The sequence below is a fragment of the Veillonella sp. oral taxon 158 genome (genome assembly GCF_018376515.1).
GTDB lineage: Bacteria > Bacillota > Negativicutes > Veillonellales > Veillonellaceae > Veillonella > Veillonella rogosae.
Genome location: NZ_JAHABE010000004.1, coordinates 1 through 57,671, shown reverse-complemented (window position 1 = coordinate 57,671; position 57,671 = coordinate 1). Strand labels below are relative to the sequence as shown.

The 57,671-nt window shown below is 38.8% G+C and carries 47 protein-coding genes (1 of these 47 running past the window's edge); 10 read left to right on the top strand and 37 right to left on the bottom strand.

The window, feature by feature from the left end; all coding sequences use genetic code 11:
- From hemG to KH364_RS03720, 5 genes are all read right to left on the bottom strand, one after another.
- Window positions 1–593, bottom strand: partial view of a protoporphyrinogen oxidase gene (hemG, locus tag KH364_RS03740; protein WP_273298658.1) — the start only. 1,057 nt of this gene lie to the left of the window's left edge; only the first 593 of its 1,650 coding nucleotides appear in the window; its start codon is at window positions 591–593; its stop codon lies beyond the left edge, outside the window.
- Window positions 590–1,489 carry a ferrochelatase gene (gene hemH, locus KH364_RS03735; protein ID WP_273298657.1) on the bottom strand — a complete coding sequence of 300 codons (900 nt, stop codon included), beginning with the start codon at window positions 1,487–1,489 and terminating at the stop codon, window positions 590–592. The genes hemG and hemH overlap by 4 nt, the downstream gene beginning before the upstream one ends.
- Before the next feature lie 4 nt (window positions 1,490–1,493).
- The gene (gene hemE / locus KH364_RS03730; RefSeq protein ID WP_273298656.1) at window positions 1,494–2,537 is read right to left on the bottom strand and encodes a uroporphyrinogen decarboxylase; all 1,044 of its coding nucleotides are present in this window, start codon (window positions 2,535–2,537) and stop codon (window positions 1,494–1,496) included.
- 137 nt (window positions 2,538–2,674) lie between these two features.
- Entirely contained in the window at window positions 2,675–5,557 is a 2,883-nt protein-coding gene (locus KH364_RS03725) for an AAA family ATPase (RefSeq protein ID WP_316594491.1), read from the bottom strand.
- On the bottom strand, window positions 5,547–6,818 hold the full coding sequence (locus KH364_RS03720; RefSeq protein ID WP_273298654.1) for a DNA repair exonuclease: 1,272 nt from the start codon (window positions 6,816–6,818) through the stop codon (window positions 5,547–5,549). The genes KH364_RS03725 and KH364_RS03720 overlap by 11 nt, the downstream gene beginning before the upstream one ends.
- Before the next feature lie 339 nt (window positions 6,819–7,157).
- On the opposite strand from KH364_RS03720, the gene bioB reads away from it, so the two are divergent.
- Complete coding sequence (gene bioB, locus KH364_RS03715) at window positions 7,158–8,186, top strand: biotin synthase BioB (RefSeq protein ID WP_265138404.1); 1,029 nt, start codon at window positions 7,158–7,160, stop codon at window positions 8,184–8,186.
- A gap of 123 nt (window positions 8,187–8,309) precedes the next feature.
- Here the strand turns inward: bioB and KH364_RS03710 are convergent, their stop codons facing one another.
- The gene (locus tag KH364_RS03710) at window positions 8,310–8,672 is read right to left on the bottom strand and encodes a hypothetical protein (protein ID WP_105097666.1); all 363 of its coding nucleotides are present in this window, start codon (window positions 8,670–8,672) and stop codon (window positions 8,310–8,312) included.
- A gap of 464 nt (window positions 8,673–9,136) precedes the next feature.
- Window positions 9,137–9,736 (bottom strand): TetR/AcrR family transcriptional regulator, encoded by a 600-nt coding sequence (locus KH364_RS03705; RefSeq protein ID WP_273298653.1) that lies wholly within the window; start codon window positions 9,734–9,736, stop codon window positions 9,137–9,139.
- Window positions 9,737–9,897: 161 nt separating this feature from the next.
- On the opposite strand from KH364_RS03705, the gene KH364_RS03700 reads away from it, so the two are divergent.
- Window positions 9,898–10,683, top strand: coding sequence for an MBL fold metallo-hydrolase (locus KH364_RS03700; RefSeq protein ID WP_273298652.1), 786 nt, complete (start codon window positions 9,898–9,900; stop codon window positions 10,681–10,683).
- Window positions 10,684–11,308: 625 nt separating this feature from the next.
- Here KH364_RS03700 and cooS read toward each other — a convergent pair.
- The 6 genes from cooS to KH364_RS03670 all read right to left on the bottom strand — a co-directional run bounded on the left by cooS (window position 11,309) and on the right by KH364_RS03670 (window position 19,538).
- On the bottom strand, window positions 11,309–13,504 hold the full coding sequence (gene cooS, locus KH364_RS03695; protein WP_273298651.1) for an anaerobic carbon-monoxide dehydrogenase catalytic subunit: 2,196 nt from the start codon (window positions 13,502–13,504) through the stop codon (window positions 11,309–11,311).
- A gap of 391 nt (window positions 13,505–13,895) precedes the next feature.
- On the bottom strand, window positions 13,896–14,801 hold the full coding sequence (locus tag KH364_RS03690) for a LysR family transcriptional regulator (protein WP_265138400.1): 906 nt from the start codon (window positions 14,799–14,801) through the stop codon (window positions 13,896–13,898).
- Between the two features lie 186 nt (window positions 14,802–14,987).
- Window positions 14,988–16,616 (bottom strand): phosphoenolpyruvate carboxykinase (ATP), encoded by a 1,629-nt coding sequence (locus tag KH364_RS03685; RefSeq protein ID WP_273298650.1) that lies wholly within the window; start codon window positions 16,614–16,616, stop codon window positions 14,988–14,990.
- 344 nt (window positions 16,617–16,960) lie between these two features.
- Window positions 16,961–18,577, bottom strand: a complete 1,617-nt coding sequence (locus KH364_RS03680) for a PAS domain-containing protein (protein ID WP_273298649.1) — start codon at window positions 18,575–18,577, stop codon at window positions 16,961–16,963.
- A gap of 231 nt (window positions 18,578–18,808) precedes the next feature.
- On the bottom strand, window positions 18,809–19,150 hold the full coding sequence (locus tag KH364_RS03675) for an energy transducer TonB (RefSeq protein WP_273298733.1): 342 nt from the start codon (window positions 19,148–19,150) through the stop codon (window positions 18,809–18,811).
- Between the two features lie 10 nt (window positions 19,151–19,160).
- On the bottom strand, window positions 19,161–19,538 hold the full coding sequence (locus tag KH364_RS03670) for an energy transducer TonB (protein WP_273298648.1): 378 nt from the start codon (window positions 19,536–19,538) through the stop codon (window positions 19,161–19,163).
- 410 nt (window positions 19,539–19,948) lie between these two features.
- Between KH364_RS03670 and KH364_RS03665 the strand changes: the two genes are divergently transcribed.
- From KH364_RS03665 to KH364_RS03650, 4 genes are all read left to right on the top strand, one after another.
- Complete coding sequence (locus KH364_RS03665) at window positions 19,949–20,890, top strand: zinc ABC transporter substrate-binding protein (protein ID WP_273298647.1); 942 nt, start codon at window positions 19,949–19,951, stop codon at window positions 20,888–20,890.
- A gap of 163 nt (window positions 20,891–21,053) precedes the next feature.
- Window positions 21,054–21,785: a metal ABC transporter ATP-binding protein gene (locus tag KH364_RS03660; RefSeq protein WP_273298646.1), complete on the top strand. Its 732-nt coding sequence runs from the start codon at window positions 21,054–21,056 to the stop codon at window positions 21,783–21,785.
- Window positions 21,782–22,747, top strand: coding sequence for a metal ABC transporter permease (locus tag KH364_RS03655; protein ID WP_273298645.1), 966 nt, complete (start codon window positions 21,782–21,784; stop codon window positions 22,745–22,747). The genes KH364_RS03660 and KH364_RS03655 overlap by 4 nt, the downstream gene beginning before the upstream one ends.
- Window positions 22,744–23,844, top strand: a complete 1,101-nt coding sequence (locus tag KH364_RS03650; RefSeq protein ID WP_273298644.1) for a metal ABC transporter permease — start codon at window positions 22,744–22,746, stop codon at window positions 23,842–23,844. The genes KH364_RS03655 and KH364_RS03650 overlap by 4 nt, the downstream gene beginning before the upstream one ends.
- 198 nt (window positions 23,845–24,042) lie before the next feature.
- On the opposite strand, the gene KH364_RS03645 is transcribed toward KH364_RS03650, so the two are convergent.
- The 12 genes from KH364_RS03645 to KH364_RS03590 form a co-directional block, all read right to left on the bottom strand.
- Window positions 24,043–24,531 carry a GNAT family N-acetyltransferase gene (locus tag KH364_RS03645; protein ID WP_273298643.1) on the bottom strand — a complete coding sequence of 163 codons (489 nt, stop codon included), beginning with the start codon at window positions 24,529–24,531 and terminating at the stop codon, window positions 24,043–24,045.
- Between the two features lie 136 nt (window positions 24,532–24,667).
- Complete coding sequence (locus tag KH364_RS03640; protein WP_273298642.1) at window positions 24,668–25,087, bottom strand: GNAT family N-acetyltransferase; 420 nt, start codon at window positions 25,085–25,087, stop codon at window positions 24,668–24,670.
- A gap of 52 nt (window positions 25,088–25,139) precedes the next feature.
- The gene (locus tag KH364_RS03635; protein ID WP_273298641.1) at window positions 25,140–25,463 is read right to left on the bottom strand and encodes a hypothetical protein; all 324 of its coding nucleotides are present in this window, start codon (window positions 25,461–25,463) and stop codon (window positions 25,140–25,142) included.
- A 1-nt stretch (window position 25,464) separates the two neighbouring features.
- On the bottom strand, window positions 25,465–25,881 hold the full coding sequence (locus KH364_RS03630; RefSeq protein WP_273298640.1) for a hypothetical protein: 417 nt from the start codon (window positions 25,879–25,881) through the stop codon (window positions 25,465–25,467).
- A gap of 448 nt (window positions 25,882–26,329) precedes the next feature.
- Window positions 26,330–29,353 (bottom strand): type I restriction endonuclease subunit R, encoded by a 3,024-nt coding sequence (locus KH364_RS03625; protein ID WP_273298639.1) that lies wholly within the window; start codon window positions 29,351–29,353, stop codon window positions 26,330–26,332.
- Between the two features lie 5 nt (window positions 29,354–29,358).
- Window positions 29,359–30,477, bottom strand: a complete 1,119-nt coding sequence (locus KH364_RS03620; protein WP_024066259.1) for an AAA family ATPase — start codon at window positions 30,475–30,477, stop codon at window positions 29,359–29,361.
- 16 nt (window positions 30,478–30,493) lie between these two features.
- Window positions 30,494–32,362 (bottom strand): restriction endonuclease subunit S, encoded by a 1,869-nt coding sequence (locus KH364_RS03615; RefSeq protein ID WP_273298638.1) that lies wholly within the window; start codon window positions 32,360–32,362, stop codon window positions 30,494–30,496.
- Window positions 32,355–33,941 (bottom strand): type I restriction-modification system subunit M, encoded by a 1,587-nt coding sequence (locus tag KH364_RS03610; RefSeq protein WP_273298637.1) that lies wholly within the window; start codon window positions 33,939–33,941, stop codon window positions 32,355–32,357. Before KH364_RS03610 ends, KH364_RS03615 begins: the two co-directional genes overlap by 8 nt.
- Window positions 33,942–34,119: 178 nt before the next feature.
- Entirely contained in the window at window positions 34,120–34,329 is a 210-nt protein-coding gene (locus tag KH364_RS03605) for a helix-turn-helix transcriptional regulator (RefSeq protein ID WP_273298636.1), read from the bottom strand.
- 363 nt (window positions 34,330–34,692) lie between these two features.
- Window positions 34,693–36,228 (bottom strand): glutamine-hydrolyzing GMP synthase, encoded by a 1,536-nt coding sequence (guaA, locus tag KH364_RS03600; RefSeq protein WP_273298635.1) that lies wholly within the window; start codon window positions 36,226–36,228, stop codon window positions 34,693–34,695.
- A 283-nt stretch (window positions 36,229–36,511) separates the two neighbouring features.
- Window positions 36,512–36,715 carry a 4Fe-4S binding protein gene (locus tag KH364_RS03595; RefSeq protein WP_273298634.1) on the bottom strand — a complete coding sequence of 68 codons (204 nt, stop codon included), beginning with the start codon at window positions 36,713–36,715 and terminating at the stop codon, window positions 36,512–36,514.
- A 183-nt stretch (window positions 36,716–36,898) separates the two neighbouring features.
- Window positions 36,899–38,053, bottom strand: a complete 1,155-nt coding sequence (locus tag KH364_RS03590; RefSeq protein ID WP_273298633.1) for an HAD family hydrolase — start codon at window positions 38,051–38,053, stop codon at window positions 36,899–36,901.
- 250 nt (window positions 38,054–38,303) lie between these two features.
- Here KH364_RS03590 and KH364_RS03585 point away from each other — a divergent pair, with 250 nt between their 5' ends.
- Window positions 38,304–38,654: a hypothetical protein gene (locus tag KH364_RS03585; RefSeq protein ID WP_273298632.1), complete on the top strand. Its 351-nt coding sequence runs from the start codon at window positions 38,304–38,306 to the stop codon at window positions 38,652–38,654.
- A gap of 48 nt (window positions 38,655–38,702) precedes the next feature.
- Here KH364_RS03585 and KH364_RS03580 read toward each other — a convergent pair whose 3' ends face one another.
- Window positions 38,703–39,884, bottom strand: coding sequence for an amidohydrolase (locus KH364_RS03580; protein ID WP_273298631.1), 1,182 nt, complete (start codon window positions 39,882–39,884; stop codon window positions 38,703–38,705).
- A gap of 239 nt (window positions 39,885–40,123) precedes the next feature.
- Here KH364_RS03580 and KH364_RS03575 point away from each other — a divergent pair, with 239 nt between their 5' ends.
- Both KH364_RS03575 and KH364_RS03570 read left to right on the top strand, forming a co-directional pair.
- A complete protein-coding gene (locus tag KH364_RS03575) occupies window positions 40,124–40,906 on the top strand; it encodes a basic amino acid ABC transporter substrate-binding protein (protein ID WP_273298630.1) in 783 nt (260 codons plus the stop codon).
- Between the two features lie 176 nt (window positions 40,907–41,082).
- Window positions 41,083–43,452: a tetratricopeptide repeat protein gene (locus KH364_RS03570; protein WP_273298629.1), complete on the top strand. Its 2,370-nt coding sequence runs from the start codon at window positions 41,083–41,085 to the stop codon at window positions 43,450–43,452.
- A 112-nt stretch (window positions 43,453–43,564) separates the two neighbouring features.
- Here KH364_RS03570 and KH364_RS03565 read toward each other — a convergent pair whose 3' ends face one another.
- The 7 genes from KH364_RS03565 to KH364_RS03535 all read right to left on the bottom strand — a co-directional run bounded on the left by KH364_RS03565 (window position 43,565) and on the right by KH364_RS03535 (window position 53,005).
- A complete protein-coding gene (locus KH364_RS03565) occupies window positions 43,565–44,806 on the bottom strand; it encodes an inverse autotransporter beta domain-containing protein (protein WP_273298628.1) in 1,242 nt (413 codons plus the stop codon).
- Window positions 44,807–45,571: 765 nt separating this feature from the next.
- Window positions 45,572–48,406 carry an isoleucine--tRNA ligase gene (ileS, locus tag KH364_RS03560; protein WP_273298627.1) on the bottom strand — a complete coding sequence of 945 codons (2,835 nt, stop codon included), beginning with the start codon at window positions 48,404–48,406 and terminating at the stop codon, window positions 45,572–45,574.
- Between the two features lie 380 nt (window positions 48,407–48,786).
- On the bottom strand, window positions 48,787–49,713 hold the full coding sequence (locus KH364_RS03555) for a DUF3829 domain-containing protein (RefSeq protein WP_273298626.1): 927 nt from the start codon (window positions 49,711–49,713) through the stop codon (window positions 48,787–48,789).
- A gap of 149 nt (window positions 49,714–49,862) precedes the next feature.
- A complete protein-coding gene (locus tag KH364_RS03550) occupies window positions 49,863–50,390 on the bottom strand; it encodes a DUF805 domain-containing protein (protein ID WP_273298625.1) in 528 nt (175 codons plus the stop codon).
- Between the two features lie 191 nt (window positions 50,391–50,581).
- Complete coding sequence (locus KH364_RS03545) at window positions 50,582–51,217, bottom strand: DUF805 domain-containing protein (protein ID WP_273298624.1); 636 nt, start codon at window positions 51,215–51,217, stop codon at window positions 50,582–50,584.
- A gap of 216 nt (window positions 51,218–51,433) precedes the next feature.
- The gene (locus tag KH364_RS03540) at window positions 51,434–52,003 is read right to left on the bottom strand and encodes a DUF805 domain-containing protein (protein WP_273298623.1); all 570 of its coding nucleotides are present in this window, start codon (window positions 52,001–52,003) and stop codon (window positions 51,434–51,436) included.
- Between the two features lie 3 nt (window positions 52,004–52,006).
- The gene (locus KH364_RS03535; RefSeq protein ID WP_273298622.1) at window positions 52,007–53,005 is read right to left on the bottom strand and encodes a DUF805 domain-containing protein; all 999 of its coding nucleotides are present in this window, start codon (window positions 53,003–53,005) and stop codon (window positions 52,007–52,009) included.
- Window positions 53,006–53,168: 163 nt separating this feature from the next.
- On the opposite strand from KH364_RS03535, the gene KH364_RS03530 reads away from it, so the two are divergent.
- Complete coding sequence (locus KH364_RS03530) at window positions 53,169–53,465, top strand: hypothetical protein (RefSeq protein WP_273298621.1); 297 nt, start codon at window positions 53,169–53,171, stop codon at window positions 53,463–53,465.
- A gap of 181 nt (window positions 53,466–53,646) precedes the next feature.
- Here KH364_RS03530 and KH364_RS03525 read toward each other — a convergent pair whose 3' ends face one another.
- The 4 genes from KH364_RS03525 to KH364_RS03510 all read right to left on the bottom strand — a co-directional run.
- Window positions 53,647–54,735 carry a DUF805 domain-containing protein gene (locus KH364_RS03525; protein ID WP_273298620.1) on the bottom strand — a complete coding sequence of 363 codons (1,089 nt, stop codon included), beginning with the start codon at window positions 54,733–54,735 and terminating at the stop codon, window positions 53,647–53,649.
- A 118-nt stretch (window positions 54,736–54,853) separates the two neighbouring features.
- On the bottom strand, window positions 54,854–55,645 hold the full coding sequence (gene trpA / locus KH364_RS03520) for a tryptophan synthase subunit alpha (RefSeq protein WP_273298619.1): 792 nt from the start codon (window positions 55,643–55,645) through the stop codon (window positions 54,854–54,856).
- Window positions 55,638–56,831 carry a tryptophan synthase subunit beta gene (gene trpB, locus KH364_RS03515; RefSeq protein ID WP_273298618.1) on the bottom strand — a complete coding sequence of 398 codons (1,194 nt, stop codon included), beginning with the start codon at window positions 56,829–56,831 and terminating at the stop codon, window positions 55,638–55,640. Before trpB ends, trpA begins: the two co-directional genes overlap by 8 nt.
- Before the next feature lie 42 nt (window positions 56,832–56,873).
- Window positions 56,874–57,671: phosphoribosylanthranilate isomerase (locus tag KH364_RS03510; RefSeq protein ID WP_273298617.1), on the bottom strand; the 798-nt coding region annotated here is incomplete at its 5' end.

Here is a 57,671-nt window from a genome sequence, read left to right as displayed (position 1 = left end):
TTTACCATGTTCCCATATTTTTGTTCTACTTGAATAAAATGAGGGAATGTAGACAATAGACTGATTTTATAGATATCACCACCATAGATACCAGCTAATAGTGGTTCGATAAGCTTATCCATCATTTCTTGACCTAAATGGTATTGAAAGAAATGACCAATAGACACATCACCATTTTCATCGAGCTCATAAGGCTTCTTGAAATAATCTAAGCCAGCACGCAATTTGCCAGACCAAGAAATGAGCGTTGCTTTCACAAAAGGCATCATTTCCGTAGGGATGCCCATGATAGAGCCCCCTGGGATTGGATGAATTGATCCCTCATCATATACAAAGGCTTGCCCCGTCTCATTAGATACAAGGGTATCACCTAAACCTAAATCGTGTACTAGATCTGTCATTTCAGTTTTACGGCCCAAATAAGAATCTGGACCGAGTTCTACAACGAAATCATCAACTCGTTGTGTTTGTATTTTCCCACCAAATCGTGGTGCTTGTTCGTAAAGAGTGATATTCCACTCTGGCTTAGCATGGCCTAGATAATAAGCTGCTGTTAGCCCTGTTAGGCCACCGCCCACAATTGTTACGTTCACGAATGAATCCTTTCTACTATTGCACTCGCCATGGCTTGTAAGAATGTTTCATTACAATTCGGCATCTGTGCCCGCAAATACATTGCGCCCCCATTTTCAACAAGCTGTTTACACTCTACATCATTATCGTATAGGACCTCAACATGATTACTTACAAAGCCAAAGGGCACGAAAGCAATATGCGCGGCACCAGTCTGTAAAGCTTGGTCGATAGCCTCTTCCACTGTAGGGCCTAACCATTGCCCGTGAGGAGCCGCACTCTGCCACGCCACTGTCCACTTAGATAACTTACAATGCTCTGCAATCTCTTTGGCACTTTCATGTAAGGCGAATACATAAGAATCACCGCCGTGATTATCGATAAGAGGTATGCTATGAGCGCTAAAAATAACGAATATATCTTCAGTCGCATTCACACAATCTACGACTGCTTTTTTCCAGTATTCTGTAAAAGCCGGTTGGTCCCACCAAGACCGAATAAAATCGAATGTTACAGCCCCATGATTACCAATAGCTGCTTGCACTTGTTTTTCATAAGCACCCGTACCAAGAGATGTAAAAAATGGAGCCGTCACGATAGCGATAATATGCTCTACCCCTTGGTGAACTAAAGAGTCTACTGCCTCTGCAATAGATGGTTTCATGTGTAAATAACCAACAGCTGATGGCATAGTTGGCAATAAAGTCATCAACGTTTTATATTGACGCTCTGCCATAGTTTGCAACTCTAAATTAGACCATTGATCTATCACATCATAGCGACGTGTAAGATTTGCAATCTCCCCTTCAGTGGGCACGCGGCCATGACGAATACTCGTCATATACGGCACTAGATCTTCCTTACTTGAAGGACTTCCATAGGATAGAAATAATAATCCTTTTTTCTCTACTTCCACTACTTTAACCCTCTTGAGCCCACAGCTCACGACTACGTTCATGGACATAGTCCGTTAACCAATGGAGTTTTTGAGGATCTGCCTCTGGGAATACACCATGACCTAAGTTGAAGATATGGCGACCATAACGAATGCCTTCGAGCAAGATACGGTCCACTTCGCGGGCCAATGTTTTTTCATCTCCGAATAGATATGCTGGGTCAAGATTACCTTGTACCGTTTGTGTTACGCCCCGCTCGTTAGCCATAACGATGGAGCTACGCCAATCTAGAGCAATCACATCAAGTGGCAAATGAGACCAAATAGATACTAAATGGTCTGTACCAACACCATTCATCGCCATAGGCAAATGAGGGTATTTTGCTTTTACCGTCTTGATAATGCGTTCCATATGAGGATAAATCCCTTGTTTATATTGGTCCGCATTAACAGCACCTACCCAAGAATCGAAGATTTGTAGCGCATTAGCACCTGCCTCGGCTTGCATGGACAAGTACGCAATAGACATGTCCGCCAATTTTGTCATCAACGCATCCCATACGTCAGGCGCACCAATGAGCATACCCCGAGTTTTATTATAATTCTTCGTCGGGCCCCCTTCGATGAGGTAGGACGCAATCGTAAACGGCGCACCACAGAAACCAATGAGCGGTACGTCGAGCATGCCAGATGTTAACAACGTAATTGTCTTTGCAATATAATCCACCTTTGTAGGATCAAAGGCTTCTAATTTATCTACCTCAGCCATAGAGCGAATAGGCGTGCTAAAAACAGGCCCTACGCCAGCTTTCAGTTCTACATTTACATTCATGGCCACCATAGGGCTCATGATGTCCTTGTAAAGGATGGCCGCATCAACGCCGTATTCCTTAACAGGTAACTCCGTAACGCGAGCACATAATTCAGGTTCTTTTGTAATTTCAAATAAAGTGTATTTTTCTTTAATTTTGCGGTATTCCGCTTGGCTACGACCAGCTTGTCGCATATACCACACAGGCGTCACACCAGGGTTCTTCCCTTGGATCATGTCCAAATATGCTGTATTCAAGTGTTCAACCCCTTTCTTTCTAAATGTATACTAACACAGTTACATAACTAAAACAGTTATTTTAGTTACAACCTCTTACATGATTTTATTCTTTACTAGTCCCTGTGAAAGCTAAAAGCCTCCACAGGGATTTTAAGTTAACTGCGACTTAATCTATGCCGATCAATACCAGTAATAGATTGAGCCATATCATATACAGTACGTTGGCAAGTAAATAACCAGATTTGTTGGTTCTTACCAATTTCAGCCAATAGTTCCAAAGCACTGCGTTGACGGTTTTCGTCAAAACGCACAAGGATATCGTCTAAGATAATCGGCAAGGACTCAACTTGGTATGAGAATACCTTTGCCAGTGCCAAGCGCAACGCTAGGTATACTTGGTCAGCTAAGCCGCTAGACCAGAACTTAAGCTCTAATCGCTCTCCATTGCCGTTAACAAGAGCAACCCCTTCGTTGATGCCGAGTATATCAAAGGTATAGATACCACCAGTCAAACGTTCTATATAAGAGGATGCTAGTTCAAGCATGTGAGGCTGTTTTTCTTGCTCGTAAGATTGTTGTGCTTTATCCATGCAGTGGCTCATCAAAACTTGTGTAGCCCAGTCTTCCAAGGCAGCCTCTAATTCACTTTGAAGAGCTTCGCGCTCTTGCAACATTTGCTGTTGCTCTTGGTCAGATCCAAGAGCGCGCATAGCCTCCACAATTTGACCACGACGCTCGTACAAGGTAGCTAATTTATCTTCGATAGATGCCATCTCCCGTTCGGAATGAGCCAATTCATCAAGCCAATTATCTTTATTACCTTCTCGCAAACGACGGTAGAACAAGTCTTTATTCTCCGCATCAGGTGCTAATAAATCTAGTTGTACCTGACTTTGCTTGTAAATGGTTTGCCACTGTTTGTATTGGTCCTCATCAATAAGATGTTGACGGTACTCGTTAGAGCTTTCCATACCAGCTTTATGGAGTAATTCTTTTTGGCGAAGGAGTAATTCTTTTTCCTTTCGATGCCAATTATCGTATTCGTTGCGGAAGCTTTTGCGTTGTGCTTCCTTTTGTTCCCATACGATTTTATTTTGTTGGAAGTTTTTATATTGGTTGTAAATGCGTTTAAGCTCAGTTGGAGATACAGGCGCCTCCACACCAAGGTTATACCACAAAGTCATCGCTTGGTCTTCAATAACGCGTAACCCTTCTTTATGCTCTGCTAAACGCTTCTCGTAACCTTCAATAGTCCGCAACTGTTCATGATATTGATCATACTCTTGCTTGAGGCCGAAGAAATCATCTTCTGTGAGGCTCTTCGCCGCCCCTTGAGGCAACCAAGACTGCCAAGCCGCAAGGGCTTCATCATAAATACCTTGCAATGTATGGCCTTCTTGAATCCATCGGTCAAGGTGAGCTGCCCCTTCTAAAGATGGCACAGGGCTAATGACTGGTGTAGCTGCCTTAATCAACGCTTCTAACTGATGTTCTACATCGGATCTACGAGAGGATAAGATTTGTAACTCATAGTTCAATTTAGACACATCGGAATTACCATTATGAGCTCTCCACGTAGCATACCAGAATAGCGCCATAGACAGAATCAATAAGATAAAGCCCCCAATAGTATAGAGTACAGATTCAAGAACTAATAATCCTGCTAACACAAGCAATACGCCAATAACAGCACCTATGCCGCTAATGCGTTGTAACCATTTTGGTAAATTCGTCGGTTGAGCATCTGGACCATAACTATCTCGTTTTGCAGTCACTCGATCTATGTCCATTAAGATTAACTCTAACTCACGTTCGAGATGTTCTTTTTTTGCCAACTCTTCTTCGCTATAATTTGGCAAAGAGGCCCCTTCAAGGTTAGCTGTTGGAAGGTCATCAGAAGCCTCTGCAGGCTTGCGGTCCTGCCAATGCAACAATTGATCTTTAGCAGTTCGTAGACGACTGGCTAAGCGTTCACCTTCAAACCAGTTAACATCCTCAGCCATCGGCTCATCATCACGCCATGCCGAATACATCTTGCGAGAGTACTCTAGTTGCTCGCGTACCTTATGAATGTACGCATCACCCTCTTCGCACTCGCGGCGTAATTGTTCCCACTTAGCACCTTGTTGAATGAGGTCCTCAATATCTTGACCATAGGTACCAAACGGACTATCGGGGCTAAAGTTAGCTGGCATTAACGCCGCTTCCTTTTCTTGCCATAGTTGCATATTGTCACGAGCTCGTTTGATATCCTCATCAATCACAAGGAACTCATCGCGGCTCAAGGCGAGTTCACTGTTGTACTGCTGCATGTGCATACGCGCCTCTTCACTGCGGCGATACGTATCCCATGCGCGCAACACTACATCTACGCCATCGCGGTATTCCTTCCACTCCTGCAACTGACCTTGTAACTCACCTTCCGTCTGTTCCGAACTGTGAAAGGCTTTCTGCAATTCCACATATTGTGCTTCGTGCTCTGCCAATTGACTTAGCTTTTGGCGATTTTCCTTCAGCTCATCCATCAATACATTAATACGACGTTTGCCGTTTGAGGATGCTACGAGTAAATCGGTGGCTCCTTTTTCCACATCCTTTACGACAGAGCCTAAATGCTCGCCCCCTTCAGCGCCAAAGAAACGAGACCGAACCTCTACCTCTTGCAATACATCAAGGCCTTGCAAGTCTTCTAAGGTCAATGCAAAGATGCGATTATATGTCTTTTTATCAATTCCATGCCACCAATACTGAGCAGGCTCTTCATGGATAGCAGGATTTCCAGGACTGTAAAAGTCTAGCTGTCTGCCTTTGCGGCCAATATAGTAGCTTTCACCATTGCGTTCCACCTCGAGAGCGCCAGTCATAGGACCATAGGCCTTATGAGTGCCCCCAAATAATAAGGTACGCATCCCTTCAAGCAGCGATGTTTTACCGCTTTCATTAGGGCCATACATGAGCTGAACCCCATTGTTACCCGTTGTGAAAGACCAATCACGATACGGGCCAAATTCATCAAATCGTATGCGTTTAATGTTCATCATTAGCCCCCATCAATACAGTAACACCTTCTATTTCACAACGTTTCAAAGCACGCATTAATAATTCATCGCTCAATACATCCGCATATACGCCTAATCGTTTAAACTCAGGACGATCAGCCAAAATTTGGCGTGCCGTCTGTACAGCATTCCCCTCCACCATATCGTCATAAGCTCGCAGATAGTCGCCTACTACATCGGATAATAAACGGCGCTCCGCTAAATTAATGCTAGGGCGCGTATTGGAGATAATGCGATAAGGCATGACAAATATAGATTTGCTTTTTTCTTCACTTTGAGACTCTTGAAGCCACAAATTGCGCACGCCCTCTTGTGTACATAGGCGATGTAGCGGGCCAGTACCACTGAGAACAATGGATAGCAAAATATTTTTCTTGTACTGCTTGCGCAAGTTTTCTTTCTTATGGCGCAAAATTTCCAATAAATCAGATTCATTTTGCATACCCGCAATATCAATTTTGATTTCCTCAAAACGAATGGCACTAGTTTCAATAAATCTCGGTTCACAATGACCATTGTGAGATACAGAAACTAAATAGCACCCTTTAGGGCCTATTTCTTTACGGTGTAAGCCTTGAGGATTACCGGCATATGCAACGAGAGGTTCCTCGCTGAGAATTTGGGATTTATGAATATGTCCTAAAGCCCAATAATCCATTGCGGCCTCAGCTAAATCCGTCAAATTACACGGACCAGTCACATTGTGATTTTCGGCGCCTACACTAGAACCTACTGTGCCATGCATGACAGCCAAAGAAAACTCATCCCGTTCAAAAGCACGATATTGACGAGCATAATTCTCGCTTTCATTACCATGACCACAACTGATACCATAAACGCCACCAATTTCAATATTGTTAACGATGAGCGGGAAGCGTTGTACTTGTTCACTAGAAAATACATGTACATTATCTGGCATTTGCAGTTGCGCCTTCCAGCTTTCAGCAGGATCATGATTACCTTGTACCATATAGACTGCAATGCGATGCTCTGCCAAACGATACATACCGCGCACAAAGCGCACTTGAGCCTCTAAATTATGGTCTTCGCTATTATAAATATCACCAGCTATGACAACGGCATGAACATGCTCATCGATAGCAGTGTCAATGATTGTATCAAAGGCTACATAGGTAGCTTCGCTCACGGCGCGATCAACGGCGCGGCTAATACCTGTAGCATATTGAAAGGGTGCCCCTAAATGCAGATCACCACAGTGTATAAATCGAAACGGCTGCATCTATATCCACTCCTTGTATTAGTACTTTTATTATAGTTATATATAGTAATTACAATAGTCTATTATACTACAAAACGTTAAAGATAAGTTAAAAATAGCTATCAATTAGCCCAAAAAAGATATAGTTAAAATAAATTTCTCAAAATTATTAATAAATATAAATTATAAGATAATCACATATTTTTCTCATAAAAGGGGATTCAAAGTAAATTTATAGCAACCTAGATCTAACTATGTTAACCAATAAATACATTTGGTTGACAATTTATGCACGAAGGTTTACAATCAGATTGTCAATATTTTATGTTTTTATTAAGTTAACAATTCTAGGAGGCTATTATGGCTTTGCCTACAGACCAACAACCATCCCAAGTGGGTACATACGAAAAAATCCTTACTATTGCCAACCGCATTATGAACGGCGGCGAAATCACTAAGGAAGAAGCAATCGAGCTGATTCATACGTCAGACGATGACACTATGATTTTACTTGCTATGGCTGATAAAATTCGCCAGCATTTCAATGACAATTCAGTGGATGTATGCGCCATTGTTAATGCACGATCCGGCAAATGTCCTGAAAACTGTAAATTCTGTGCCCAATCTGCCCATCACGAAACAGGTGTTCAAGTATATCCGTTCATGGATGATGAAAGCATTCTCGATGCGGCGCGTAAAGCTAAAGAAGCCGGCGCTATTCGTTTTTCTATCGTAACGAGTGGTCGTAATACTAATAACCCAGATGAATTCAACCAAATCATTCGCGTATTAGACCGTATCAAAAACGAAATTGGCCTCGAAATCTGCTGTTCTCTTGGTTTGTTAACTTACGAACAAGCTCTCAAATTAAAAGAAGTCGGTGTGACTCGATACCACTCCAATATCGAAACGGCACCTAGCCACTTCCCAGATATTTGTACAACCCATTCCTACGAAGATAAAATGTCTACCATCGATAATGCTCAAAAAGCAGGTATTCGAGTTTGCTCTGGCGGCATCCTTGGTCTTAATGAAACATTAGAACAACGCGTAGAGATGGCATTCGAGCTTAAACGTTTACATATTGACTCCGTGCCATTAAACATTTTGAATCCTGTTAAAGGTACACCATTTGAAAGTAATAAAGCATTACGTCCTCTAGATATTTTACGTACCTTCGCTGTATTCCGTTTCATCTTGCCAAACGCATTGATTCGTACAGCTGGCGGTCGTGAAGTAAATCTTCGTGACTTACAAGCTTACGCTTTAAAAGGTGGCCTAAACGGTATCATGGTTGGTGGCTACTTAACAACGGGCGGTCGCTCTCCTCAAGACGATCTTCAAATGATTCAAGACTTAGAATTGAGTCGTAATTCTGCCCAAGTTTAATCACTTCATGTATATACCATTCTCAGTGTTCTGAGAATGTAGTATATAAATAATATTCCTAAGGATTTATAAATATTTTACACATAAAAAGAACCATCTAGATTGCTGTGCTAGATGGTTCTTTTAATTCCATAATAAATTGTAAATAGCATGCCCATTAGTATTACCCTCAATAGGCTCAGGGTTTTCATTAAATTCTACATTTTCATACGGCGTCCCGTCTGCCATGTACGCATCAACCTTCAATGTTTCCATGGTTCTATTATATCTACTGATATAAACTTTGTACCGCAATTCGTCGCCACCCAGTTCATTGACTCGCAGCCACAAAAGTGCATCATAATCACTCTTTTGTACACTATCGTTGTCAATAAATAATTGGTTTCCTGATGCATCTGGTCCAACATAGTACCAGTCCGTTGCGTAAGCAGTCCCCCCTATACTGAGTAGCCACAAAAGCGATAATATGGTTAATATTTTACTCATATGACTGCTCCTCTCATGCTATAGAGCTGTATACTTTATAAAAGCTTAATGGCATTAAACCTTTATAAAATATACAACTTCTCCTTTATATATAATACCAAAATTGCCCCATATTTATCAACAATAATTAAACTAAATTACGAAGTTTTTTAGAAATATAAGAAATTTAAAGCAATTTATTAAATATCTTCATTTTTAACTCATTTATTGTTTTTATAATAACTACATCAAATGATAAATAGAGGTAACAATTCCCTGGTTACCATACGTGTATTTATCTCCCGACAAGTAATACTAACCCCAAACCTACTACTTGTTTAAATACATGGTTCATTTGATATTAATACTAACACTCCCCTTACATGAAAAAAGGACTCCATATGGAGTCCTTTTTTCGTTGTCTAAAAACTTCATAGAATACTAAAACATAGGGTTATAGGACAAAACATATACGAGTATGAATTCTATTTGCTTTGTAAACCACGATAAACGAGTTCAAAAATAACTTTCTGAGCTTCTAACCACTCATCACTCTGAGTCCACTTATATTCTTTATTAATAGCATATAATCCGTGTACTAAGAATACAAAAACCGATACACCTACATCAAATGAAATCCCAAGTGCTTCTGCCATAACGAGCCCTTGCCGATCTTTTTCACTCCCTATAATGCGTTGTAATACATATTCTGAAATTTGTTCATCTAAAAATAAAGGTAAATACTTTTTATGTCGTATAATACGCTGACATAATGGCAATCTATCAATAATAGAATCGTATGCTTCTCTCAACGAAACAGAATTAGAAGCAGCTGATAAGGCTTTAGCTATAATTTGTAAATTATTATTATCTACCATTCCTGGGCGTGAATAGGAAATTGCATCATCCACTAAATCATCAACAATTTCCATGATATTGCTATAGTGTAAATAAAAAGTAGAACGAGTTATACCCGAAGCTTTACACAACGATGTTACTGTTACAGACTCAAAAGAATTGTTTGCTAAACAACTAAGCAAGCCTTCTTTTAACAACATACGTGTCATTTCTTTTCGAGTTATCATATAACCTCCAACATAGACACTTTTATACAATGTGTCTATTAATAAACATAGTGTTAATTATTGTTGAGACTAGTATAACAAAACAAGGTATACTAGTTCTAGAGATTACAAATAATAATCTATTCAATTAGATCGACAATAATTTAATTAAGGAGATAACTATGACACAATATACTCACATTCGAAATGCTACAGGAAAATTAACAATAAAAAATACAACATTCCTTATTGATCCATTTTTAGCACCAAAAGATACTTATCCTGGCTTTGAAGGAACATTTAACTATCAACAAAGAATGCCTATGGTTGATTTACCTCTATCAATGGACAATCTATTAAGCAATGTAACTGCAGTGGTAGTCACACACACACATCTTGACCATTGGGATGATACGGCAATTAATGCTATTCCAAAATCACTTCCTATTTTTGTACAAAATACAGCGGACAAAGAACTTATTACTTCACAAGGCTTTAATGATGTACGCATCATTTTTGAAAGTCTAGAGTTTAATGGTATCACATTAAGAAAAACAGGTGGCTCCCACGGCACGGTAGAAATGTATGCAAATCCAGTTCTCGCACCATTAGCAGGCGATGCGATGGGCGTTATTTTTGAAACAGCAGACGAACCAACTGTGTACCTTGTAGGCGATACAGTTTGGACAAGTGATGTAGAGAAGGCCCTCCTTCGCTTCGACCCTAACGTTATTATTATGAACACTGGATATGCTCAAGTTTTAGGCTTTGAAGATAGTATTATTATGGGTACAAAAGATATTGGCCGCATGGTGGTACGCAAACCAGATGCTAAAATTATTGCGGTTCACATGGATACAGTTAATCATACTGCAACAAGTCGTAAGGATGTGCGCAAATTTATCAAAGGCACCAACATTGAAAGCCATGTAGCAGTGCCTGAAGATGGCGAAACTATTGTACTATAAGTTACTATATACCTATGTTGTTTTTATGTTGTTATTGAGGTATACTATAAACATAAAGAGAGTCATTGACGTGTGCGAGCGTTAGGCTCATCTAAAAATTAGTAAAACGAGATGCGCCTAACGTGTAAGTATTACCAGTACTTATTACGTTAGGCGTTTCTTAAGTTTATTTGAATAAACTTAAGATAGATACAACTATGGAAATTACAAAAAGAATTATATAAACCTTCTCGAATTTACTCATAGTATCACCACCTTTCGGTGATGAACCTAACTCACGTCAATGACTCCTGTTATTAGTATAGCAGAGTTATAAATGATGTAATAGATTAAGTTAATAAGCTTTTGATAAAAAAATGAAGCGTCAGGTCTGCCTGACGCTTTTATTCTTTCATGAATAATTATTAGTTAATTAGGCTAAAACGTAGAAAATAAAACTCATCATTTAGATTTACTAATTTAGAGTTTACCTCTAATGAAATAACCCTCTCAGTACGTCCGACTTTGCTCTGTGTTTTCTCCCTATATAAAAAAGACCCTCTTCAGAATCCGACTTTGCCCCTGTTCCAAAGGAACAGATCTGGGCGGTGGAGGATTATGGAGAGGATCTTTTGTTTATATTATATTATTTTACTTCAGCCCAACCTAAAGCAGCACGTTTAGCATCGATATCAGCTAAGATTTTTTCAGCTACTTTAGCAGGATCAGTATTTACATACATAACAGAGCCTAAGATGTCTTTAGTGTCTTCTTTAAGCCATTTTGTAACAGCATCAGAACCTTGTGTAGGTGGCTCAACGCAGTGGTAAGAGTTGATACCCATCAAGCGGAAACCAAGGGATGCATCGATACCTTTTTCGTTAGACCATTCAGGGCTAGACATTGCAAATGGCATTTGTGGTAAGTTAAGACCTAATTCACCTGCAATACCAGCAAAGATACCGGAAGAACGAGCATTATCTACACATTCGCCAACATGCCATACTGGCGGTTGATCATCGCCCAAGAACTCTTGCAATGCAGGGCTACATTTCTTAATAGCATCTGTATTACAGTAACCAAGTTTCATTAATGGGAAGGACGCACAACCATTTGTTAAGATGATACAGCCATTTTTGATAAGTGTATCAACGATATCTACAGTTGCTTTCTCGTAGATAACGCGAGGGTTGGAACAACCTACTACGTTTACGATACCACGAACTTTACCAGATTTTAAAGCCTCTGCCAATGGTTTGAAGGAACCATAATGTTTAACAGTGGATTCTGGAGAGAAACCAACTTCAGCAGTGATTTCGTATGGCGGAATGAATACAGGCATACCTTTGCGCAATTCATGCGCTTCAAGGGCACGATCCAAAATTTTACGAGCCAATTCTTTAGTTTCAGACAAGTTTGTATGGTGATGATCGTAACCGATATGTTCTGCACCTGGTAAACGAGCTGCATCAGATGTAGTAATAACTTTTGTGTTGAAGCAACGTGCTACGTCCATGATAGCAGGATATACGTCTTGAACGTCTGCTACCCAGCAATCGAGTGCGCCAGTACCAAGTACAAGTTCCGCACCGATAGCATTACACAATGGAATAACATTTTCATAGCGGTACATGCTAGACAAACCAGAGCAGCAGATACCGTAGAATTGGATACCTTTAGCACCGATAGCTTTTGCTTTTTCTAAGTACTCTTCAGAGGCACCAATTGTACAAATTTGGGATACTAATGTAGGCAAGTGACCATGAACAGCGATGTTAACATAACCTTTTTTCAAGGCACCAATGTTAACTTTGGATGTACGACGACCACCAAGACCGAACAATGCATCTGTTGCGATGTCCGCTGCCACTACACCAGTGAATGTGAAAGCAAGACCACAACGCAAGAATTGTTTCATGTTGCTTTCCCAATCGCCATCTGTACCTACGCATGTACGATGGTATGCATCAAAGGCTTCATTGTACGCAGAAATAGGCAAGATATCTAAGTTTTTCCAAACTTCACGACGCTCAGCTGGAGCTAACGCTGTAATTGTTTTATATTCGCCAGGCAATGCACGGCTCAAATCTTCTAATAGAACATCTGCCAAGTCATTAGCCACTTCTTTTAAGGAACGACCTTCTTCAGGAATGTTGAAAGCTTTACATACTGTGCGAATTTTTTCTTCACCCAAAATTGGGATATCCAATTGATCGTTAGCAGCAGCTTTCAAAGAAATCAAAATTTCACGAGCATGTGCACCATGTTGTGTTAAGCCACCAGCTGCTGCACGTGTCATATTACGAGCTACAATAAGATCAGCATCAGCACCGCAGACACCACGAGGGCTCTTAGGTGTAATTTTACATGGACCCATAAAGCAAATTCGACAACATACGCCAGCAATACCGAACGTACATTGTGGTTGTTGTTTGTCGAAACGGTCAAACACTGTATCACAACCGATTTGCTCCATGCGAAGAATCATTTCGCGTACCGCAGGATCTGGTGTTTGTTCAATTACATCTTGTTTTGTAGGCCATGTTTTACGATACTCAGCAACGGCTTTCATGTAATCGTTTACGCCATGTTCATGTGGTACCCCTGGTTCATGAGTGTGTGGCACCCATTTATCCGTTGGCATAGCCTTTGCATGACTATGGTCGTGACCATGTTCATGATCGTGGTCATGATGATGATCGTGGTCATGATGATGATCGTGATCGTGACCATGATGGTGATGATGACCGCCACAATGGCAATGATGGTCATGATGATGTTCATGATGATGTTCGCCATGGCTGTGGTCATGGGTGTTTTTGTTTTCCACATCTTTATTCATAATAAACCTCCTAGGGGCCTACATAGGCCAGCTGTCAATAACAAGAAAACATATTCTACTTTTATTTTATTTTTTAAATCCACCATACTTGTGGGTTTTAAGTCCTATCTCTTAAATATGTTTTAACCTACTTTAAGTATATTTTTTGACAGGACATTTGTCAATTATTTTTTTGAGAAATTTTTGACTCATTACCGCCAAAAGATATTGTAATTACTATATTTACCAAATTCGATATTTTCAGTTTTCTTTCACAAAGCAAAAGAGGTTAATTCCTGTAATATACAGGAATTAACCTCTTTTATCTATAGAATGCTATATTTAGATATTATTTTATATGAATTATTATTCGTAAGTAAAGTTAAATACTCCAATATGCCATCTGTATAATTTATAAGAATTTCTGCATAATATTTGCCACTTCAGGCAAATGGAATCGTTTTGCTCTATCTGATCTTGCAACAAGAACTAATTGACGGAAGCAAAGTTTTGATGCAAGGGGATAAAATTTAACCTTATCTTCATCCCTCTTACTATTAAGCGTACTCGGCAAGAAAGTAATTCCATAGTCATCTTCTACTAAAGAGCGACAAGTATCCAATGTTTCTGATGCAATAACCGCTTTAGGCACAAAGGACTCCGCTTGGCATAATCGGTTTACCAAAGACCGTAGCTTTAAACCCTCTCGCAAAAGAATAAACGGAAACGGCCCAAACGGTGCGATTTCTCGAATACCATCAGGCGTCATGAGAGAGTCCGCAATAGCGATGGCTTTTTTATTTTCTACGCTAATAGCTAGTAAAATTTGCTCATCAAGTACGGGATAACTTTCAAGAGCTTGAGAATAAATAGGCGTCGGGAATAGTCCTACGTCAACTAAGCCATCACAAATCTGTTGCTCTAGGAAATGAGATTCACCTTCTACCACATGGAACTCCCAAGATGGTTCAATTTCTTGAAAGCTCTTTAGCGTTTTACCTAACATATGATGACCATAAAACTGGGACAAACCAATTCGCACGTGATATGCCACATCTGTACCTTGGTTGATAATAGACTGTGTTAAAGCCTCTACTTTATGAACTAATGGCATCCCTTCTTTTGCAATTTGTAACGCTGCAGCCGTCGGCACAACCTTAGTACGATCACGAGCAAACATAGGAACACCTAACTCTGCTTCGATACGACGAATACTTTGACTCAACGCAGGCTGAGAAATATATAATTTTTTAGACGCTTTAGAGAACGATGCCATCTCAACGATAGTACTTATGTATTTAATATCTTTTATATCCATAGAAACACCTTATAACAAAACATTATGATTTTATTATAACTATATATTACCAAAATACAAGATATATGACGAGCCATAGTAATATAATAACTTACGCACAACAAAAAAGCCCTCCATATGGAGGGCCTTTTCTTTGAGCAGTTAGACAATCTCAATATTATATTGAGGAGTTAATAAATTTTGAGATTACATTAGTGTTTTAAGTACTTCTAATACTTCGTCTGGTAATTCGTTTTTATGACCAATAAGGTTTTCTACATAGTCATAGCGGAATTCGAAAGCTTTGTGTAATTGGTGATGGTATTCACGCACTTGGAATGGTGGTTCAAAACCAGGAACCTCTACATACTCAAGGTTCGGGTATTTATAGAATGGTTTGAATTCTAAAGTGCCTTCTACCAAACGTTCTAACAAATCAAGAGTCACTTCTTTTGGAACTTTGTTGTCCAAGAAGAAGCCTGTATTCATAATGTAGCATTCTACGCCACATTCAGAGAACAATTTTTTGTAGCTTTCATAATCAAGAGCCAATGGATATGTACGGAATGGATTTGCATACGGTTCAATAACAAGTGCATTTGGATCCACATGAGCATCGAGTTTTTCCGCTGTAGAACGGCGCGTAGCAAGTGTGGCACCCATTGTAGATGCTAATACAGGATCATCAATTTTGAGGATCGGTGGCAATGTTTTATCTTTCATAAGCCATACAATAGCATTAACTGGCTCGTCTACGTAATTTACGCGGTTCTCTGTCCAGAATTGAGATTTGATAGCACGACCATTATTATTACGAACGTCTTCAGCTAATACAACCTTACGTCCCTCGTCATCCATAGTTACGCCCACGTTTTGTAGTGTTAACAAGAATTCATTAGCAGGATGTTCTACAGGGTAATCTTGCATTTTGTCAAAGTACGTAGGTTCAAGAGCAATAGAACTCAAATCCTCAGTATTGATGATATACGCATCGTCATGCAAGATAGAGATGTCATAACGACCATCATGTTTTTCATGAGTCAATGTAGATTTACCGGAACCGGACAAGCCGAATACACCGATAGTATAGGATTTGCCATTATCAAGATTGTAACGTTTCATACCGCCATGGCAGGCAACATAGCCGAGGCGATTTGCCAAGGACCATGCCAATGTAAGGGTACCTTTTTTGTGCTCACCAAAATAGCGCATGCCAAGAATCATTGCACAGTTATGAGCAGGGTCAAAGATAGCAAGACCACCTGGATGACCTGGTACAATATAATCTGGATCAGAGTAGATGTAGATATCACCTTCTGGGATCTCTAAACTATCATCGTAGAATTCTTTTACTGCTGCATCAAAGAACTTGAAGTTCATGATCCAAGAATACAAAGTAGATGCATGATCTTTTGGAATCATCAAATGAGCACGAGCGGTAAATTTTTTATCTAAACCAACAATAGCTTCAGCAGCAAGCCACTCTTTATCGCGGCTATCATACACAGCATCACGTGCAATATTAGAAAGTTCTACTTCATCAATACCTTCATCGCCAATAATACGACGAGCTTTTGCATAGCGACCTGTAGTTTTACCATCATTTGTAACTAGTACCTTTGCATCAGTTGGCAAACCTTGCTCGCATGGTTTATATACAGGCATATCGAGGACGATAACACCTGGCTCTTCAGCGGCAAGTTGATACGCTTGTGCAACGGATGTTACAGGCGTTACATTGTTCCCATAAAATGCAGTTTCAATAGTACTGCGCATCTTAGAAAATAATGGGTTTGTTTTAATTTCACTTTGCTTCCAAACGCGTCTTGTAGACATAGTATCTAGATCCTCACCTTTAAATATCTTGTAATTTCTCATGTAAAAGTATATTAATATATGAAAATATTGTTTTTGTAAATACTTTCATTATTTTCTATTTTACCCTTTTCAATCAAATTTGTATACACAAAACAGATGAATTATGGGAAATTATTGTATGTTTATTTTGAATTAGTGCAACACATCTCTAATAATAAAAATTGATAACTAATTATTCCTTAATGTTGCAACCAAAGTAAACAGCATATGATTCAATGTTCGTAGTCACTGCACAATACTAATAACAAAATAAAATGAGGCAAGGCCCTAAGACCTTGCCTCTTTCACATTTAAAAGTTCAATTATTTCTTATTTTTATTAATGAATGCATCGATTTTACCGATCAAATCATCTACATCAAAATCACCGCGCTCTGCAATCATCTTGATAGTAGCCACCTTAGCCATAACTTTTACCATAGGTGTTTTTAATTTCTCGAATTTAGGATTTAAAGAAATCAAATGATCTACAATATCTGGACTATGTTTAATCAAATTAGACAACGTCGTTTTTGCATCGATATGGAATCGACCATCTGCATCAGCTGTTAATGGTTCTTCCTCTACCTCTTCTGCCGCCTCTTGAGCCAAGGATTTTTCTTTATTACTATCGCCTACAAAGTCAGTTTTATCCCAAGTCAACAATGTACGGGATCCTTCAAGCTCACGGATATGAGTGCAATCTTGCATCATTTCTAGGACACCGCGGAACTTACCATTTTCATCGCGCACCGCCGTGTAGATAACGTAGATAAACAAGCCTGGTTTATTAATCCAGAATTCAGCTTGGCTTTGCTCACCAGAACGGAACTTCTCAACGATTTCTTCTACTACGTGAACAGATTTTGCTGGATGACAATTCTTCACCTCACGGCCAATAACGTTAGCACTGCGAGGGAAAATGCGATGCGGTGTATCACTGTAGAACTTAACGAGTTCATTTTCATCTACATAGGATAAATCTACTGGAAGATGACGGAACAATAAATTGATTTGTTCTAAGGTCAATTTGCCAGTAGCTACGTCTAATACAGCATCTTTACCAACAGGTGCACTGCCTACAGGACCAACATATTTAGACAATAGGCCTGCTAAATCGTTTAAGAATTCGTTAGATACAGCGCCGTTTTGACCGGAGTTATTGGCATTTAGTTGCGCTGCAGAATCATTGATGCCTGGCACTACGTATAAACCTGGTGGATTGATGATAGCATAACCAATTTCATGGTCATTTTTGCTCATGCGCACAAACTCTTCATCACTTAATAATTTAAAGGATGTTGGCAATAAAACCTCTAACTCTTTGGAGTTCAAATCGCGCAATTTTGCCAATGTTTCTGGCACGGATGCTAAGAACTCTTCGTATTTATCTTCCCGAAGCAAGGCATAGGATGCAGAGATAGCATCGCGTACGCCGTCATCGAAGGTCCACATAATACGTGTCGGACGGTCAAAACCATGATCTTCTAGCATAGGATAGAGTTGGTTTTGCTTACGAGAGAGATGCGTTCTCCATTGCGCTAAAGAATCAAAAATACCGAGCCATGGATTTTTAATAAACTTCTCTTGCTTCAACAATTCATCCGCTTCAAGAGCAACCTTTTCAACAGCATTGATTTCTTCTAAGTACACCCACAACGGATGATTTTCAGGATACTCATTTTGAGCGCGTACTAATACGCCATCGAACAAGTTTAATAGGTCATCCATCTTATCTAGGATCTCTTCATCCTTGTAAACACCTTTTAAACTTTGCTCTGCATAAGCAAACTCATCAGGCGTACAAGTGCCAAGTTTTTCTTTTAAAATACGATTGCCTTCTTCCAAGGACAATTTTCCGTCTAAATAATCTTCTTTCACGGACACGATAATTCTGTAGCGTTCATTGTTAATATCTAGCTTTTGTTTTAATGGATTCATATGTGTATACCTCCAAGGGCTAATTCATGATTATGATTTTATTATATCATTTTGAAAGTAATTTTCAGTAGCTATAGATACAGTTTTATTATTTTGTAAAAATTTCTCAACTAGTTTTGATTAATTGTGGTTACAATCCAATTAAACGTAGATTACACAAATAGTGCATCAGCTTAAGATTTCACACAAAAAGCACCCATACCTGATATGTACGAGTGCTTTTATTGGATATTAAAAATTAATATATTCAGTTTTAGAAGATGCTACCGGATTACCATTAGAGTCTGTAGCAGGATTAAATCGCCATGTAGAAATAGTTTCAACGAGAGCCGCATCAACAGCGCTAGATCCACTAGATGCTACAATCTCAATATCCCCTACAGAGCCGTCTTCATTGATGGTAAAACGTACATCTGCACCACGAACAGCACCGCTATAACCGGCAAGAACCGCTTGGTCTACAGCTGGCGTAGATACCGCTGTAGGAGGTTGATAAGGCGCCGCCAATACAGAGGCCACCAAACCAGTTACAAACAATGCGCTCAACATTGTACAACGCAACACTTTATTCATCATTATCTCCTTATTTAGCTGTTACAGCATGCTTAGGCAGAGTAATTGTCATCCCAATAATAGATTCATGAGCCTTTTGATCCGTACCAATGGCAGGTGTGAATTTCCACTGCATGATTGCTTTTTTTACTGCGTCATCAACGGGAGCATAACCAGAGGAACGTTCAACGAAAACATTTTTAACATTTCCTTTTTTATCAATCAAGAAGCGTACGCGCATATCTGGTGACACCGTAGCCGTTTGAGGAATCTCAGGCAACTCAGGTTTTACAATATGAACCTCTCTTGGAGATTCTAAGAACTTTGCCGCATCAGCTGTATAATTACCTAACATGCCGAAAGATGCAACAAGTACAGCTGCAGCAGTGTATCGGAATAATTTAATCATAATAAGCCTCCTTATTCATTTTGTCTATGCATAATATCATACTAAATAAAGATGAATATTTAAAGAATAAATTCTTATTGATAAATTTTCTCATTTATGATATATTGATTTCAAGATAACTGTTCGGACTTACATATCAGGTTGATATGACAAAAAATTACACAAAGGAGGTTCATCATGAGACGTAGAAAGCGTATTCAAATGAAGGTCATGATGGTACTTGGTATCGTTGCCCTCGTTGGGCCTAACCATCTACAAGCACTTATTCCCTAAATTATTTTGACCTTAGCAGAAGAACGTATAACTGCCACTAGCCGCTACGTTAGTAGCGGCTAGTTTTCCGCTTAAATAAGGGTAATTAACAAGATAACTAAAGTTTTTAACGCAGTACCTATAAAAGGAGGTTTATTATGAAAGTCAATCGAATCTTACTAATCGTCGCATCATTAGCACTTATGTTGTTCGTATTAGCAGGCTGTGGAAAAGATGCAGCCCAAGACAGTCAGAAAAAATTAAATGTTGTAGCTACTACTACAATGTTAACAGATTTAGTAAAAGAAATTGGCGGTGACCATGTATCCGTCCAAGGACTCATGGGACCTGGCGTAGACCCTCACCTCTACCAAGCTAGCGCCGGCGATGTAACAACTATGTCTAAGGCAGATGTTGTGGTGTACAACGGCATTCACTTAGAAGGTAAAATGGGTTCCATTTTCGACAATTTAACAAAACAAAATAAAGCTACTATCCGCGTATCCGACGCTATTGATCCAGCCACTCTACTCGACTTTGACGAAGAAGATGGCGTAAAAACTAAAGATCCTCATATTTGGTTCGATGTAGCTAACTGGAAACTTGCTGCCAAAGCGGTTTACGAAGGTCTTGCTAAAGCAGATCCAGCTCACAAAGAGGATTTCAAAAAACGCTATGATGCATACCTCACTAAGTTAGATGAAACAGATGCATACATCAAAACTCAAGCAAAATCTATTCCTAAAGAATCTCGCGTTCTCGTAACAGCACACGATGCCTTCCAATACTTCGCTCGCGCTTATGGCTTTGAAGTAAAAGGTTTGCAAGGTGTAAGTACTGCTACAGAAGCTGGCACACAAGATGTGAATGAACTTGTTCAATTTATCGTAGATCACAAAATTAAAGCGATCTTCGTAGAATCTTCTGTACCACACAAAACCATTGAAGCCGTTCAAGAAGCAGCTAAGGCTAAAGGCTGGAACGTTGCTATCGGTGGCGAATTATACTCCGACTCCCTCGGTTCTGAAGGCACTGAAGGCGGCACATATATCGGTATGGTGAAAGCCAACATCGATACCATCACTAAAGCACTTAAATAAACAATAATTTGATTAACTTAATTAAATACGACAAAGTAAATTTACAGGTCTGGTTACAGTTCGGACATAGGACTTAGATAGTTTTAAATTTACTTTGTTATTGTAAGTACAAGTGCTACTAGCAATATCAGCTAGTAGCACTTATTGATAAAAGGAGGTCTCTATGGAATGGGCCGTTGAAGTTGAAGATATGACCGTAGCCTATACGACAAAACCCGTATTATGGGACGTAGATATGAAGGTACCCATCGGCTCCTTAGCGGCTATCGTCGGCCCTAATGGAGCCGGTAAATCTACATTATTAAAGGCCATGTTAGGCCTATTAACAGTTATCTCAGGTAGTGTTAAGTTTTATATCGACCACCACCTTGCAATGGACAAAAAGGATTACAAGAAAATCGCCTATATTCCTCAAAGCGGTAGCGTAGACTGGGACTTTCCTACTACCGTATTAGACGTCGTACTTATGGGCCGCTATGGTCATCTTGGTTGGTTCAAACGACCAAGTAAAAAGGATAAGGAGCTGGCCCTCTCCATGATTGAAAAAATGGGCATGAGCGACTATGTAAACAGGCAAATCCGTCAACTTTCAGGGGGCCAACAACAGCGTGTATTCCTCGCAAGAGCCCTCGTACAAGAGGCAGACATTTACCTCATGGACGAGCCTTTCAAGGGCGTCGACAAAACGACGGAGCACGCCATTATCTCCCTTTTACAAGAAATGAAAGCGCGCGGCAAAACAGTGATCGTCGTACATCACGATTTAAATACGGTACCTCAATATTTCGACTGGGTAACGATGGTCAATAAGCAAACTGTTGCCTATGGCCCCGTAGTAGATATCTTTACTGATGAGGCCATCGAGCGCACTTACGGCAAGGGGAGGATTGTATGACCATACTCCAGTCCTATACGACACAGATGGTATTGCTCGGCACGGCTCTCTTGGGCCTTGCCAGTGGTATTGCAGGCACCTTCGCTGTACTGCGCAAGGAAAGCCTCATCGGTGATGGTCTCTCACACGCGGCACTGCCTGGTGTCGTCATCGCATTCTTGCTGACCGGTATAAAAGACATTGAGGTACTCATTATAGGTGCTGCCCTGTCCTCCATCACTGCAGCGTGGCTCATAACCATCACCGTAGAAAATAGTAAAATCAAATTCGATGGCGCTCTAGCTACTATACTATCTGCATTCTTTGGCCTTGGTATGGTTCTACTCACCTACCTTCAAAGTCTAAACAATGCAGGTCAGGCTGGGCTTTCAAAATTTATATTTGGACAGGCCGCCACCATATTAGCCCGCGATGTGTACATTACATCGGCAGCAGCGCTCATCATTATCGTTTTAACAGCCTTATTTTGGAAAGAACTAAAGCTCATTTCCTTTGACGTAGAATACGCTAAAACATTGCAAATTCCCGTCACCTTTACACTCATTTTATATCGATCCCTATTGATCATGACCATCATCATCGGCATTCAATCAGTAGGTGCTATCTTGATTAGTTCCCTACTCATTGCACCGGCCGTAGGGGCCCGTCAGTGGACGAACAAGCTAGGTACCATGTGTATACTAGCAGGATGTTTCGGCATGGTATCTGCTATTGGCGGTACCATTTGGAGTACAACAGTACAAAAACTACCTACAGGTCCTGCGATCATCGTCATTCTGTCGGTTATCGTACTATTGAGTCTCATATTTGCACCTAATAGAGGCATCTTGTGGCAATATCGTAGAAACAAACAATCAAAACAAGCTTTATTATCAGAAACTGCAAAGATAAGCCCTGCCGATTTACAACAAAAGATATATAGAGCAGAGGGTGGACAGCCTCGCATAGGAGGTGCACCATGACAGTACATACAGAGATTTTACTCATCGCCATCGCAGTATCCATCGCGTGCGCTATTCCTGGTGTATTCCTTGTGCTACGCCGCATGTCCATGATGGCTGACGCCATTACGCACACCGTATTCCTCGGCATCGTGCTCGCTTTCTTTGTAACGGAAGACTTAAACTCTCCCTTGCTTTTAGTAGGGGCAACCGTAGTCGGCGTAGGAACAGTGTGGCTTACAGAGATGATTCATAACACGGGCCTCGTCAACGAAGATGCGTCCATCGGTATCATCTTCCCCCTTCTATTCTCCATTGCCATCATCCTCGTCAGTCTCTACAGCGGCAACGCACACCTTGACGTAGATACGGCACTTCTAGGGGAAATCGCGTTCGCCCCATTCGACAGATGGATTGTAAACTCCACCGACTTAGGTCCTGTTTCACTATGGATTTCCCTAGGGGTAGCGGTCATCAACCTCGTATTAGTTATGCTCTTCTACAAGGAATTGCAGCTATCTACCTTCGATCCACTATTAGCAGGGCTCTTCGGCTTTATGCCTGCCCTCATCCACTACGTGCTGATGACCATGGTATCCCTTACCGTGGTGGCTTCATTCCAAGCGGTTGGTGCCATCCTCGTTATCGGCCTCATGATCGGACCTGCGGTTATCGCTTATTTATGGACGGACTCTGTGAAAGCCATGCTCACTAGCAGTATCATCATCGGTATTATCTGTGCCGTCATCGGTACGGAAGTCGCTTTCACTCTAGACGTATCCATTGCAGGCGCTATCGCAACGACGATCGGTCTCGCCTTATTAATTGCCGTTATTGGCATGCCAAAGACAGGCTATATTGCAACCTATCTTCGACAACGCCACTTACGTCGTCACTATCGAGAAACGATGATGCTCTGCCACATCTATACCCATATGAATACACCTGTGGTGGCCATTGAAAATGGTATCGGCACCATTCACGAACACTTGAACTGGAAGCCAGACTATACACACCAAGCCGCATCACACCTTAAGAAACAAGGCTTGTTGTATGTAACAAATGGGTACTATATGCTGACCGATAAAGGTGTGGCGCAAGTAAAAGAAATTATTTAAATAATCATATGGATTTTGGTATACACAATGATAGGCAAATCCGTATAGTCTAATTAAAGTAATTGTAGAAACTTAATATTTTCCCAACAAAAAAGAAGCTGAAATCAATTAAGATTTCAGCTTCTTTTATATGGGAACTATTATATTCAGTTTTATTGTAAAACCATAAATAGTTAATTCCTACTCATTTCTAAGCACCTAAAAGACGATTCGCATTTGATACCATTTGGCACCGCCGTGATCAGACTCTGATTCGCCTTCATTTAGAAAACCAAACTTGGCATAATAAGGTATCTTTTCTTCCTTACAGGTTAGAATAACGCCTTTACGTTTTTCCTCTCTCGCAAGGTCGATGAAAGCCTCTATTAACTTACCACCTACACCACGATTGCGGTATTTCGGCATTGTATTCAGACCAAATATCATCTGCCATGCTCCGTTAGGATTATGCAAGGAAGCATCGGCGAACATCTCATCCGTTAAGATTTCATCATCCGTTACAAAACCATCGATAAAACCAATAGGTGTATCGCCGTTAAAGGCAATTAAAAACTGCCCTGCATAATGGTCTAGTCGCTCCTTAAAAGCCTCACGAGGCGCCGCCTCAGCAGGCGGGAAACAAGTTGCTTCTATATGTGTCACTAAATCTAAATCAGCGGTTGTCGCTTTTCGTATTAATATATCCATATCCTTCTCCATCGCATCTACATATCTGATTTAGTATATACCGTTTTACATAACAAAGGCTACACGTAACGCTATGTACGTGCAGCCTTTTATTAACAATGTGACCACTTACTTGCTATACAGATTATCCGACCACTTATCTTTTTGTATATTTAGGTACATTACGATATTGCATTGGCAAGGAATTCTCTTTTATCTTAAATCCATGTTTCTCGTAAAATGGTGCGTTCTTGCTATCACCAATCATAACATTAATGTACAAGTAAGACTTATAAGCCTCTTTCACCATTTCTAACAAATGACCAGCAATACCACGGCCATGATACTCAGGATGAACCAGCACATAATTGATGAAGCACACCAACTCGCTATCATCCATGACGCGAATAAGACCCACTAAACGATCGCCATCCCATGCAGAAATCACGCGCGATGAATTCATAAGAGCCTTGTGTAATCGATCTGGATACTTGCCTACCACCCAACGAACAGCTAAGAATAAATCTGCTACCTGTTGAGAGGTAAAATTCTTATCTTCGGTATACGTAATCGCCATAAAAGCTCCTTCTTAAGATTATAGAACCACCAATAGATATAATACTCTACAATTATTTTCTCTCATGTGGTTTATGTTGAAAAATTTCTTTTACAATCCCTTCACCAACAATAGTGCTGCCTTCCATGATAAGGAACTCAGTACCTTCTTGTAAACTAGAATAATCTACATCCTCATTTGCTGGCAGTACATTGGCACGTATTGGTTTATCAAAGATGACCTCTTCACCATCGATAAAGTTTACACCTAACAGCTGTTCAGAGCCCTTTATAACAAGATGAGGACAGTACTTTCCATTATTCAAATTCGGCGGAGTTCTCCTCTTCTTGCTGAAGAAAGTAACTGTGCAGCAAATAGTAAAATCTAAATCGCTCATCTTAGGCCTCATCAACTACATATACCATATCACCTGTAAAGTATATGTTCATTATACAATGTACAGGATTCCCTTCGGTCCATAACCAACCTTGCAATACAGCTCGACCCCAGTTATAGGTCTCTATAATGACCTCGAATTCACTTTCACTATACTCCTGTTGATATTGAGGCAACTCAATTCTTTTACCCGTGAAAGTATCTAATATTGTACTATTAAAGACGAGAATTTCTAGATCATCTATATCACACGTCTCAAACACAACTTGAGCCTTATGAGTTTGTTCAACACCATTCTCATAAGAGAAAATATACTCAAAAGTAAGGATCAATTTATCATCTTCATATTCTATTTTCTGTACCCTTGCATCGTGGAGAGAATATTTTGGATACTCGCCAAAAGATTTTGTCGTTTTCATTGTTCCTCGATTTTACAAACTAACATCAGATAGTTAAATCTTTTTAGCTTAAAGTTGATAGACATCTCTATAATCTCAAATTTAGTTAAGAGAAAAGAATCACTCTTTTTATAAACACCAACTTCCAGTAGAAAAATTGAAATCGCTTTTGTAGTTTTGTACTTTAATTCCTCTAATATACATTGATATTTCATCTTACTTATTTACCATTCTAAATTAAAGTGGTAAAAAACAATAAGGATATTTTTATTTATAGCCGTCATGCCAAGCATATATAATTGCTCATTACTTTAATACTTACTTCTTTAGATAAGCATTTAGAAAAATCATATTGCTCATAATTTCAGAACACTCTAATATCAACTTATTCTGATTTTTTGATATAGGCTTATATCAAGCACCTATCAAAACAATACATTTGAATAAAGATACAACACTAAAGTAAGGTTTAAATTCCAACAAAAACTTCCACAATTTTTCTAATCTTTTCTAATACCAATTCTTTTTTCTTTTCCCTTGCTCCTAATCTACGTGAAGTCGGCGGAATAATACGATCTAGCTCATCCCCTGCATATTCGACATATCCTTTACTTATAGCCTTTTCTATAAATCGTTTTGCGTCTTCTTTCAAGTTTTCTTCTTCAACTAAAGATATTATATTATTCTCTTTCTCTTTCTTTGCAAAACTGTAGAATGACTCAAGAATATCATCAGTATTTTTCAGCTCAGACAATCTTGTACTATTGATAAAGGACATAATCAATTCTTCTTTTGCCCTTGTACCAAGGCTTGATCTTATTACCCTTCGAACTTCTACTTTTAAGCTTTCTACATCATCATTTTCTTTTGATTTTTCCAATATCAAGGCTAAAATATAGTCCAAATTTATTTCATCTGTTTTAAGCAAATCAATTTGAAACTCAATATCAGAAAAATCAATTTGTTCACCTTCAGAATTTTCATTGTTCTTTAAATTTATAATGTTTTCCCTGATATCAACATAGACACTTTTCATATCCTGCATCTGTCTGTCTGAAATAATTCTTTCAAACTCTTCAAACTCATCAAAGTTTTTCAGGATATTCTCGGCTTTCAATAGCTCACCAAAAAGCTCTACAAATTCTTTTTTATCCGCTTCTAATATAATTTCGGTCGGCTCTGGGAATTTACATATTATTTCATTACATATATCGGTGTACCCCTTAACAACCTTGCCTGTCTCTGCATCTTTGAATCCATGAATGTATTCTTCATAGCTCTTTTCCAAAATGATGTTTACACTGTTTTCGTCGCCAAATGTCTTGATTGCATCTTTTGTAGCTTTTTCCAAATCCCTAAAGCAAACAATATTACCAAATGTCTTTACTTTATTTAGAATACGGTTTGTTCTTGAAAACGCCTGAATAAGACCATGATATCTAAGATTTTTATCAACAAATAATGTATTTAATTTAGGCGCATCAAATCCTGTTAAAAACATCCCTACTACAATAAGTAAATCCACTTCTTTTTCTTTCACTTTTAATGACAAATCCTTATAATAATTTTGAAATTCATTGCCGTTAGTAGAAAAATTGGTTTTAAAGTAACTATTATAGTCTGTGATTACCTTATCTAAAAACTCTTTTGCTGTTGATTTCATAGCAGAAATATCAAAGTTCTCCTCTAGTATTTCTCCAATCGCTCTTTGCGCCTCATTAGCTGCAAAACTGTATATTGTAGCTATTCTAAGTCTCTTTGATTCAGGTAAATTGCTTTGTTGTCTTTCAAATTCTTCATAATATAACTTGGCTGCTTCAACACTTTGCACTGCAAACATGGCATTAAAACCATTAAGCCTTCTATTCTTCAAATCATAAAACACATTACGATGTGTTTTCGTATTAAATACATTGAGAATGTGCTTTGTAATCTCAGTAATTCTTTCAGGATGGAGCAACATTTTATTTTCTAGTTTAGCTAATTTCTTTTCATCTTGCTCTTTCTCTGCAGTTTTAAATTTCGGTGTAATATTGTTATAATCCACTTTGAATTTTAAAACTTTTCCATCACGAATCGCATCTGTAATAACGTAACTGTGAAGCTGTGCGCCAAATATACCTGATGTTGTATCTCCGTTAAGCGAGTTTTCTGGAAAAATTGGAGTACCCGTAAATCCAAACTGGTAATGTCGCTTAAATGATTTCCTTATATTTTTCTGTGCATCTCCAAATTGAGAACGATGACATTCATCAAATATAAGAACACAATGTTTTTCAAAAATATCATGGTTAGAATTTTTCTTTACAAATTCATTTAATTTTTGAATTGTGGTAACTACAATCCGATTATCCTCTCTTTCAATACATCGTTTAAGTTCTTTTGTATCTTTACTTCCGTTTACGCTATCCGGCTGAAATCTTTGATATTCTTTCATTGTTTGATAGTCTAAATCTTTTCTGTCTACCACAAAAAATACTTTATCAATAAAATCCAATGTTGTAGCAAGTCTTGCAGCTTTAAAAGAGGTAAGCGTCTTACCAGAACCTGTCGTATGCCAAACAAACCCGCCTGCTTCAGATTTACCTGCTTTTTTCGCCTCATAACTTGATTTTATCTTCCACAAAATTCGTTCAGTTGCCGCAATTTGATATGGCCGCATAATAAGAAGTGTATTATTGACATCAAAAACGCAGTATTTTGTAAGGACTTCTAGAATAACACGCTTTTCAAAAAAGGTCTTAGTGAAATCTTCTAGATCACAAATTACTTTATTTTTAGCATCCGCCCATTCACAGGTAAACTCATAATTGTTTTTATCTTGTACAGCTGTATTGGCAAAATATCTAGTATACGTTCCATTAGATATAACAAATATTTGAACATACTTATATAATGAGTTTTTACTGTTAAAACTTTCTTTACGGTATCGATGAATCTGATTAAAAGCTTCATGTAAATTCACGCCTCTTTTTTTTAGTTCTATATGTACAAGCGGTAACCCATTTACTAAAATTGTCACATCATAGCGATTTCGACACTTCCCTTCCCCAGTAATCTGATTAGCCACTTGCAGAAAATTATTATGAATATTGTTCTTATCAATAATCTTAATATTTTTTAAATGTCCATCATCAAATATAAAATCATGAATGTGATTTTCTTGTACCTTTCGAGTTTTTTCAATCAACCCATCATTTGGAACATCTAAATATTCAAGCAAAAACCTAGCCCACTCTTCATTTGTAAAAGAAACTCCATTGAGTTTTTCAATTTGGATTTTTAAATTTACATATAATTCATCATTTGATTTTACTATAAGCCGCTCATACCCCTGCGAAACTAGATTTTCAATCATTTGTCTTTCGAGGTCAGCTTCACTTTGATATGTAGTTTCTCTAACTTGAATGTCTTTTTCAAAATTGGCTAGAATAATTCCACCCGTCATTTCTGCAATTGTAGATGTGTTATACTTTACTTTTTCTTCTGACATTCAAATTACTCCTTCCATTTATATTCTCTCTTAAAAGTTTCAAAGAGCAACTTTAATAAATTTTTCTCATGAGGTTTTAATTCTTTTACCTCCATGTCTGAAACTTTATTATGCGATGCCGAGTTAATAAATCGAATATATGCTTTTCTATCCTCATCAGACATACCATCTGCTAGAAGTATATCGCCCCAATTATTATAGCCCAAGAAAGATGCAGATTTTTCCAACAAATTTCTAAATAGCATAAAATGATATCTCTCAACAACATTATCCTCTATTGCCTTCTGAATTATTTCTTTTATAAATAAATGATATCCAAATGGTGTATCATTTTGTCTACCAATAAAATAAACATTTTTATTTTTTTGTAATAAGTAATATTCTTTTTTATTATCTTTTATACGTCTCTCACTTTTTAACTCATTAAATAAAACATTATAGAAAAATGCATGATGTGTTGTAATTATGAATTTTAATTCATCCGTTTTTGATTTAGCTATTGTTTCCCTTAAAGATACTGCCAACTGAATAAGGTGATTATCATCTAAAGAAGTAACTGGATCATCTATAAAAATATATTGAATTTTATTAAATTCATCAGTACTTCTATCACTGATTTCATCAATATTCAACTCTGCAATAATTGTCTCCATCAGAACAAAAAATACAGACCAAATAAAAATGCTTTCTTCGCCCTTTGAAATTTTTATATTTTCAATAGCTCCTTCATCACCAGTAGGTAAACTAAAAGTAATTTCGCCTGTACTTGTATTAATATTAGGTTCAATTTTTGAAGAAGTAAATTCTTTAAATCTTTCTGCTATCTCATTTTCTTTACCATGTCTTTCTATTAAATCAATAAAGCTAGATTCCTTATTAATCTTAAGCTTTCTTTCATTATCATTTTCTAGATCATTATCCCATGAAAATAAATCTTCAGTGAAGGCATTATAATAAAATACATGCTTTATAACTTCATCGTTCTCAAAATCATTAACAAGATTTTTAAATTCCATCGACAATCTTGTTTTTCCTGTTCCATTAAAAGCATACATCAAAGTGACCTTCTTATTAGAATTTTTAATTTTTTGAGCTATCTCGTCTAAAGAGCTATACTCCTCCATACCTTCACCTCAAATCTTAATTTCTACTTTTAAAGTCTAATAATCTCTCTCTATAGTATTCATACTGTTTTTGCCGTAACTCTATCTCTTTTGGTATGCCTATAGAAATATCGTTTATTAACTCATTTAACTTATCAAGAATTGAAACGATATATTCTTGAACTTGTAGAGACGGTATTGGAACCTTTATTTTTTCCATATCTATTAATGAAATTTCAATAACTTTGACACCTCTTGCTAACTTATTTTTTTGACTTAACAAATAGTTCGCTCCATTAAAAACATATGAAAGATATTTAGGATTTTCATTATGTCTAAATATTGCTGCATGACCACCAGTGACAACAGTTTCACTACCTAAGTATGCCACAGTTTTCATAACATCTTCTATATTTTCAGAGGTTTTTGCAATAACCAAATCACCATAATTAACTTTTTTAAGTTTTTTCATATCATTTTTGCTTACACGTACGATTGGATTTTCTACAAACAAATTATATTCTGTATAAATATGTCCATAATGAATTGCTCCAACATTTCCATTATCATTAAACAAGCTCTTAGGCATTCCTGTTCCATTTTCAAATACTCCTAACTGCCCCAAAGCTTTCCATTCAACGTCAAACAGCTTACTACCAACCAAATCTGCTGCTCTTTTTAATAATACAAAATAGCTATTAGAAATTATCTGTCTGTCTGTCTGTCTGTCTGTCTGTCTGTCTGTCTGTCTGTCTGTCTGTCTAGAAATTGTTCCGCCTGCATTATCAAATGTCAAGAGCTTTTCACGATAATATTCATATTGTTTTTGTCTTTGCTCAATTTCTTTTGGCAACAACCCCTTTGCATCAGAAAGTAATGATTGAAAACTATCAAGAATCTGAATCACTTTACTTTGTATTTCTAGTGGTGGTAAATCTATTTTAACTTTATTTAAAACGGATTGTGTAAGACTTGGTCTTGTGGAATCTGTACTTAATTTACTAATATTGTAATTTTCTATAAAGTAATAAAAATACTTAGGTATAATCTTTTTATCATTTATTTCTGTATAGAAAATAGTATCTACATTCCAAAAGGGTTCATCTACGTAAAACACATTTTCTATTGAGCCTTTTCTTGGTATTAAAACAGAAGGCTTATTATATACATATTGATCCACATAAACACACATTTTACCGCCACTACCGTATACAGGGATTTTTCCTTCGCCTAAAGATTTCCAGTCTTTTCCATGCTTAATTTTTACGACATCTTCAATGAAAACTGATTTAAACACATATTCTTTTTGGGGTAAACACCAAAATTCTTTTGATAGCTTATTAAGATATTCCTCACTTAAAAGTATATCCCTATAATACTTATATTGTTTAGTTCTAGCCTGTAATTCAGCCTGTAATTCAGCCTGTAATTCAGAAACACAATTCGTAAATTTATCAAGTATTTTTACAATTTTTTCCTGTGTTTCTATCGATGGAATAGGTATTAGGGTTTCTTTTAAAAAAGAAAAGTGTCTTTTATATTCCCCCATCTTTTCATAAAAATTTAAAATTGCATAATATAAATATCTAGAATATAAATAATTTTCATCTGTTTTTAATACTTTAATCCCATCTGCCCCTTGGGCAAATTGAAAATCAACATATTTTAAAGTCTCTGTGTGATCTCCAAATATCACATACGAATAACTTTCAAAAATAGCATTAATATCATTGGTATATCCAACAATAAATTTTTGACCTTGATCTATTATTGGATAAAGACCTTCTTCTAAATACTCATTTTTTTTAATTTTTCTTTTTGGTGAGATTACTTTTACTTCTTTTATCTCCCCTATTTTTTTCCATTCAACCTTTTCATTTTTTAATAGCTCATCTATTTTACTCATCATCAAGCTCCTTTACAATTTCGTTTATTGAGCTTCTTAGTTTATCTATTTTCTTAACGGTTTTTTCAATTCCTTTGTTTAAAACTTTTATATCAATAACTTCCCTGGTATCTTTTTTTTCCACATAAGTCGAAACAGAAAGATTATAATCATTTTCTTTACTTTGTATTTCTGTTATATCAACATATCTAGAAAAATATTCTATTTCTGATCTATCTCTAAATTCATCAATTATTGTCTTAATATTTTTTTCTTCTAAAATATTATTATTAGTTTCCTTTTTAAATTCTTTACTTGCATCAATAAACAAAATTTTATTATCTACTTTGTTCTTAGCCATGACTAAAATACAAGTAGCTATTGATGTTCCAAAAAACAAGTTTTCTGGAAGCTGAATTACGCAATCAATAAAATTATTGTCAACAAGGTATTGTCTAATTGTCTTTTCAGCACCTTTTCTATAAAAAATTCCTGGAAAGCATACTATAGCTGCCCTACCTTTACTTGAAAGGTAGGATAATGAATGCATGATAAATGCATAGTCGGCATAAGATTTTGGTGCTAACTTTCCTGCCGGTGCAAATCTTTCATCATTTATTAAGGTTGGATCAGCATCTCCCACCCATTTAATCGAATATGGAGGATTTGAAACAATGGCATCAAACGGCTTTTCTTCTCTATGCAAAGGGTTTATTAATGTGTCGCCCCTTTTTATTGAAAAATTATTATAATTCACATTGTGAAGAAACATGTTCATACGAGCCAAGTTAAAGTTGGTCATATTAATTTCCTGTCCATAAAATCCTTCCTCAATAATATGTTCATCAAATTGCTTCTTCATCTGAAGCAGTAAACTTCCACTGCCACATGTAGGGTCATATACCTTATTAATATTATTTTTTCCATCCATAACAAGTCTTGACAAAAGTTTTGAAACTGTTTGTGGGGTAAAAAACTCTCCACCAGATTTGCCTGCATTACTCGCATACTTTGAAATCAAATACTCATACGCATCGCCAAAGGCATCTATCTCGTTATCCTGAAAATTTCCAAAATTAATTTCAGCTATTCCTGTTAATATATCTGCCAGCCTTTTATTTTTTTCTACGACCGTTCCACCTAAACGGTTACTTGTTGTGTCCACATCTTCAAATAAACCTTTGATAGCATCTTCCGATGCAAATCCAACTGCACTTCCTTCAATTGCTTTAAATATATTAGCTAAATCTGTATTTAAATTTTCATTATTCTTAGCTGTTTTAACAACATTTTTAAATAGTTGACTTGGTAATATAAAAAAGCCTTTATCCTCAACTGTATTTGGTCTAAAATACTGCTCTGCTTCTTCATCAGAAATTTCAGCGTAATCAAATTCTAAGTCACCAGCTTCATACTCGGCAGAATTGAAAAATTCAGTAATATTTTCAGAAATAAATCTATAAAACAAAATCCCTAAAATATATTGTTTAAAATCCCACCCATCTACTGCACCACGAACATCATCAGCAATAGCCCAAATTTTTCTATGCAGCTCTGATCTTTGTATTGTTTCATTATTACCCATAGTTAAGTCTGACATCCCTTTCTACCTCACTTTACTTGATAGATACCTTGATTCATGTTTTATCATCTATTTTCTGGTATAAAAATTTCTGTTTTTTCCTTATTTTAGTTACACTACACAAAAAGTTGATTCTTATCCACCTTGCATATAGTTTAATTATTTTGAGACATCTTTACACCACCTCAAAGATGCTTTACTTTCCTGGCTTTATAATCGAAACCATCTCTCCAAAATCAGCATCTAGCTTAGTTCCGATGCGATACAAAACGGCCATACTAACAAACTCTCCCCTGCCCATTTTAGATACTGTTGCAGGAGACAATTCACAAACTTCGGTTAGCTCTTTTTTATTCATATTCTTATCTATTAAAATCTTCCACAATCCATTGTAATTAGCTTTCATATTCTCACTCCTTAGTTACAAGTTTATGAAGTTATTTTATATTATAATATCTTATATCATTGCTTTTGTATATTCTTAGAAAACATTTGGCTATCTATCCTATGATTTCAATATATGAATAAATTAAATCGTCTATTAATAATTTTACGATATTGTTACTCCTACTCTATTTATAACCTAAAAATCCATCTTGAAACAAAAAATTTGAGTCTTCTTTGTTACTTCTATAATAATTCAATTGCTTACCTTTAAAATTCATAACTATCTCTCATGAAAATACCCCCTTTACTGTTTGTCCAGTAAAAGGGGGTATGATGGGATACCATATTTCGGCAATCTTATAGCCAGAATTATTTGTTATTCTTATTCCCACTCAATTGTAGCAGGTGGTTTTGATGTAATATCGTACACGATACGGTTGATGTGTTGTACTTCGTTTACGATACGACGGGAGATTGTGTCCAATACGTCGTAAGGGATGCGTGCCCAGTCAGCAGTCATGAAGTCTGTTGTTGTTACGCCACGCAATGCCAATGTGTAATCGTATGTACGGAAGTCACCCATAACGCCTACGGTACGTGTAGAGGTTAATACTGCAAAGTATTGGTTGATATCGCGATCAAGACCAGCTTTTGCAATTTCATCACGGAAGATGTAGTCCGCATCACGCAAGATGTCGAGTTTCTCTTTCGTGATTTCGCCCATTACGCGAATAGCAAGACCAGGACCTGGGAATGGTTGGCGCCATACGAGGTAGTCAGCCAAACCTAATTCAGAACCAAGTTCACGCACTTCGTCTTTGAAGAGGTTGCGCAATGGTTCGATAAGGCCTTTAAAGTCTACAACTGCAGGCAAGCCGCCTACGTTGTGGTGAGATTTGATAACTTCTGCTTCACCAGTACCTGACTCGATAACGTCAGGGTAGATTGTACCTTGTGCTAAGTAGTCAACAGAACCGATTTTACGGCCTTCGTCTTCGAATACGCGGATGAATTCTTCGCCGATAGCTTTACGCTTAGCTTCTGGATCTTCAAGACCAGCCAATTTATCTAAGAAACGTTTTTCTGCATCTACGCGGATGAAATGCATGCCGGAATCTTTGAAAGCTGCTTCAACTTCGTCACCTTCGTTTTTACGCATTAAACCATGGTCAACGAAGATACAGGTCAATTGGTCGCCAACAGCTTTAGAAATAAGAGCTGCTGCAACAGAGCTATCTACACCGCCGGACAATGCCAACAATACTTTGCCATCGCCTACAGTGTTACGGATTTCTTCAATAGCAGTCTTTGCATAGTTTGCCATTGTCCATGTGCCTGCGAAACCACAGACTTCGTACAAGAAGTTGTGAAGCATTTCTTTACCATGTTCAGTGTGCAATACTTCTGCATGGTATTGCATAGCGTATAATTTACGATCTTTGTTTTGCATAGCAGCTGCAGGGCAGTCTTTTGTATGCGCAATGATTTCGAACCCTTCAGGAACTTTTGCTACATAGTCAACGTGGGACATCCAAACAACTTGGTCTTCATCCAAGCCTTTGAATAATGGGGATGTATTGTCCACTTTAGTAGGTGTTTTACCGAACTCACGGTTATCGGCAGATTTAACTTCGCCGCCCAATGTATGCGCCATAATTTGCATACCATAGCACATGCCAAGAACAGGAATACCAAGTTCAAAAATCTCTTTTTCGATTTTTGGAGAGTTTTCTTCATACACGCTGTTAGGACCGCCTGTGAAGATAATACCTTGCGGCTTTAATTCTTTAATTTTTTCCAGCGCTTTGTTGTATGGATATACTTCGCAGTATACGTGATTTTCACGAACACGGCGCGCGATCAATTGGTTATATTGACCACCAAAGTCAACAACAATTACAAATTCCTTGTTTTCCATGCCTTCCTCCATATGCATCTTTGTGAAAGTATATTCACTATTATTTATGCCCATCCATTTCTGTACTGGGGAGCGCGTTTTTTCGATTCAAACGCTAATTTTTCATTACAGTTTATTATACCATACGAAGTATTCAGACTCCATATATTCCGTATGAAAATTATAAATAAGTTTTTAATGTTCGGATTTTTAACATTCTTAACGTTCGAATTTCCAACATTCTTAAGATTCGGACTTTCAACATTCCGAGTTCTAACTATTACTCTTTGGAGTCTACCGTTTTCTAACTATCACTCTTTAGAGTCTCCCGTTTATGCATCTTCACGGCCCCAACGGGACAGATTGAATAACAATCCCCACAGCCGATACAGCCTGTACCGATATTAAAGCGAGTCATTCCTTCAGTGATGCATTGAACAGGACAATCCTCAGCACAAGCACCACACTTAACGCAAGTATCATCGATCGTAAACTTTAGATTTCCCATTATACATCACCTCCTATATCTAAAACTGCTACATCAACATTACTACATCATTGCTACATCAATGATATATGTTTTTCCAGATACTACCAGTTAAAAGTATTTATTTTTAACTGGTAGTATCTCAAATATAGACATATCTAATCTAATCTCATCTACTCTGATGTAATCGAAACGGAATTAAAGCTATTTAGTTTTATTTAGCTCATCGTTATGTGCTATGGCGGAGTAGATTGCTTTTACCACGCCTTGGTGGTTATTGTCTGTCGTTTCGTACCGTGCTGCTTCTTTAATATTTGGCTTGGCATTGCCCATGGCTACGCCGGCGCCTGCGAATCGCAGCATAGACAGATCGTTTTCGCTATCCCCTAGTGTCATTACTTCGTCTGGGCTAAAGCCCCAGTGTTTGGCCAAGGCTTCTACGGCTGTTCCCTTTGTAGTGTGAGGCAATACGAATTCTAAATTGCCTTCACTAGAGAGCAGTACATCGTAAAATCTTTCACGGCCTGTACCATCGTGAGATAGACCTTGGTATTCATCGCGCAAGTCTTGTAAGATCCGTTGACGCATCGGTTCATCACCGTAGAATATTTGAATTTTCTCAGGACCTTCGTCTAAAGATTCCATATGAGCTAGTAGATCACATACCATTGTACGCGTTGCTAAGATAAAGGGACGAATATTAGGTCTAAAGAAGAAATTAGACTGTTCTACTTCACATTCGGACATAGTCGCTTTTGCCGCTTCATCACTTTCAGCAAGAGCATAGTGATCATGGGTTTCACCAGGTAGATGTTCGTCAGTTACACCAAATTGAGGATGATTCATTGAGCTAGGTAGATGATTATCCATGAGTCTATCCGAACCCTTTTTATTAGGGGCTTTACACTCACTAGCACAGGCGCTTAATCGTTCAGGTGTAATGCATCTGGACGGTGGATACATACCAAAGATTTGGTCTTTCACATAGGCCTCTACATAGACACCGTAGGTTAAGAGTTTACGCAACAAGTATAGTGCTTGTTCCTTATCAAAGTTAACGTGGAATAGGCTGCGGTTTTCATCCTTGTCCATCACATAAGCGCCGTTTGTGCACATAAAATAGCGCAAGCACGGCAATTTTTCGATGACATCATTCATCTCATTCCAGGCACGACCAGAAGCGATGGCTACGCGAATGCCACTTTCACGAGCGGCACGAATAGCCTCAATAGCCTCATCAGGAATTGCTTTTGCATCGTTAACTAATGTGCCATCAACATCAGAGGCTATAAATTTAATAGGCTTATCACCCTTGAGACCTATGTAGTTTTTAATTTGTAATGTTTCAGTTGAGGACATGAAGCCTCCTTTAATACAGTAGTATATAAATAGATAAAGAATTAAATAGATACACAGTTCTCTAGACACACAGTTATCTAGATATACAGTTATCTACATAAATAGTTGTATATATAAATAATTAAACAGATAAAAATGTATTTCTACTCAGCAAGATATTTCAGTAGGATATTAAAGTTTATAAGGTGTAAAATATAAACTAAAAGAACAGTTAGATTGAAATCAAAACATAGATTGGAAGCGAGATAATATGCATATAATAATCGATCGAGATGCTGTTTGTGCAGCCGATGATGTTAGTTGGCATCGCGAAGAATTTACCGTACCAGATGATATATCCATAGCCGGTTTATTCGAATTTCTTGAGCTTAAGTACATTCCGGTCATCGCTGGAAACAACGTGGTATGGGCGCTCTACCACCACGATATTGAGGTAGGAACCTATTTCACCAAGATTCAAAGTTTTATCAATGGCAACATGCCATTATCGTCTATTATCAGTAATTCTGAAGGAGGCAATGAATTCTATCTAAGATATTACAGCTCGCCCCATCGATATAGAAAACACGGTATTAGCATTGGCCCCTTATCTAAATGCTAGTTGGTGAGATTGCATACAAATAAAATTATTTAGATGCATTAAATTCAGCTACTTAGATGCATTAAATTCAGCCACAATCTCTTCTAATACTGTTGGGTTTTCTACCAAACTTAATAATGTACGACCAATAATATTAGCACCATCAATGATGGTTTGTTCAATTGTAGGTTCTAGCATGGCAGCGGCAAATTCTTTAGAGTGGCACACTTTATCGTCCCCAGCAAGTCGTAATTTAGGGTGGAACGCCGCACATTGATAGCTTACATTGCCAATATCAGAGCTGCCACCGAGGGCTGCTGCTCCCGGTTCAAAGTCTAGACCCATGTCAGCCATTACTTCTTCGATGAGCGCTGTACCGCGATGGTTTTGGTTCATATCATCATAAGGGTTGCCATAAAACTCAACATCTACTGTTGTACCTGTACAAAGGGCAGCACCTTCAAAGATTTTTTTAATCTGTTCAGATAAACCGTTCAAATAGTCACGTTCTGTATGACGCACAGTGACCTCTAATTCACCATATGGAGGAATGACATTGGACGCAGTACCGCCAGCGATGATCCAAGTACCGATGCGCGTTTCAGGGCGTACTTGTTGGCGCATCATATCCATAGCATGAATAGCGAGTTGTACGCCGTTCACCGCATTGACGCCGTTCCAAGGCTCGCCTGCTGCATGGGCTGGTTTACCGTGGAATTTAGCGCGGAAACAATCGAGGGCCAAGAATTGTGAATTAGGTCGCGTTTCCTCTCCATCGAGGTGAACCATGATAGCAAAATCATAGTCTTTAAATACATCGGCATTGCACATATCTACCTTGCACCCCATGGCTTCTTCGTCTGGTGTGCCGATGATATCGATATCCATGTTGAAAGCTACGCCGTCTTGCTGCATTTTATGGAGTGTTAATGCTGCTAGTATGCTCATAGCACCACTCGCGCAGTGGCCGCACGCATGACCTACTTCAGGCAATGCATCGTATTCACATAAAATGGCTAAACGACCTTGAGGGTTGTCTACTTTTACAACCGAGGCCTTGAAGGCTGTTGGTAAGTTACAGAATTCATAAGTTACATCCATGCCATGTTTTTCTAAAGTAGCGCCAATAGTCTTAACAGACTCGAACTCCTGACTAGATAGCTCAGGGTTATTTGCTAATGTATAATTCACCGCAAAAGCATCTGGGGCGAAGCTTTTACAAAGATCGGAAAATGTATTGGTAAGGGACATATGGCCTCCAGTGATAAATTAATATATATAAATTAATATAACAATCTAGGATATTCTTAAATTAACATAATCATTAAGGGTATTCTACCTCGTAAATCACAAGATTAAGTAGAAAGCATCCTAAAATATGAAAGTCATGTATTCTTAATTATACAATGTTATTGCCTATTGGTGTAAAATTCCGTACAATATAAACAGAAATGTATAAACCATGTATATGGATGTTTGAGGAGGATACTATGTTTAAGTTCAAAAAATTGACAGCCATCGCCCTCGTAGCGGTAGCAGCATTGGGTTTATTGGCTGGTTGTGGCAACGACAAACCAAAAATGACACAACAAGAAGGCGTATTGCGTGTAGGTTCTGAAACTACATTCCCACCATTCGAATTTACTGAAGGCGAAAAATACGTTGGTTTCGACGTTGATTTGTCCGAAGCAATTTCTAAAAAAATCGGTCTAAAAATGGAATTCAAATCCATGGGCTTCGATGCTTTGATTCCAGCTGTTCAATCTGGCGATATCGACATGATTGCTGCCGGTATCAACGCTACACCGGAACGCGAAAAAGTATTAGACTTCTCCGATGTATACTTTGACCAAGGTGGTTTCATCACAGTTGTTCGTAAAGACAACACTACAATCCACAACATGGATGAATTGGCAGGCAAAACTGTAGGTGCTCAAATCGGCACAATCCCTGTTGAAATGGCTCAAAAAATCCCTGGTACAACAGTAAAACAAATCGATTCCAATGCTAATATCTTCATGGAATTGAAAGCTGGCACAATCGATGGCGCTATCATCGATAACGCAGTTGCTATGTACTACCTCAAACAAGGTGCTGACCAAGACCTTAAACTCGTAGGCGAACCTACTAAATCCCCAGGCACAGTTCTTGGCGTGAAAAAAGGCAACAAAGCTTTACAAGATGCTGTTAACAAAGCTCTTAAAGAACTTAAAGAAGACGGCACTTACCAAAAAATCTACGACAAATGGTTCGGCGATTATAACAAAAAATAATAGTGATTCCAAGGAATTAGGATAAGTATATCCCCTCTGAAAGATTTCAGATTTCACAGCAACGTAAATCAAAATCTATGCAGAGGGGATTTTTTGTTTAATTTATTTTCTCTTTCACCGCACTAAGCGTTCGTTATATAATAAATATATATTCTATTGTATAACAAGGAGGCCTAATGGCACAGTACTTTACGGAACGCCTACAAAAGGTCTTCCACATGATTTTTAGATCTTATAATCAAAAAGCGGCTCAAGAGGGTTTGCGTCAGCTTGAACTTATCGTCAACAATCAGCAAGATGCAGTGTCAACTGATCATCGCGCCTTGCGAAACGATATGTCTACTCTTCTTGAAAGCGAAATTAATACCAAAGAGGATGCCCTTACAATCGCTAATGATCCAGAAGCACGGGAGCTAGGTGATGCATATACCCTTTTAGCACGCGTTTATGCAGGCCCTCGCTTTACTTGGGAGGAATCTAATTTCCCAGAGGACAATATGCGTACCTATCAATGCTTACACGATAGTATTCGCCGTTGCAGTCCTATTGGTACCTTACAAGCGTTGCGCATTAAAGGTTCTATTACGCCAACTGTGGAAAAGGATATGCAAATCTCCTTTGATGATGCATTCCGCATTGTCCACGATTATGCAGCGCAAGACGATGCCTATTGCCAGTATGTAATTGGTAATGTATTTTTCTGGCGCGACGACAATCGCATTGAAGCAGCAAAAGATATGATTATGCCAACTCCTCTAAGTTTGGCAAAACGTATCCAACGAAGCCTACAAGGTGGTTCCATACACGATCGTATTGCGACTTTACAAGGGACAATACCAGACGAGAAACTGCAAGAAAACGCATCAGATTTGGCGAAAAGATGGCTTAATAAAGCGCTCTATAATGGGCTCGCCATGTTCCAAGGAAATTTGCGTAACATCTATATCGACGAAGGCGACTTTGAGAACGCTCGCCGCGTAGCTAGAACGGCAGCAAACCTTGGCAATCCAGCCATGATGCTCTATACAGGTCTCGACTGCCATGAAAATGGCAACTTTGAAGATGCTTTCACTTGGTTTACTAAAGCAGCCGCCTTAGGACAATCTGAAAGTATCGCCGAGTTAGCAGACTATTACTATCATTTCTACGATGCTAAAGAATTGCGTAGCACCATTCCTTACGATCCAGTTAAGGCAATCGGTCTCTATCGCCGTGCCGCTACTAAGAACTTTAGTGATGCTGGGTATGCCGCATTACAAGCGGCTTTTGGCTATATCTTTCACATCGGCCACCTCCCTCTAGACTGGGGACTCATTGCAGACTTAACGCATATGGCGGCGACTAAAAAACGCTTTATGTTTGCCTTACCATACATTGGTTATATGCGCATCCACGGTTTAGGCGTGACGAAAAATATGCGCTTTGCCGTTCAATCCTTACTGCGCGTCTTAGATGAAGAGCAACGGGCCTTTGAAGAGGAAAATCGGGTTCTCTTCTACGATATTACGCGCGCCTTAACACGGGTTGCTCTCGGCTATGCCTATGAAAAAGGCTATGTAACAGGCAAGCCAGACCTTGATCAGGCTGTATCCTATTACGAACAGTCACATCAATATATCTTGTCCCATAAGGCAAACTTAGATGAAGAGTTAAAAGATATCCCTATCGATGACGAAGGAGCAGAGCGATTAGAGGCATTTGAGGAAATTGATGGTCACTGGCAGTATAAGGAAGGCATTGCAGAGTCTACTACTACGGTGCGCCCTAGTCCTACTACGTGGCCTCAATATGCAGCTCGGTTATCGGTAAACATGGATGACTTTCTGTGGGATACCACCTTATATGATTGGCAAACCATAGAAAAGGCCTTAACAGCCCAAGATGAAATAAAGTTAAGCTTTTACAATCATTTCCTATCCGTTCCAGACAAATTGCGCAACATTTTTAAGTTAGATGTTTTTCGTATGCCTCGAGATATGTATCAAGTGCGAATACACGGCTACGACCCTACGGAAGGGCAAGAAATCATCTATCGTACGGTAATTAATAAGGATGCTACACGCGATCTATTGAAAGACCTCTACGATAATCATGCCTTACCTAATCTAGTAGACAACTGGTCCATCGAAAAAAGCGAAGAAAAACCGACGTGGCACTACGTACTCGATGTAGATCAACAAGCTTTCTTGCTCGAAGAATACGACGATGCGAACGCTATGATTCAAACTGCATTGCAGGGCCTAAAAGAAAAAAGGTACGAACAAATTAATATTCGTACGCATGACTTTGTAGGTCCATCCTATTTCATTTTTAAAGGCAATCAAGCGAATCCATTTAGAGTGCAGCTCTATCTGAAAGAATCTGTACGTCACACCATCGATAAGGATGGAAACCAAGAAGATACTCCAGGCAACACCTATTTATTTGAACAATACGTAGGCAACGAAGTATCCTTGAACTATTGGATTCAAAAAACAATCAATACCTTAGAAATCCCTGAGCTAGACAATTGGAAAAAACTCAGTGTGCCTAAGGCATTACAATAAAAATAACCAAGAATATAAAAGGAGCTAGTACACAAAGTACTAGCTCCTTTTTATAACCTATGAATAGACTAAACTATTATAAATAATCATAAGCGTAAAATACGCAAAACGCCTATAAACCTACATCGGTAACACCATGATCATAGTTTTCTTCCATAATTTCTTGTACAACCATATCACTACGATGAACTTTATCAAGCATCTTAGCGCGTGCTGTTGTAATAGCACTTTCACTATGTTTACCACCATGCCAAGCAAACTTAGATGTACCAATTGTATAATTCAAAGTTGCATAAGGACCGCTCAAATGATGGGATGCTGTTTTGTAACCTACATCAAGGGTAAGATGTGGTGTAATATGGAGTTCTGCACCTAATTTAAACCCTTTAATATCGTCGCGTTTATTTAATTTATAATAACCTACCCTTACTGTATCTCTTCCACGCCAGTTATAGTAGTCCGCATAGACACGAGCCCAACGAGCATTTTTAAATGTTCTCGCATAGCCAATATCATAACCCCGAGCTACAGTATTTTCACTTAGGATCCAGTGATTTTCGTAATCGACCTTAGCATAATTATAAAGACTAGTATCATCATCTCTACCATATGGATACAGGCCAGTAGGATCATACCACGTACTAGTTCGACCATGAAGGCCTGTATATTTTCTTTCATTAGACCCTAAGTTTTTATAAATATTGGCATGGAATTCATTAAGTCCTACCACATATTCCAAGCCACCACTAACACGTTTATATCCATTTTTAAATGCATGGTCATAGAATGCATTCACACCAACATAAGCATGTTCACCTTTGCTAAGACGACGATATCCTACACCAACATTAGCATTTATACCTAGAGATTCTTGTTTCTTCGTTTCACCCTCATGAACTGTGAAAGTCCCTGCCGGTCTATCTGGAACCCAATAGTTATTTAATTTATTAGAGGATATCTTTTCACCACTACGTCCTATACGCCCTTGTACAAAAAACACACTTTTAGTATGTTCATCATAATGAGTTACAGGTTGTAATGTCTCAATGTATAACTTGTTGAGTTCTGTAGATTTAGATTTATCAGAAGACCCAACAATAGGATGATTTTCCCAAGGCATAAAATTATGATATTGATGGCTACTCGACCCTTCAGAGTGTTTCATACCAACCCCAACAACCACATCTGTGCGATCCATCCAATTAGAACGAACAGCTTCATGTTTAGCCTCATTCACTTCTGTAGTAGAATCTGCAATACCTTGTCCATGCCCATTGGCTGCCATTCCTGTAATAGTAAAAGCACATCCTATAGATCCTAAAACTAACGCCTTAATGATTACGTTTTTTCTCATGACTTACACGCTCCCCTCGTTTTGCATAAGAAGTAAAACCACACAACACTGTACGCACTTCACGTTCATTTCATGGTTTATTCATCTTAATTATAGGTACCCTATTTTCCATAGTCAATACAAAGCCCTATAGTTAAACGATAGTTAAAGATTCTCTAAATCATTATGTTACAAATTGATTTCTATTTTCAGGCAAAAGAAAAAGACCACCGCAAGCAGGGTGGTCTTTTTTCTGGGGAATGAAATTGTTATTTGAATAAAGGCAATAAAGCGTTAGCTAAACCAGTAAGCGCTGCCAAGATTGCTTTAACGATTGCTGCAACCATTTCTCTTCCTCCTTCTCATATAAGAACAAGAACTAAACTAACTATAAACATCTTAAACCAGGAAATTAGTTTTTACATGAAATGCGTAAAAATTTACACATTAAAATTTCATGAACAAAACGATAAGGTCTTAATTGATATAAATAGTTACATGAGAACGATAGCATGCAATGAATTCATAAATTTCTATAAAATTTTAATGTTTTGTAAAGAAAAGTACATAGGAAGCTTACATCTAGCCATGATACATCCATGATACATCTAAGAAAACAATCAAATATGCAAAAACCCTTCTCTGGTACACATTAGTTTAAAATAAGCTAAATGTGTTAGAGAAGGGTTTTCTATTTAGATATTACACAATAAATAATTCATAGATTGATTCATACGATACATTCTTCTATCTGTGATTATAGATTGTGTAGTTTTTTATCTATAATTATAGAGTTTTTACAACGTCTGCACAGCGATCGCAAAGTGTAGGATGTTCGCTATCTTGACCTACTGTATCGCGGTGGATCCAGCAACGTTCACATTTTTCAAGACCAGATGCAGCAACTACTGTAGCTACGCCTGTTTCTTCGTCTTTTACAGCCTCTGCTGGTGCAGCGCCGTTTACGATGTGAGCTTCGGATACGATAACAAGTTTAGCCAAGCCTTCTTCACCAAGAGCGTTCAATGCGTCGAATGCAGCACCTTCAGCGTATACTGTAACAGATGCATCTAGTGGGTGACCGATTGTTTTGTCTTGACGAGCAAGTTCCAATGCTTTTTGTACAGATGTACGCAAGTCTAACAATTGGTTCCATTTATCAGCCAATTCTTGGTTGAAGTGTTCAGGATGACCTTGTGGCCAATCTTGAAGCATAACGGATTCAGGCATGCCTTCTTCTTTAGGCATGTATTTCCAAACTTCTTCCGCTGTGAAGGAAAGTACTGGAGATACCATTGCTACTAATGTTTTTAAGATTTCATACATCGCTGTTTGAGCAGAACGACGAGCTACGTTATTTTTGCTTTCAGCATACATAGTATCTTTCATTACATCAAGGTAGATGGAGCTCAAGTCTACTGTACAGAAGTTATGAATTGCATGATACAACATGTGGAATTCATAGTTTTCGTACGCATCAGAAACTTTTTGACGTACTTCTTCTAAGCGCAATAATGCCCATTTATCGAATTCGGACATATCTGCGTAAGCCACTTTATCAGTATTTGGATTGAAGTCATCCAAGTTACCAAGCAAGAAGCGGAATGTATTACGGATCTTACGGTATACTTCGGATAATTGTTTTACGATGTCTTTGGACAAACGTACGTCTGCTTGGTAATCCGCAGAGGATACCCACAAACGCATAACGTCAGCGCCGTATACGTCGATGATATCACTAGGTGCTACTGTATTACCTACAGATTTAGACATTTTGCGACCTTCGCCGTCCACAACGAAGCCGTGTGTCAATACGGAGTTGTAAGGTGCCTTACCTGTTGTTGCTACTGCAGTTAACAAGGAAGAGTTGAACCAGCCACGATGTTGGTCAGAACCTTCAAGGTACATAGCACATGGTACTTCCAGATCGTTAACTTCAAGTACGCCAGACCAAGAGGAACCAGAGTCAAACCATACGTCCATGATGTCAGTTTCTTTTTTGAACTCATCATGACCGCAATGAGGACATTTGAAGCCTTCTGGTAACAATTCTTTAGCACTGTGCGCCCACCATGCGTCGGAACCTTCTACAGCTACTTTTTCAAGCAATGCAGACATAGTGTCGTCATTGATGATATGCTCGCCACAGCTTTCACAATAGTAAATAGGAATTGGCACGCCCCAAATACGTTGACGGGAAATTACCCAGTCACCGCGGTCGCGAACCATGTTAAAGATACGGTCATGGCCCCATTTAGGGATCCATTGTACTTGGTTATCGATAGCATCAAGCGCTTGTTGACGGTACCCATCTACAGAGGAGAACCATTGTTCTGTAGCGCGGTAGATAACAGGATTTTTACAACGCCAGCAGTGCGCGTATTGGTGGCGCAAGCTAGATTTGCTAAGCAATGCATTATTGTGTGCCAAGATTTTAATTACAGGCACCTCTGCATCGTGAATTTCTACGCCAGCCAATGGAAACTCAGTATCGCCATAACGATTGTCATCTACTTGTTTAGTATAGTTACCAGTTTCGTTAACAAGGGATACGATAGGAAGCTCAGCTTTGCCTTCTTTATTGTAACGTTGAACGATGTTAAAGTCGTCTTCACCATGTGCAGGCGCTGTATGTACACAACCAGTACCAGCTTCAAGTGTTACATGATCACCACATAATACAGTAGATTTACGTTCTACGAATGGATGTTTGAATTCAGCCAATTCTAAGTCTGCACCGGAGAAGCGATTTACGATTTCGTATTCTTCAATGCCGATATCTTTCATAGCTGCTTCAACAAGTTCAGTAGCCATCAAGTAATATTCTTCGCCTACTTTTACCCATCCATATTCAAGCTCTGGGTTAACGGAGATTGCTACGTTGGCAGGCATTGTCCAAGGAGTAGTTGTCCAGATAACAGCAAATGCTTGTTTTGGATCTACGCCAGCTGGCAATGTTACCTTTTTCTCGGATACGTAAGGGAATTTTACGTAGATAGAGAAAGATTTTTTCTCAGCGTATTCGATTTCTGCCTCTGCCAATGCAGTTTCGCAGTGAGTACACCAGTATACAGTTTTAAGACCTTTATAGATGTGACCGCGTTTTGCCATTTCGCCGAAGATACCAAGTTGTTTTACTTCGAACTCAGGGCGCAATGTCAAATAAGGGCGTTCCCATTCGCCTAATACACCAAAGCGAATGAAGTCTTGTTTTTGGTTTTCTACGCATTCTAATGCATATTCCTTACATTTATTGCGCAAATCAAGAGGTGCCATTTCATGACGGTTAAGACCAGTATTTTTGATAACCGCATGCTCGATTGGCAAACCGTGCGTATCCCAACCAGGGATATAGCGAGTATAATGACCAGTCATGGTTTTGTATTTCATGATGATGTCCTTCAACGTTTTGTTGAGGGCATGACCGATGTGCAATTTACCATTTGCGTATGGAGGGCCATCATGCAAGATGAAAGGTTTTGCGTCCTTACGCAATTCCAAACGTTTTTCGTAAATTTTGTTGTCTTCCCAGAATTTTAAGATTTCTGGTTCGCGCTTAGGCAAATTGCCGCGCATTGGGAATTCTGTTTCAGGCAAATGTAACGTCTTACCGTAATCCATGATGTGCTCCTTTTACATAAAAAAATCGCCCGTCCCCGAAGGGACGGACGTAATATCCGTGGTACCACCCTACTGACCTTCGTTACTGGTGAAAGCTACGCCCTGCTTTTCTTCGATTGTCAGACCATGCTAGTGCATGACTGTAACACATAAGGCGAGCCAATCACGTAAACTGTGAAAGCCACTTAGACATATAACGGTGTTCACCGGCAGGGTTCCTGCTTGCTCCAAAGTGATCCGCAAATCTCTAGATTTCCAAACCTTTCAGCCCATGAGTTTGGTCTCTACTAAATCCGTCTGAGACGTGCCGTCTTTTTCAACGCAATATTCATATAATAGATAATTATAGGGCTCAAATAGGGAAATTGTCAATAAGTAAACTATACACCTTCAGGTATATAGGTATCTTGCACTTTATCTAGCAGTTTAAAATTCATTGGTGTCCGAGCCAGCTCATTATATTGTGAAATTACCTCATGATATGCCTCTGCACTCTGATTAGCTACAAATGTATCAATAGCCGCATCAAGATTCTTAGCTTGATCAATCCGATTTTGTACCTCTACAGATGTGAACTTAGGTACAATTGCATTTGCTGCTTCCTTTTGGGCTTTCACCCATTGCACATCACTATTAGGCCCTTGGTCAATTATATGGCTAACGATATCACTATAGTACCCCATCATCTCAACCATATGAGCGCCATTCACTTGACCATTCGAACGCATCAACTCAATATCTTTATTACGTTCTTTTTTATGAGCAGCCGTAACTGCCTCATTTAACGCTTCATATTTTGGTTCAAATACATCTAATAACGCTGAAAGCTTAGCCAGTGTAGCTTGACTAAATGCATAATTATCTTTTTCATACTGCTTTGCTTTATAGTATGAATCTAAAGCCTTTACATCATTTACAATATCATGCAAGATAGGCAATAGAGCATCTGTTGTGCTTTCAAGATCCTCGTAAGAACGACCTGCTTCCTTAGCAGCTACTAATTCCTGTTCAAGACGCTCATAATCCTGTACCTTAAATCCTGTTAGTGGTTCATTTGCACCTGCCTGTTGCCAGATTAGGTCATATTGGCTCCCATATTTAACCTCATTGTAGTTAAACTCATTTGTAGCAGCCAAATAGAAGCGAAACACCCTCTTCGTCTCATCTTTTTTAATGTCTTTCGCTGATGAATCTTGACTATATTGCTTTAGATTATCTAAATTCCACTGACAACCACTAACACAACCTAATGTTACCAACACACAACCGACTAGCCCTAAGCGACGCCACCTATTTATACTACTCATACATGCTCTCCTATATACATTTAATCTTTAGTAAAACTATTGTAATAAAATAGTAGTATCAAAACAATATGCGACAATAAATAGACATCTAAATTGACTAAAAAGAAAAAGCCTACATACGTAGGCTTTCTTTGTAGATATGTTTATGCTTATGCAACGATGCCCATAAGGATTACTTCGAAGATAACGATACCGATGCATGCGAACATGAATTTGCGATCCATATCTTCAGATGGAGTTTCTTTAAGGCCAGTGCGAGCAGCTTCTTCAGCTGTGATTGTTTCATAGCTTACTGGGGAACCATATTGGTTATCGCCTTCGTCACCTTTTTGAGCGAGCAAGTAGATAACATAGATAATACCGAATGGAACTAAGCTAATTAAAAGCATCCAACCGCTTTTACCAATGTCATGTAAACGACGAACGCCAAGACCAATGGAAGGCAACAAAATTGCAACGTTGTATGCCATGGAAATAAGACCAACAACGCTTGCTAATGCAGTGTCCATAAAAAGTGCGCTCAATACATTAATGATACCAGCAATAACGATTGTGATACCATAGAAACGCCAGTATTCACTGCGGCTTGCACGGCCTTTAAAATTAGCAAAATTGCCCATAACCGTATGTTTGAAGTTATCTACATACGAAAGGTTTTTGATAGATAAATCTGTCATTGTATTCTCTCCTACAAAATAACAAATAAAATAAAAATAAAATCAAATATCATTATATCATTTTTATCTATCATTTTGAATTTCAATTTCTATATATTTTGGGAATAACATATGCATTACATTAACCATTTATACAATTATATTCTATAAAAAACTCTCCCTATAGCGAAGCTATAAGGAGAGTTATCATTTTACATCACACTTGTTGTAAGTAATTGATCCACCAAAAACCACAGTACAAAGATTGCACAGAGTAGTCCAGCTGTGAGACCCATAGTTGGTGTTGCATCGATAAGCCCGATTTCATGAGCCATTTGTTTTGTTAAGATTACTTGTCCTGTTGGAGAACCAAAGCGGTTTGAGTGGCTTTCACCAGGAAGAGCCATCAGAACCAATAGGATAAATGTCCCAATTACAGGCACAAAACCAATAAATACGAGGCCACCAGAACGACCTTGGTCGTGCAAGCGACGCACTGCAACAGCTACGCCAGGGATAACCATCACTACGGACAGTAGAACTAGGATTACTAAGCCGAAGCCTACACCTACTGCACTTGAAAGAGGGCTAATATAACTTAAAAAGGCACAGGTGAACAAAATCGCTACAAAGAGCAATTGATACATTAAAAAGAAATTCCAATATTCACTACGACTGGCGCGGCCTTCAAAGTCAGCATATTTATATACTAGACATTGTTTGAAGTTTTCAATCATGCCTAGATTATATTTATCTAACGAAATAGGGGCTTTGCGGACATGCCCACAGTCTGGGCAATAACGATCATTTCTCAGTACTTCATGTCCACAATATGGACAAGGTTTCATAATAAACTCCTTCCATCGACAGACAGGAACGTAAAGCTCATAAGGTCCTGTTGTACATAACACATATAGTAATTTAGATATTATATATTGCTTAATATCTATAATTTTGAATTCATCTTAATTTCATTTTACTACAAAGTGTTATATTGTCTATAAAAGAGTTGTTAAACTTTTATAAAATAAAATAATGAGTATGTTAATAAATACAGGAAGTTATTACATGTATCCGTTCCCGTTAAGACCAAACCATAATAGTTCACCTACTACATCTGCAATTTGAATGGATTGGATAAGGAAGATTGTAATCCCCATAATCCAGTCTTGACGGCGAGAAGGCGTTTCTTCAAGACCTGTTTCTTTACTTATATCAGATGTAACTGGGATATAACCTGTTCTTTCACCGTAAGCATTTTCCCCTTGATCACCGCGGCGTAATTCATAATTTAAGAATACAAAGAAACCTACAATGGGAATAAAGGAAATCAGCTGCGTCCAGCCACTGCGGCCAATATCATGCATGCGTCGCGCCGTAGCTGCTATATTGGGAAGCAGTAAAAATAAGGATATACAAAAACCAACCTTATCAACTATGCTTTCAAAATTAAGAAGGCCTAATGCATTACAAATCATAGCCAAAATCCCTAAAGACCCTTGAATCATTGTAACGCCTGCAATAAAGCGCCAATATTCACTACGGCTAGCACGACCGTTGAAGTTAGCATAGTTTTTGATACCTAGCTTGAAGGCATCGGTATAGTTTAAATCATATGTATTGATAGCTGCCATAACCTAGTCCTCCTCCACGTCTTCGATGCTAATAATGCCCCAGCCATTACCTGTGTTATACAAACGAACTAGAACAGGCTCTTGCCCTTTTTCAAAGGTCACTTTAAAACCAGTATAGTTGAAAGTATAGTCATCATCTTTATCTTGAGACACGTAATCGAGCTGAATCATTTCTACTTTAGGATGTTGTGCCTTCGCTACCGCTTGTTGCCACAGCTCAAACGTACCGTAGCGCTCCATTTCACGCACACTTAACTGGCGATAGGCAGCGTGATAATCCTCTTTACCAAGATTTTCATAGTACGCACTCACGATAGAACGAGCCTCTGTAGTAGCCGTTTCACTTTCTAACAAACGATTAGCCTTTTTCGTTAACGCACTAGGCTCTAAATTACCATAGGCAGTCTCTTCCACCATCAAATTATGGTTGATCATTGCACTACCAGCACTATTAACAAGCCAGCCTAATATTAATAAGCCCACAATAAACACGCCAGATACAGATTGCTTTTGTAACGTGTTTGCAGCATCGTTATATACGTTCCCCTCATTTTTATATACGCTTACTTCATTGTTATATACGCTTGCTTCATTGTTATATATGTTTGCATCGTTGTTAGATATATCTCGTCGATTTTGGATAGGCGATGTCCGTTTGCACAATAGATACAATAAAGCAAGCCATCCTAAGATAGGAACCAATAGTAAAATAATCAACATCGGATCATTATTAGAGTCTCGTAATCGTCTCGCCATGAGCATAATCGTCGGCAAGCATAACAAGATGGATAAAGTGATTAATATACCTCCACCCAAGGATACAGCATAAAGATATCCATATGGTATATAGCTTGCAAGGCCCGTAATGCATGTAATTAAACCATATATAAAGGATATGGCACTTATGGTTAGCCAAAAATCGGCTGTATTTGTTCGTCCCTTACTGTTCGCGTAGTTTTCTACTAGCTCACGATAGAGGATCTCATATACTCTCTGTTTCATAAAACTCCTACTATAATTTTAGATAATATACAAACATAGATAATCTTATTATACTATGATGTATCAACCTATTTTATTCATCTTTTCCTCATTAATTTTCTCTATACTTTAATTAGATTTTTTACAACTAAAATTCGTACAACTTATTATAGAGGAGACAATTATGAAAGCTAAATTAACTAAAGTAGTGGCTATGGCCAGCTTAGCAGCCTTCTTAACTGTTGGTATCGGTGCTAACGTAGCACAAGCTAAAGATTTTCGCTTCACTATCGGCGACTCCCCTCGCATGAAAAAAAATGCTGATGGCACAGTTGATAGCAGTGCTAATCCATGGTTCAAAAAAGGCGAGAAAAAACAAAAACATAAAAAACGCAAATTATCTGAGCGCGAAAAACACGATAAAAACAAAGTAGCAGAACGAAGCTATTATAGCATGCGCTCTGAATCTTCTAATGACTAAGCCCCTTTCATAATCAGTTCCCACTGGTTATATAAGACATAACTAAACTAACTAACAAAAGGACGTTATACATTGTATAACGTCCTTTTGTTGTAATCGTTTATATAGATTTGCTAGTTTAAAACATAGAGATTCTAGTAAGAGTTATAAACTGTATAGTTTCCACTAATCAGTATAATAATTATTTTTCCCTAATTTCTACGATTTGGAATTGCGTATATTTATTAGGTCGCAAAATCATAGTGCCACTGCGACGCTCAGTAAATGGTACCCCATCTTTTTTGCCGCTCATTATAATAGCAAAGGCGATTTGCACTTCATCCTTTGAGTCAGCTATGACTTCAAGTTTATCGTAGTCTACGCGGCGCACACCTTCATAGGCTTTAGCGAGGCTTTCTTTGGTTGGATATTTCTCCCGTTCGGCACCGCCGAGGCGAGCATGAGCATCTCTAAAACGCTCATTAACGACCTCTTCAAAGAAACGCTCCACAGAGATTCGAGCCTCAAGGCCATAAGACTTTTCTTGAGACTTTATCGCCTTAGAGTATCTAGCAGCAGCTTTAAACTCTCCACCTCGAATGACATTAAATACGCCTTCCGCAATATTATAATTGCCATACCACGCAAGGGCCATACTCACAAGGAGTACAGCTATCATCGTACGATCCGTAGAACGAGTGGGACTTGTAGAAATATCTAATCGAGCACTCAAGTTTTCATCGACAAGCTCAGTATACTGCGGTTTTCCAAAGCGATTTTCCTCTAAGTCCCCTGCTTTCACCGTCCAATTTAATAAAACTAATGGACCAATGACAGGCACTAACATAAGCAATGCAAGCCAGCCCGATTGATTCACATCGTGAAGACGACGAATCGTAATATTAACAACCGGAATAATCGTAAAAACAAGCATTATAAAAACTAAGAAAACCCAAGCAATAAATTGATCTGAATCATCTGCATTGGCCCAACCGATAAGAGCACATACCATGTACATAAGAGCCCATAGAAGTGCTATGACAAGCATAAATCGCCAATAGTTTCCCCGCGAAGAACGCCCACTGATAACGGTCCACTGTATGAGATAGGTATTGATAAAGTTATCCTTATACCCCATGTTATATCGTTCAAAATCTACAATGGTTACACCTGTTTGGCGGTGCACATTTGTATAAATAGGACCACCTAAGGGCCCCATATTCCCGCCACAACGTAAACAGACAGATTGTTCATCTGACCCTTCTTTACCACAACGTGTACAGCGTTGCATACGACCTCCTAAAACACTACTATAACCATTTTCGTAATATGCTGCATATAAGAATAGGGCCTATCATGATGATAGGTCCTATTTTTACTTGTTGCCTCTATTATATAAGGTAACTCTTTTATGCGCCAGCCTTTTGGACAGCTTGTTTCATAGATTGTACGTAATCAAATAATGCTTGGTCTGCATTTTCGCCGTGTTCTGCAACGATTTTAACGATGGCAGAACCTACGATAGCACCGTCAGATACGCGCGCCATAGCCTCTGCTTGGTCTGGTGTAGAAATGCCAAAGCCAACCGCTACAGGGATATCTGTGTATTTGCGAACCGTTTCAACGATGGATTTAATATCCGTCTTGATTTCGCTGCGCATACCTGTAACACCAAGGGAAGATACGCAGTAGATAAAGCCTTCTGCTTCTTTAGCGATCATTTCGATGCGATTTTCAGATGTTGGAGCAATCAAGGATACTACTTCAACGCCGTGTGTATTAGCAATGCTCGCTAGTTCGCCTTTTTCTTCAAATGGCATATCTGGCACGATAACGCCAGAAATACCCACCTCTTCACAGAGGGTAAAGAATTTCTCACGACCAAATACGTAAATTGGGTTCAAATAGGTCATGAATACGAGTGGAATCGTCACCGCATCATCGCCCGTACGTAAACGGCGAACCATATCAAAGATATCGTTGATTTTTACGCCTGTAGATAGAGCGCGTGTGCTCGCTTCTTGGATAACTGGACCTTCCGCCGTTGGATCGGAGAAGGGAATGCCGATTTCTACCATATCCGCACCGGCTTTCACCATAACGCGAATATAACGTTCTGTAGTCTCGATACCGTGGTCACCAGCGCTGATGAACGGGATGAATGCCTTGCCCTTTGTGAAAGCGTCTTTAATTTTACTCATGAAGATCCACCCCTCTGTATTTCGCCATAGCCGCTACGTCTTTGTCGCCACGACCAGATAAACAAATAATAATGATATCGTCCTTGCTCATAGTAGGAGCGATTTTACGAGCATGCGCTACTGCGTGAGCACTCTCGATAGCTGGAATAATGCCCTCTAGGCGAGACAAGTATTCGAAAGCATCTACTGCTTCGTCGTCCGTTACAGGCACGTATTCTGCACGGCCGCTGGCGTACAAGTACGCATGTTCAGGGCCGATACCAGGGTAATCAAGGCCTGCAGAGATAGAATATACAGGAGCGATTTGGCCGTCTTCGTCTTGGCAGAAATAAGATTTCATACCGTGGAAGATGCCCACAGAGCCCTTCGCAATTGTCGCTGCGTGTTCCTCTGTGTCGATGCCGCGACCTGCCGCTTCACAACCGATGAGGCGCACACCTTCGTCCTCGATAAAGTGATAGAACATGCCCATCGCATTAGAGCCACCGCCTACGCAAGCCATAACAGCTGCTGGCAATTTACCTTCCGCTTCTAGAATTTGCTCACGAGCTTCACGGCTGATGATGGATTGGAAATCGCGAACGATCATAGGGAATGGATGCGCACCCATTACGGAGCCCAATACATAGTGCGTATCGGACATGCGGTTTGTCCATTCGCGCATTGCTTCAGATACAGCATCTTTCAACGTGCTAGTACCGCTAGTTACAGCATGTACCTTTGTACCGAGCAATTGCATGCGATATACGTTGAGCGCTTGACGTTCACAGTCCTCTGCACCCATGTATACCTCGCACTCCATGCCCATCAATGCCGCAATAGTCGCCGTAGCAACACCGTGTTGACCTGCACCAGTTTCAGCAATAACGCGCTTTTTACCCATGCGTTTTGCCAATAACATTTGACCAATTACGTTATTCAACTTGTGAGAGCCAGTGTGGTTCAAGTCTTCCCGTTTTAAATAGATTTTAGCGCCCCCAAGATCCTCGGTCATGCGTTCTGCATAGTATAAAAGGGATGGACGGCCTGTATATTTTTTATGTAAATCCTCAAGTTCGCGTACGAAATCAGGATCATCTTTGTACTTGTTGTACGCCTCTTCCAATTCGATGACTGCATTCATCAATGTTTCTGGCATAAATTGGCCACCAAAGGAGCCAAAATAACCATGTCTTTGTTCACTCATATAACTTACCTTTCTATATATCATTCCTGCTAATGTGCCATATTATGACAGGGCTATTGTTCTTACGATGTTGGTGAAAGCTTTCATCTTTTCATTGTCTTTCACGCCTTCTGTTTCAATGCCGCTGCTAATATCGAGTCCATAAGGGCGAACCGTACGGATGGCACGAGCCACATTGGCACTATCGATACCACCTGCGAGCATAAATGGTCGTTCAAACTCATCTAAGGATGACCAGTCGAATACTTCGCCTGTGCCGCCCCGTTCGTCTTTGTGGTATGCATCAAATAAAAGTATATCAGCACTGCTATCAATCCATTTTTCTGCATCTGCAGCACTACGGACTTGAACAGCTTTCCAAACCTCTACATTAGACTGTTCTTTTAATATTTGGATGAAAGACTCATCTTCATCGCCATGAAGTTGAATCACATCAAGTTTGACTTCTTCAGCAATCTTAAGTAGGTTTTCTACCGTTTCGTTTACGAATACGCCTACCGTTTTAATATTCTCAAAATTAGGATTTTCTTGGACAAATTCCTTACTATCTTGTGCTGTTTCAGCATTCATTGGCACTTCAACTACACCATATATTTTTACGTATTGTTTATGAAGTTCTTCCACTAGTGTCTTAGCTTGCTCTACAGTCACTTGCCGTTTGCTCGGTGCAAATACAAGGCCCATATAATCAGGCTTAGCATCGACTATAGCAGGGATAGTTTCCACCTTAGAGATGCCACACATCTTAATCTTTGGCGTGTAGTATGTGGGACCATAGAGATATGCTAATTTTTCAACCTTGTTAGGAGAACGCATGAAGGTTTCACCCATCAAGGCTAC

Coding starts and splice junctions, on each gene's coding strand:
- KH364_RS03725 (WP_316594491.1), bottom strand. CDS start 5,557: ATGAACATTAAACGCATACGATTTGATGAATTTGGCCCGTATCGTGAT.
- KH364_RS03720 (WP_273298654.1), bottom strand. CDS start 6,818: ATGCAGCCGTTTCGATTTATACACTGTGGTGATCTGCATTTAGGGGCA.
- bioB (WP_265138404.1), top strand. CDS start 7,158: ATGGCTTTGCCTACAGACCAACAACCATCCCAAGTGGGTACATACGAA.
- KH364_RS03710 (WP_105097666.1), bottom strand. CDS start 8,672: ATGAGTAAAATATTAACCATATTATCGCTTTTGTGGCTACTCAGTATA.
- KH364_RS03705 (WP_273298653.1), bottom strand. CDS start 9,736: ATGATAACTCGAAAAGAAATGACACGTATGTTGTTAAAAGAAGGCTTG.
- KH364_RS03700 (WP_273298652.1), top strand. CDS start 9,898: ATGACACAATATACTCACATTCGAAATGCTACAGGAAAATTAACAATA.
- cooS (WP_273298651.1), bottom strand. CDS start 13,504: ATGAATAAAGATGTGGAAAACAAAAACACCCATGACCACAGCCATGGC.
- KH364_RS03690 (WP_265138400.1), bottom strand. CDS start 14,801: ATGGATATAAAAGATATTAAATACATAAGTACTATCGTTGAGATGGCA.
- KH364_RS03685 (WP_273298650.1), bottom strand. CDS start 16,616: ATGTCTACAAGACGCGTTTGGAAGCAAAGTGAAATTAAAACAAACCCA.
- KH364_RS03680 (WP_273298649.1), bottom strand. CDS start 18,577: ATGAATCCATTAAAACAAAAGCTAGATATTAACAATGAACGCTACAGA.
- KH364_RS03675 (WP_273298733.1), bottom strand. CDS start 19,150: ATGAATAAAGTGTTGCGTTGTACAATGTTGAGCGCATTGTTTGTAACT.
- KH364_RS03670 (WP_273298648.1), bottom strand. CDS start 19,538: ATGATTAAATTATTCCGATACACTGCTGCAGCTGTACTTGTTGCATCT.
- KH364_RS03665 (WP_273298647.1), top strand. CDS start 19,949: ATGAAAGTCAATCGAATCTTACTAATCGTCGCATCATTAGCACTTATG.
- KH364_RS03660 (WP_273298646.1), top strand. CDS start 21,054: ATGGAATGGGCCGTTGAAGTTGAAGATATGACCGTAGCCTATACGACA.
- KH364_RS03655 (WP_273298645.1), top strand. CDS start 21,782: ATGACCATACTCCAGTCCTATACGACACAGATGGTATTGCTCGGCACG.
- KH364_RS03650 (WP_273298644.1), top strand. CDS start 22,744: ATGACAGTACATACAGAGATTTTACTCATCGCCATCGCAGTATCCATC.
- KH364_RS03645 (WP_273298643.1), bottom strand. CDS start 24,531: ATGGATATATTAATACGAAAAGCGACAACCGCTGATTTAGATTTAGTG.
- KH364_RS03640 (WP_273298642.1), bottom strand. CDS start 25,087: ATGGCGATTACGTATACCGAAGATAAGAATTTTACCTCTCAACAGGTA.
- KH364_RS03635 (WP_273298641.1), bottom strand. CDS start 25,463: ATGAGCGATTTAGATTTTACTATTTGCTGCACAGTTACTTTCTTCAGC.
- KH364_RS03630 (WP_273298640.1), bottom strand. CDS start 25,881: ATGAAAACGACAAAATCTTTTGGCGAGTATCCAAAATATTCTCTCCAC.
- KH364_RS03625 (WP_273298639.1), bottom strand. CDS start 29,353: ATGTCAGAAGAAAAAGTAAAGTATAACACATCTACAATTGCAGAAATG.
- KH364_RS03620 (WP_024066259.1), bottom strand. CDS start 30,477: ATGGAGGAGTATAGCTCTTTAGACGAGATAGCTCAAAAAATTAAAAAT.
- KH364_RS03615 (WP_273298638.1), bottom strand. CDS start 32,362: ATGAGTAAAATAGATGAGCTATTAAAAAATGAAAAGGTTGAATGGAAA.
- KH364_RS03610 (WP_273298637.1), bottom strand. CDS start 33,941: ATGTCAGACTTAACTATGGGTAATAATGAAACAATACAAAGATCAGAG.
- KH364_RS03605 (WP_273298636.1), bottom strand. CDS start 34,329: ATGAAAGCTAATTACAATGGATTGTGGAAGATTTTAATAGATAAGAAT.
- guaA (WP_273298635.1), bottom strand. CDS start 36,228: ATGGAAAACAAGGAATTTGTAATTGTTGTTGACTTTGGTGGTCAATAT.
- KH364_RS03595 (WP_273298634.1), bottom strand. CDS start 36,715: ATGGGAAATCTAAAGTTTACGATCGATGATACTTGCGTTAAGTGTGGT.
- KH364_RS03590 (WP_273298633.1), bottom strand. CDS start 38,053: ATGTCCTCAACTGAAACATTACAAATTAAAAACTACATAGGTCTCAAG.
- KH364_RS03585 (WP_273298632.1), top strand. CDS start 38,304: ATGCATATAATAATCGATCGAGATGCTGTTTGTGCAGCCGATGATGTT.
- KH364_RS03580 (WP_273298631.1), bottom strand. CDS start 39,884: ATGTCCCTTACCAATACATTTTCCGATCTTTGTAAAAGCTTCGCCCCA.
- KH364_RS03575 (WP_273298630.1), top strand. CDS start 40,124: ATGTTTAAGTTCAAAAAATTGACAGCCATCGCCCTCGTAGCGGTAGCA.
- KH364_RS03570 (WP_273298629.1), top strand. CDS start 41,083: ATGGCACAGTACTTTACGGAACGCCTACAAAAGGTCTTCCACATGATT.
- KH364_RS03565 (WP_273298628.1), bottom strand. CDS start 44,806: ATGAGAAAAAACGTAATCATTAAGGCGTTAGTTTTAGGATCTATAGGA.
- ileS (WP_273298627.1), bottom strand. CDS start 48,406: ATGGATTACGGTAAGACGTTACATTTGCCTGAAACAGAATTCCCAATG.
- KH364_RS03555 (WP_273298626.1), bottom strand. CDS start 49,713: ATGAGTAGTATAAATAGGTGGCGTCGCTTAGGGCTAGTCGGTTGTGTG.
- KH364_RS03550 (WP_273298625.1), bottom strand. CDS start 50,390: ATGACAGATTTATCTATCAAAAACCTTTCGTATGTAGATAACTTCAAA.
- KH364_RS03545 (WP_273298624.1), bottom strand. CDS start 51,217: ATGAAACCTTGTCCATATTGTGGACATGAAGTACTGAGAAATGATCGT.
- KH364_RS03540 (WP_273298623.1), bottom strand. CDS start 52,003: ATGGCAGCTATCAATACATATGATTTAAACTATACCGATGCCTTCAAG.
- KH364_RS03535 (WP_273298622.1), bottom strand. CDS start 53,005: ATGAAACAGAGAGTATATGAGATCCTCTATCGTGAGCTAGTAGAAAAC.
- KH364_RS03530 (WP_273298621.1), top strand. CDS start 53,169: ATGAAAGCTAAATTAACTAAAGTAGTGGCTATGGCCAGCTTAGCAGCC.
- KH364_RS03525 (WP_273298620.1), bottom strand. CDS start 54,735: ATGCAACGCTGTACACGTTGTGGTAAAGAAGGGTCAGATGAACAATCT.
- trpA (WP_273298619.1), bottom strand. CDS start 55,645: ATGAGTAAAATTAAAGACGCTTTCACAAAGGGCAAGGCATTCATCCCG.
- trpB (WP_273298618.1), bottom strand. CDS start 56,831: ATGAGTGAACAAAGACATGGTTATTTTGGCTCCTTTGGTGGCCAATTT.